This is a genomic window from Alteromonas sp. MTD1 (genome assembly GCF_042848195.1).
Classification (GTDB): domain Bacteria; phylum Pseudomonadota; class Gammaproteobacteria; order Enterobacterales; family Alteromonadaceae; genus Alteromonas.
The window spans coordinates 115,344-173,014 of record NZ_BTGG01000010.1 but is presented as its reverse complement, the minus strand read 5'-3'; the positions used below and the strand labels follow the sequence as shown (position 1 = coordinate 173,014).

46 protein-coding genes (2 of these 46 cut by a window edge) are annotated in these 57,671 nt (G+C 44.8%); 22 read left to right on the top strand and 24 right to left on the bottom strand.

What is annotated here, in order from left to right; translation table 11 throughout:
• From rplP to ACGHAV_RS14770, 4 genes are all read left to right on the top strand, one after another.
• Window positions 1–188, top strand: partial view of a 50S ribosomal protein L16 gene (rplP, locus tag ACGHAV_RS14785; protein ID WP_014997065.1) — the final stretch only. 223 nt of this gene lie to the left of the window's left edge; 188 of the gene's 411 nt are visible here — the last part of the coding sequence; the start codon falls outside the window, past its left edge; its stop codon occupies window positions 186–188.
• Window positions 188–379, top strand: coding sequence for a 50S ribosomal protein L29 (gene rpmC / locus ACGHAV_RS14780; RefSeq protein ID WP_012516965.1), 192 nt, complete (start codon window positions 188–190; stop codon window positions 377–379). The genes rplP and rpmC overlap by 1 nt, the downstream gene beginning before the upstream one ends.
• A complete protein-coding gene (gene rpsQ, locus ACGHAV_RS14775; protein WP_390382284.1) occupies window positions 379–636 on the top strand; it encodes a 30S ribosomal protein S17 in 258 nt (85 codons plus the stop codon). The genes rpmC and rpsQ overlap by 1 nt, the downstream gene beginning before the upstream one ends.
• A 225-nt stretch (window positions 637–861) precedes the next feature.
• On the top strand, window positions 862–2,220 hold the full coding sequence (locus ACGHAV_RS14770) for a 3-deoxy-D-manno-octulosonic acid transferase (RefSeq protein ID WP_390382281.1): 1,359 nt from the start codon (window positions 862–864) through the stop codon (window positions 2,218–2,220).
• Window positions 2,221–2,569: 349 nt separating this feature from the next.
• On the opposite strand, the gene ACGHAV_RS14765 is transcribed toward ACGHAV_RS14770, so the two are convergent.
• Window positions 2,570–4,393, bottom strand: coding sequence for a cation:proton antiporter (locus ACGHAV_RS14765; RefSeq protein WP_390382278.1), 1,824 nt, complete (start codon window positions 4,391–4,393; stop codon window positions 2,570–2,572).
• A gap of 223 nt (window positions 4,394–4,616) precedes the next feature.
• Here ACGHAV_RS14765 and ACGHAV_RS14760 point away from each other — a divergent pair, with 223 nt between their 5' ends.
• Window positions 4,617–5,465, top strand: coding sequence for a hypothetical protein (locus ACGHAV_RS14760; RefSeq protein ID WP_390382275.1), 849 nt, complete (start codon window positions 4,617–4,619; stop codon window positions 5,463–5,465).
• 138 nt (window positions 5,466–5,603) lie between these two features.
• Window positions 5,604–6,191, top strand: coding sequence for a hypothetical protein (locus tag ACGHAV_RS14755; protein WP_390382272.1), 588 nt, complete (start codon window positions 5,604–5,606; stop codon window positions 6,189–6,191).
• Window positions 6,192–6,199: 8 nt separating this feature from the next.
• Here the strand turns inward: ACGHAV_RS14755 and ACGHAV_RS14750 are convergent, their stop codons facing one another.
• The 4 genes from ACGHAV_RS14750 to thpR form a co-directional block, all read right to left on the bottom strand.
• Window positions 6,200–8,110, bottom strand: a complete 1,911-nt coding sequence (locus tag ACGHAV_RS14750; protein ID WP_390382269.1) for a methyl-accepting chemotaxis protein — start codon at window positions 8,108–8,110, stop codon at window positions 6,200–6,202.
• Between the two features lie 269 nt (window positions 8,111–8,379).
• Window positions 8,380–10,569, bottom strand: a complete 2,190-nt coding sequence (locus tag ACGHAV_RS14745) for a M3 family metallopeptidase (RefSeq protein WP_390382266.1) — start codon at window positions 10,567–10,569, stop codon at window positions 8,380–8,382.
• 398 nt (window positions 10,570–10,967) lie between these two features.
• On the bottom strand, window positions 10,968–11,822 hold the full coding sequence (gene purU / locus ACGHAV_RS14740) for a formyltetrahydrofolate deformylase (protein WP_390382263.1): 855 nt from the start codon (window positions 11,820–11,822) through the stop codon (window positions 10,968–10,970).
• Between the two features lie 115 nt (window positions 11,823–11,937).
• A complete protein-coding gene (gene thpR, locus ACGHAV_RS14735) occupies window positions 11,938–12,567 on the bottom strand; it encodes an RNA 2',3'-cyclic phosphodiesterase (protein WP_390382260.1) in 630 nt (209 codons plus the stop codon).
• 240 nt (window positions 12,568–12,807) lie between these two features.
• On the opposite strand from thpR, the gene hrpB reads away from it, so the two are divergent.
• Window positions 12,808–15,411 (top strand): ATP-dependent helicase HrpB, encoded by a 2,604-nt coding sequence (hrpB, locus tag ACGHAV_RS14730; RefSeq protein ID WP_390382257.1) that lies wholly within the window; start codon window positions 12,808–12,810, stop codon window positions 15,409–15,411.
• Window positions 15,412–15,509: 98 nt separating this feature from the next.
• Here the strand turns inward: hrpB and ACGHAV_RS14725 are convergent, their stop codons facing one another.
• On the bottom strand, window positions 15,510–16,766 hold the full coding sequence (locus ACGHAV_RS14725) for a lytic murein transglycosylase (protein ID WP_390382254.1): 1,257 nt from the start codon (window positions 16,764–16,766) through the stop codon (window positions 15,510–15,512).
• Window positions 16,767–16,995: 229 nt separating this feature from the next.
• Between ACGHAV_RS14725 and mrcB the strand changes: the two genes are divergently transcribed.
• On the top strand, window positions 16,996–19,353 hold the full coding sequence (gene mrcB, locus ACGHAV_RS14720) for a penicillin-binding protein 1B (RefSeq protein WP_390382251.1): 2,358 nt from the start codon (window positions 16,996–16,998) through the stop codon (window positions 19,351–19,353).
• Window positions 19,354–19,634: 281 nt separating this feature from the next.
• Here the strand turns inward: mrcB and ACGHAV_RS14715 are convergent, their stop codons facing one another.
• Both ACGHAV_RS14715 and ACGHAV_RS14710 read right to left on the bottom strand, forming a co-directional pair.
• Window positions 19,635–19,937 (bottom strand): hypothetical protein, encoded by a 303-nt coding sequence (locus tag ACGHAV_RS14715; protein WP_390382248.1) that lies wholly within the window; start codon window positions 19,935–19,937, stop codon window positions 19,635–19,637.
• 398 nt (window positions 19,938–20,335) lie between these two features.
• Window positions 20,336–21,250, bottom strand: coding sequence for a DUF808 domain-containing protein (locus ACGHAV_RS14710; protein ID WP_390382245.1), 915 nt, complete (start codon window positions 21,248–21,250; stop codon window positions 20,336–20,338).
• A gap of 72 nt (window positions 21,251–21,322) precedes the next feature.
• Here ACGHAV_RS14710 and ACGHAV_RS14705 point away from each other — a divergent pair, with 72 nt between their 5' ends.
• On the top strand, window positions 21,323–22,042 hold the full coding sequence (locus tag ACGHAV_RS14705; protein ID WP_390382242.1) for a helix-turn-helix domain-containing protein: 720 nt from the start codon (window positions 21,323–21,325) through the stop codon (window positions 22,040–22,042).
• A gap of 32 nt (window positions 22,043–22,074) precedes the next feature.
• Here the strand turns inward: ACGHAV_RS14705 and ACGHAV_RS14700 are convergent, their stop codons facing one another.
• Complete coding sequence (locus tag ACGHAV_RS14700; RefSeq protein ID WP_390382239.1) at window positions 22,075–22,902, bottom strand: hypothetical protein; 828 nt, start codon at window positions 22,900–22,902, stop codon at window positions 22,075–22,077.
• Window positions 22,903–23,175: 273 nt separating this feature from the next.
• Between ACGHAV_RS14700 and glnK the strand changes: the two genes are divergently transcribed.
• The 4 genes from glnK (at window position 23,176) to ACGHAV_RS14680 (ending at window position 27,806) form a co-directional block, all read left to right on the top strand.
• Window positions 23,176–23,514, top strand: coding sequence for a P-II family nitrogen regulator (glnK, locus tag ACGHAV_RS14695; RefSeq protein WP_012516988.1), 339 nt, complete (start codon window positions 23,176–23,178; stop codon window positions 23,512–23,514).
• A gap of 33 nt (window positions 23,515–23,547) precedes the next feature.
• Window positions 23,548–24,795, top strand: coding sequence for an ammonium transporter (locus ACGHAV_RS14690; RefSeq protein ID WP_390382236.1), 1,248 nt, complete (start codon window positions 23,548–23,550; stop codon window positions 24,793–24,795).
• A gap of 299 nt (window positions 24,796–25,094) precedes the next feature.
• The gene (ggt, locus tag ACGHAV_RS14685) at window positions 25,095–26,786 is read left to right on the top strand and encodes a gamma-glutamyltransferase (protein ID WP_390382233.1); all 1,692 of its coding nucleotides are present in this window, start codon (window positions 25,095–25,097) and stop codon (window positions 26,784–26,786) included.
• A gap of 90 nt (window positions 26,787–26,876) precedes the next feature.
• A complete protein-coding gene (locus tag ACGHAV_RS14680; RefSeq protein ID WP_390382230.1) occupies window positions 26,877–27,806 on the top strand; it encodes a Dyp-type peroxidase in 930 nt (309 codons plus the stop codon).
• 129 nt (window positions 27,807–27,935) lie between these two features.
• On the opposite strand, the gene hemL is transcribed toward ACGHAV_RS14680, so the two are convergent.
• The 3 genes from hemL to ACGHAV_RS14665 form a co-directional block, all read right to left on the bottom strand.
• Window positions 27,936–29,216 carry a glutamate-1-semialdehyde 2,1-aminomutase gene (hemL, locus tag ACGHAV_RS14675; RefSeq protein WP_390382227.1) on the bottom strand — a complete coding sequence of 427 codons (1,281 nt, stop codon included), beginning with the start codon at window positions 29,214–29,216 and terminating at the stop codon, window positions 27,936–27,938.
• A gap of 4 nt (window positions 29,217–29,220) precedes the next feature.
• Entirely contained in the window at window positions 29,221–30,234 is a 1,014-nt protein-coding gene (locus ACGHAV_RS14670) for an aspartate carbamoyltransferase (RefSeq protein ID WP_390382225.1), read from the bottom strand.
• A gap of 117 nt (window positions 30,235–30,351) precedes the next feature.
• Entirely contained in the window at window positions 30,352–30,990 is a 639-nt protein-coding gene (locus ACGHAV_RS14665) for a TetR/AcrR family transcriptional regulator (protein ID WP_390382222.1), read from the bottom strand.
• 218 nt (window positions 30,991–31,208) lie between these two features.
• On the opposite strand from ACGHAV_RS14665, the gene ACGHAV_RS14660 reads away from it, so the two are divergent.
• The 3 genes from ACGHAV_RS14660 to ACGHAV_RS14650 all read left to right on the top strand — a co-directional run bounded on the left by ACGHAV_RS14660 (window position 31,209) and on the right by ACGHAV_RS14650 (window position 36,485).
• A complete protein-coding gene (locus ACGHAV_RS14660) occupies window positions 31,209–32,348 on the top strand; it encodes an efflux RND transporter periplasmic adaptor subunit (RefSeq protein WP_390382219.1) in 1,140 nt (379 codons plus the stop codon).
• Entirely contained in the window at window positions 32,348–35,512 is a 3,165-nt protein-coding gene (locus ACGHAV_RS14655; protein ID WP_390382216.1) for an efflux RND transporter permease subunit, read from the top strand. Before ACGHAV_RS14660 ends, ACGHAV_RS14655 begins: the two co-directional genes overlap by 1 nt.
• Before the next feature lie 274 nt (window positions 35,513–35,786).
• Complete coding sequence (locus tag ACGHAV_RS14650; protein ID WP_390382213.1) at window positions 35,787–36,485, top strand: DUF2982 domain-containing protein; 699 nt, start codon at window positions 35,787–35,789, stop codon at window positions 36,483–36,485.
• 2 nt (window positions 36,486–36,487) lie between these two features.
• Here the strand turns inward: ACGHAV_RS14650 and ACGHAV_RS14645 are convergent, their stop codons facing one another.
• Entirely contained in the window at window positions 36,488–39,604 is a 3,117-nt protein-coding gene (locus tag ACGHAV_RS14645) for a 7TM diverse intracellular signaling domain-containing protein (protein ID WP_390382210.1), read from the bottom strand.
• A gap of 268 nt (window positions 39,605–39,872) precedes the next feature.
• Here ACGHAV_RS14645 and parC point away from each other — a divergent pair, with 268 nt between their 5' ends.
• The 3 genes from parC (at window position 39,873) to ACGHAV_RS14630 (ending at window position 45,008) form a co-directional block, all read left to right on the top strand.
• Window positions 39,873–42,161 carry a DNA topoisomerase IV subunit A gene (parC, locus tag ACGHAV_RS14640; RefSeq protein ID WP_390382207.1) on the top strand — a complete coding sequence of 763 codons (2,289 nt, stop codon included), beginning with the start codon at window positions 39,873–39,875 and terminating at the stop codon, window positions 42,159–42,161.
• A gap of 144 nt (window positions 42,162–42,305) precedes the next feature.
• Entirely contained in the window at window positions 42,306–42,842 is a 537-nt protein-coding gene (locus ACGHAV_RS14635; RefSeq protein ID WP_390382204.1) for a heme NO-binding domain-containing protein, read from the top strand.
• Window positions 42,843–42,851: 9 nt separating this feature from the next.
• Entirely contained in the window at window positions 42,852–45,008 is a 2,157-nt protein-coding gene (locus ACGHAV_RS14630) for a putative bifunctional diguanylate cyclase/phosphodiesterase (protein WP_390382201.1), read from the top strand.
• Between the two features lie 70 nt (window positions 45,009–45,078).
• Here ACGHAV_RS14630 and ACGHAV_RS14625 read toward each other — a convergent pair whose 3' ends face one another.
• From ACGHAV_RS14625 to rpe, 8 genes are all read right to left on the bottom strand, one after another.
• A complete protein-coding gene (locus ACGHAV_RS14625) occupies window positions 45,079–45,885 on the bottom strand; it encodes a DUF1338 domain-containing protein (protein WP_390382198.1) in 807 nt (268 codons plus the stop codon).
• Window positions 45,886–45,990: 105 nt separating this feature from the next.
• Window positions 45,991–47,460 carry a succinylglutamate-semialdehyde dehydrogenase gene (gene astD, locus ACGHAV_RS14620; protein ID WP_390382195.1) on the bottom strand — a complete coding sequence of 490 codons (1,470 nt, stop codon included), beginning with the start codon at window positions 47,458–47,460 and terminating at the stop codon, window positions 45,991–45,993.
• Window positions 47,461–47,475: 15 nt separating this feature from the next.
• Window positions 47,476–48,513, bottom strand: a complete 1,038-nt coding sequence (gene astA, locus ACGHAV_RS14615; RefSeq protein WP_390382192.1) for an arginine N-succinyltransferase — start codon at window positions 48,511–48,513, stop codon at window positions 47,476–47,478.
• Between the two features lie 20 nt (window positions 48,514–48,533).
• The gene (locus ACGHAV_RS14610) at window positions 48,534–49,742 is read right to left on the bottom strand and encodes an aspartate aminotransferase family protein (RefSeq protein WP_334015681.1); all 1,209 of its coding nucleotides are present in this window, start codon (window positions 49,740–49,742) and stop codon (window positions 48,534–48,536) included.
• Window positions 49,743–50,136: 394 nt separating this feature from the next.
• Complete coding sequence (locus ACGHAV_RS14605; protein WP_390382189.1) at window positions 50,137–51,303, bottom strand: HDOD domain-containing protein; 1,167 nt, start codon at window positions 51,301–51,303, stop codon at window positions 50,137–50,139.
• A gap of 179 nt (window positions 51,304–51,482) precedes the next feature.
• On the bottom strand, window positions 51,483–52,082 hold the full coding sequence (locus ACGHAV_RS14600; protein ID WP_390382186.1) for an anthranilate synthase component II: 600 nt from the start codon (window positions 52,080–52,082) through the stop codon (window positions 51,483–51,485).
• 97 nt (window positions 52,083–52,179) lie between these two features.
• Window positions 52,180–53,187 carry a tryptophan--tRNA ligase gene (gene trpS / locus ACGHAV_RS14595; protein ID WP_390382183.1) on the bottom strand — a complete coding sequence of 336 codons (1,008 nt, stop codon included), beginning with the start codon at window positions 53,185–53,187 and terminating at the stop codon, window positions 52,180–52,182.
• A 30-nt stretch (window positions 53,188–53,217) separates the two neighbouring features.
• Window positions 53,218–53,895 carry a ribulose-phosphate 3-epimerase gene (gene rpe / locus ACGHAV_RS14590; protein WP_390382180.1) on the bottom strand — a complete coding sequence of 226 codons (678 nt, stop codon included), beginning with the start codon at window positions 53,893–53,895 and terminating at the stop codon, window positions 53,218–53,220.
• A 407-nt stretch (window positions 53,896–54,302) separates the two neighbouring features.
• On the opposite strand from rpe, the gene ACGHAV_RS14585 reads away from it, so the two are divergent.
• From ACGHAV_RS14585 to ACGHAV_RS14575, 3 genes are all read left to right on the top strand, one after another.
• Window positions 54,303–55,025, top strand: a complete 723-nt coding sequence (locus ACGHAV_RS14585; RefSeq protein WP_390382177.1) for a TorF family putative porin — start codon at window positions 54,303–54,305, stop codon at window positions 55,023–55,025.
• A gap of 184 nt (window positions 55,026–55,209) precedes the next feature.
• Window positions 55,210–55,518, top strand: coding sequence for a hypothetical protein (locus tag ACGHAV_RS14580; protein ID WP_334015556.1), 309 nt, complete (start codon window positions 55,210–55,212; stop codon window positions 55,516–55,518).
• Window positions 55,519–55,526: 8 nt separating this feature from the next.
• Window positions 55,527–55,724, top strand: coding sequence for a DUF2970 domain-containing protein (locus tag ACGHAV_RS14575; RefSeq protein ID WP_390382173.1), 198 nt, complete (start codon window positions 55,527–55,529; stop codon window positions 55,722–55,724).
• Between the two features lie 68 nt (window positions 55,725–55,792).
• Here ACGHAV_RS14575 and ACGHAV_RS14570 read toward each other — a convergent pair whose 3' ends face one another.
• From ACGHAV_RS14570 to ACGHAV_RS14560, 3 genes are all read right to left on the bottom strand, one after another.
• Complete coding sequence (locus tag ACGHAV_RS14570) at window positions 55,793–56,329, bottom strand: molybdenum cofactor guanylyltransferase (protein ID WP_390382170.1); 537 nt, start codon at window positions 56,327–56,329, stop codon at window positions 55,793–55,795.
• Between the two features lie 50 nt (window positions 56,330–56,379).
• Complete coding sequence (locus tag ACGHAV_RS14565; protein WP_390382167.1) at window positions 56,380–57,285, bottom strand: Dam family site-specific DNA-(adenine-N6)-methyltransferase; 906 nt, start codon at window positions 57,283–57,285, stop codon at window positions 56,380–56,382.
• 222 nt (window positions 57,286–57,507) lie between these two features.
• Window positions 57,508–57,671: the end of an SPOR domain-containing protein gene (locus ACGHAV_RS14560; RefSeq protein ID WP_390382164.1), read on the bottom strand. 1,285 nt of this gene lie beyond the right edge of the window; the window shows 164 of its 1,449 coding nt (coding positions 1,286–1,449); its start codon lies beyond the right edge, outside the window; its stop codon occupies window positions 57,508–57,510.

Sequence of the window (57,671 nt, the reverse complement as noted above, 5' to 3'; positions counted from 1 at the left end):
AGAAGCCTCTTGAAGTGCGTCAAGGTAAAGGTAAAGGTAACGTTGAGTACTGGGTATGCCAAATTCAGCCTGGTCGTGTTCTTTACGAGATGGAAGGTGTTCCTGAAGCTCTAGCACGCGAAGCGTTTGAATTGGCAGCGGCTAAACTGCCATTTAAAACAACCTTTGTAACTCGGACGGTGATGTAATGAAAGCGACTGAACTGAAAGACAAAAGCGTAGAAGAGCTGAACGCAGAGTTGATTAACCTGCTACGCGAACAGTTCAACCTGCGCATGCAGCACACAACAGGCCAGCTTGAAAAAACTGACCAGTTGAGAAAAGTACGTCGTAACATCGCGCGTGTTAAAACCATTCTGACTCAAAAGGCTGATGCGTAATGACTGAGCAAAAAATTCGTACAGTACAAGGTCGTGTGGTTAGCAACAAGATGGATAAAACCATCACTGTTGTAGTTGAACGTTTTGTTAAGCACCCAATCTATGGGAAGTTCATCAAGCGCTCTACTAAGCTTCACGCCCACGACGAAAACAACGTGTGCAAACAAGGTGACGTAGTAACAGTACGTGAATGTCGCCCATTGTCTAAGAACAAAACTTGGACTCTAGTAGACGTTGTTGAGAAAGCTGGCGTTTAATCGCTAACTTTTTTCAAAGTCTTAAAAAAGCCGCTTTCGAGCGGCTTTTTTGTATGTGTTATTCACTAGAATATTACTAAGCACTAATGTACTGAGTGTTTATATAAAAAACATAGGTGTACTAAGCATTGTATTCTTTTATCCTGTATTTATTAGAAGTTTGCGTGTCGACGCCTATATCGTTATTCAGCGCTCAATAGTAACTAGAGAACCCAAGGACGCTATATGTCTGATGCTGACCATTTCAGCTATAAACCATCACTATTAGAAGAAGCATGCCGCTGGCTGTATTCATTGCTTCTCGTGGTACTTATTCCTTTGGTTTACTTTCAGCTTGCTGCAAAAAGTAAAAAAGAAAAGTCGGCCTATCAATCACGATTTCTCGAAAGAATAGGCTTTGTGCCTCGTCCAAATCAAAAGAACGGATATTTATTTCATTGTGTCTCTGTTGGTGAGGTTGTAGCGGCGTCTTGTTTAATAAAGCGTATTATGGCGCTTAATCCCTCAACTCATATAACGATAACCACAACCACTGCAACGGGCTCGGCTCGTGTGAATGCTATTTTTGGAGATAGCGTACAACATTTCTATTTACCCTTTGATTTACCTTTCTCTATGAATCGCCTGTTAAAGCGCGTAAAGCCAAAAGCGGTGTTTATTACTGAAGTAGAGTTATGGCCGAATTTGATTCACGCGTGCTGGAGTAAGCATATTCCATCTATCGTTATTAATGCCCGAATGACAGAGCGCTCAGCTAAGCGCTATAACAAAATAGGTAAACTATTTTTACCAATGCTATCGAAAGTTAGTCATGTGTGTGCTCAAGGGCAGCGTGATTACGATAACTACAAATTGCTTGGCATAAATGAAGACAAACTTACACTTACAAACAATATTAAATTCGATCAGGCTGCATCTGTGCAGGGTACAGGTGAAAATACAGGTCAAAATACACAGCCCACTTTTTTAGGGCTTTCATCTAATGCTAGGCCTATATTGGTTGCAGGAAGTACTCATGAGGGTGAAGAGACAGTCGTAATAGAAACGCTACTAGCATTATTAAACGATGATTCGCTGCCATTTACAGCGTCAACGTCGCCATTAGTTATCATAGTACCTCGGCACCCTGAGCGTTTTACACACGTGGAAAAAATGCTCGAAAGTACACCGTTACGTTTTGTGAAAAGTTCTGATTCCAACAGCGTAGCTGATGATACAAACATTGTGCTGCTTAATGAAATGGGCAAATTAAACAGCGCTTACAGCGTGGCGACGTATGCCTTTGTTGGAGGCTCTATTGCTGATAAAGGCGGGCATAATGCACTTGAACCGGCTGCCTTTTCATTACCCATCATGATGGGGCCTAATAGGTATAACAACCCTGTAATTTGCGAACACCTTGCTGAGTGTGGTGCACTTTCAATTGTGACTAATGCGGCCGATATGACGGCATGTTTAAAGTACTGGATTCAAAACCCTTCAGCGGCAGCGCTGGCGGGCAGTGCAGGGAAAGAAGTGTTAAAACAAAACAGCGGCGCTATTGATGTAACGCTTAAATGTATAAGCAAGTACGTCACTCATTAAAAGCAATCTGGATAGACAAGAAAAAGGCTAATTGGTTACCAATTGCAGTATGATTGCGCTGATAGCGCACTTTAGTTGTGTGAAATGTAAACCCTAAAATGGTGCGTTAAACATAATGAAGTGCACCACAAAGATATAGTCACCGCTTAAGATGCTTCTAATTCTTCTTCGCTTATAAAGTAAGTCTATGAACGATAAAGCTTTTGAAAAACTGGTTCACTGTTTGCTAAGTATGTCATCGACAGTGTGAATTCCGTAAAACAAAAACAGCAACGCTATAGTTAATAGCACGGTGTCGCATGTTCTCCAGGGAGAGGCCTCCTGCCATTGGGCAGGAGGTTTTCTTACTTTATGCCTTATCTACTTGTTCTTTATTCTCTGAGTTTTGCTCGGGTACTATCAAGCTAATCACGCGCCAACCTGCTTTTGGCTCAATGCTATTGCCATTGATAAACGTGAAGCTTTTTCCTTCGCTGTTAATAGCAATAAGGGGGGTTGCACGTTCACCATATTGGCTTATGTATTGTTCGTAGCTAAACTCTTCAGACAGCCTTGTGGTTTTAACTGCTGCACCACGTGAAATGGCTGACGCTAAAAACGCGTACGTTACTCCTTCGTCAAACAGTGTTAATTTTTTAGCGTACTGTTCACTTACTTGGTGGCTAGGTCGAGTAGACTGCTCGTTATTGGTTAATGCCCACACTTTTTCCTTATCAAGCGTGTATTCAAAGTGATAGGCAATCAGCGGGTTTAATTGCTTATAGGGTGACATAATAAGCACGGTGCCAAACGACGCGATGTCCAAGTTTCTTGCTGCGTGGTCAGACATTGGGTTTCCGAAATAAACGGGAATTTTCATCATTCTAGCTTCGCGAATAGCATCCCAGTTTGTATCTGCAATGGTGACGTCTAACTTTTGATTCATCATTTCGCACGCTAGTGCGCGATTGAATTTGCTTCCGCCGAAAATTAAATACCCTGTGGGAGCTGGCGCACGTACTTTAAGTATCTGTGCTACTGAACGCGAAGTCAGGCTTTGTACCACTACTGTTGCAATGATGACCATAAACACCATTGGCACAATAATACCTGCACCTTCGTAACCAATTTCCTCTAGCTTTAAAGAAAAAAGTGCGGATACGGCGGCCGCTACAATACCTCTGGGTGCTATCCAGCTAAGCAGCGCAAGCTCATTAAGTTTAAGGCCAGTGCCAATAGAAGACGCTAATACTGATAACGGGCGCGCTACAAACATAACTGCAGCAAGTACAATAACCGAGCCCCAGCCCACATTAATGACCGACTGCAGATTAAGCCTTGTGGCGAGCAAAATGAATAAGCCAGAAATTAACAGTACACTTAGGGTTTCTTTAAACTCTAATATGTCTTCAACTTCCACGTCTTTCATGTTGGCCAGCACCATGCCAGTAATGGTTACCGCAAGTAGACCGGATTCGTGTGCAACGTAGTTGGAAGCGGCAAATACGCCTAAAATAATGGTTAAGACTGCAGTGTTTAAAAGGTAATGAGGGATCCAACCACGTCGTATTGAAAGCCCTAATAAATAACCAGATGCCAAACCCAACACCGAGCCAATACCAATAGTTTTACCAAACGCGATGATTGTATGTGTAATAGCGTTGTCTTGAGAAGCGACGATAAATTCAAATACCAATACCGCTAGCAATGCACCGATGGGGTCGATAACAATACCTTCCCAGCGCAAGATGCTGGCTAAATTGGACTTGGGTCTCACGGTACGAAGCATGGGTACAATTACCGTAGGGCCGGTAACTGTAACGATGGCACCGAACAAGAATGAAAGCTGCCATGTAAGGTCAAGACTAAAGTGCGCTGCGGTAGCGGCAACAATCCAGGTAACTACAACGCCAATTGAGCACAAATTTCTCACCATATTTCCGTGGCCAGCAATGTCGCTGAATTTTAGCGTAAGTGCTCCTTCAAACAAGATAATAGCTACCGACAGTGACACCACAGGAAACAGTAAATTGCCAAACAGTGCATCTGCATTTAATACGCCAAATACTGGACCTACAATAATGCCCACGATAAGCAGTGGTAGAATTGCAGGAAGCCTAATCTTGTAGGCCAAATACTGACAACCAATGGAAAGTAGGCCAACAGCTACAAGGGATAGAAGCGGGTCTGACAAAATGACATCCTTAAAGTGTTTAGTGGTATTGCATCGTCCGTAAAGCTAAATAACTGTGATAAAGAGACTTTATGCTACAAATTATTAAATAACTATACGCAGACGTTTTCAGTTTAGACCAACAAGCCGAATTGCGCTTTTAAAGTGTCTACTGTGGACGCAAGGTCTGATACTATTCTGGTTAGTGTTATTTATTTTGTCTTTTTTTTGGGGAGCGTAACGTTTGCGCCATTTTATAAATGTTTCTTTGATATGCTTTGTAGCAATTTGCCTTTCGGCGTGCAGCAGTATTTATAAAGAATCATCTAAAAACGTCACTATTTCTAAGGTTGCTGAGCTTGCAAGTGAACTTGAGGAAACTTCCGGGCTTTATTGCTCTACCGACACACTCCTTTCTATTAACGATTCAGGCAATACCCCAGTTGTTTTTACATTAGATTATGAAGGCAATGTAATTCATCGCACCCAGTTGGCGGTTACCAATAAAGACTGGGAAGCAGTTACCGCAGATGAACACGCTTTATACGTTGCAGATGTAGGCAACAATAAAGGCAAACGTGACGTGGTACAAATATATAAAGTACAACGTGATAACGTTAACAGCATTAAAGTACTTAACATTCGGTACCAAGGGAACGACGTCACCAGTAATATTCCGTATGCACACGACTTTGATGCTGAAGCAATGATAAAAACAGGCAACGGATTATTGCTATTTTCTAAAAGCTGGCGTTCGTTTGTAACGAAGATCTACAAGGTTGACGAAACCAATGCACAACAAACGCTTTCTGCTTTCGCAACTATTGAAGGCTTACCTGGTGTGGTAACAGGGGCCGATTTCGATAGTACCCGTAATCAGTATGTTTTAGTTGGCTATCGTTCAGACCCGTTTGGAAATTTTGCCGCATTTCTTGCAACAACTTCTGAACAATTTGAAGTGCTTAATTTGTGGCCGTTAGAAGACTACAAGCAGGTTGAAGGCGTGTGTGCAGACACTAAGGGCAACTATTGGTTTAGTGAAGAAGCTATCGATTCTCGCCCTGCATCACTGTCGAAAATGGTAAGAAATTAAATTTTTTGATTATTTAATTAGTTAGTTATTTTTTGCACTCTATTCGTCATTAGGCTAATACCCAACTTCGTACTTTCCTGTCTATACTCAAACGAAGGTTAAACGAACGCGTTATTTTAAACGCTAGGGGCAGCAGAAGTGCAACGACTCACCAAGCCATTGGTAGTGCTGTGTTTGGGCGCTAGTCTACTTACGTCATATGCTGCAACAGCATCTGTGATTGAAAAAGCCGAGCAGTGGCTAAACAGCTACAGCGGCAATGATAATCCTTTCTCGTTAACCCTCACCAAAAACAAAATTCAGTTTAAAGGATGTAAGCAAAAGCAATATCAGCTGGCCTTTAGCCAACAATTTACCAGCCAGTTCAACTTAGAAGCTGTGGTTAATTACAACAAGGGGCAATTAGATGATGGTGTTCTATCTCAGCGCGTGAGAAGCCATGAATTTGAGGTGGTAAGCTGGTGGGACAGGGGAGACTATCGCGTTGGCCTTAGTCACAAAGTACGGCCACGACACGAAATGCGTGTTCCTATTGCAGGTGCAATTCAATTACCTACGAGTACTACTGCGGGGGTGTACGTTGAAGTACCGTTTAATGATAACAGTCATATTCTTACTATAGGTGCACTGCAAGAATCATGGGATTCAGACAGTGCTTCGGCCACATTACCGTGGCGCACAAGCACTGATAATCAACTCACGTTTCAATACGCCGTCGCTTTTTAAACGATATTTTACAATTTAAAACGGCTTACTTCGGTAGACAGTTCGTGGGCCAATTCGTCTAGCCTGTCACTCACGTTCACCAGCAGTTGTGTAGCGTTCAATGTCTCTTCACTTGATGCACTAATATCGTTAATATTTCGGCTTAGGTCTTCTACCACAGTAGTCTGCTCTTCAGTTGCGGTAGCAACTTGAGTGTTCACGTCATTAATATGTGATATTTCTTCAGCTATGTCTTGCAGCAGGCGATCAATTTCATTGGTTGCAGCTACAACATCATCGGTACGCTCTCTACTCGACTCCATTTGTGATACCGCTGTTTTTGAGTCTTGCTGAAACTTATCAATTTTAACCTGAATTTCGTCAGTCGCTTGTGCAGCGCGCTGAGCAAGCGTGCGTACTTCGTCCGCCACAACAGAGAAGCCTCTTCCATGGTCGCCAGCGCGAGCAGCTTCAATAGCGGCATTTAGCGCAAGTAAATTGGTTTGCTCCGAAATACCTCTAATGGTATCTAGTATGCCGCCTATCGCCGAGGTGTGCGCATCAAGTGACTGAATGACGTTACTTACGTCTTCAATTTGCCCCGAAAGTCCAGTAATAGCATGCACAGCGCGCTGCGTTACTTTTCGGCCGTGTGCAGAGTTAGATGTTGCAGTATTCGCGTTCTGTGCTGCTTGTGTTGCAGACTGGGCAACCTCGTGTACAGTGCTTCCCATCTGGGTAAGTGCAGCTGCCGCTTGCAGCGTTTGATCGCGCTGGCTCTTGGTTGAAAGCTCAGTTTGATGAGATTGCTGTGCAAGGTCTTGCGAAGATGCCTTTAATGCATGGCTGGTTTTGGCCACTTGAGAAATGGTGCCGTGTAGATGGTTGATAAAACTATTAAAGCCCTCTACAAGACGTGCAATTTCTTTTTGTTCAGGCATAGGAATACGTGAGCGCAAGTCCCCCTGTCCTTGTCCCAACTGTTGGAAAACATCAGCCAGTGATTCTAGCGGGCGAGTAAGTGTGCCGGCTAGCCATATTCCAATCAGAGCAAAGCCGACAGCGATAGCAACCGACCACAGAATAATCTGTCGACTGCCAGCATTTATAGAGGCATAAAGCTCGCTTTCGGGTACCTGCGCAATTACATACCAACCTGCTTTTTCGACATACGTACTCGCAAAGAGCAGTGTGCCTTCGTCATGTTCGCTCGTGGTCATGGCAAAGTCTTGTTTGGTTAATAATCTGCCGGCCGCTTTGTTGTCACTCAAAGTGCTTAGTTTAGCTTTGCCCAGCAGATTTGTATCAGGGTGGGCAATGATAGTACCGCTGCCATCAACCAAGTAAACGATGCCGCTTTCTGCAATTTTCACTTTGTTAATGATGCCAAGTAGCTCGTCAACAGATTTAGCAACACCCGACATACCTCTGCCATTAAGCTGCTGGTAATTAGCGAATAGGCGATAACCTTGTCCAGGTTCGTTATAAAGGCTTAACGAGATAGGTTGACCACTGTCTTTGTAAGCGAAAAACCAGCCGTCGAATTCATCGTTTTTTAAAACCCGCAAAAAGCCGTCTTGGTTCCAATATTTATAGGTTTGCCTATCGACAAACGAGGCAACGGTTAAATCGTTAAAAGCGACTACATCGTTCAAAAAGTTCAGTAGTCTCTGTTCTCCGTCCTTGTTTGCTCCCTCAGAGGACCAAGCAAGTATGTCTGGGTTTGACGCGATACCGTGGGCGACCGTAAGCATCACACTTGCTTCTCGGTCAACGCGGTTTCCAATTTGCTGTAATAAAGAGGGGAGTTGCTGTGTCTCAACGTTCTCTTTTACCAAATCGCGAGCGATCCATTGGCTAATCGAGCCTACCAAAATAGAAGCGGCAAGCACCGCAATCATTAAAGAGATAATTAGTTTTTGTTTAATACTGAAAGTCATTACTTTCGACCACGTAAGTTAATGCTGAAAAATGACGTGGCATTGCAGGCACCGCAACGTCTCATAGTGTTATTTATCATCAGATGAAATGTGCGCGATTTCATTATTATTGTTATCTGCGCAGTCTAGTTATCGACCTAAACATATTAAAGTTTAGACTTTTGAGTAATAGATCGTGAGCTTTGAATTGTGCGTTAAAATTGACTGTTAGGTCAATAAAAAAGCCACTCTAAGAGAGTGGCTTTAACATAAGTGAATAGTTTTACGTACTATTCTTCGGTGCTGCTGGGAATAGGAAAGCCTCGGTCTCGCATTAAGGCATCCACTTCTGCATCTCTGCCGCGGAACTTGCGGTATGCTTCAGCAGGATCCATTGCATTACGAACAGCAAATAAGTATTTCACCAAGCGGTCACCTACTTCTTTATCGTAGAAACCACCTGGGGCTTCCATAAATGCTTCAGCAGCATCAGCGGTAAGTACCTCTGCCCACATGTAACCGTAGTACGCTGCGGCATAACCCTCACCAGAGAAAACATGACCAAAGTGTGGAGAGCGATGACGCATCACAATCTCTTCAGGCATGCCCAGCTTGGTAAGCTCGTCACGTTCAAAGGCATCTGGCTCAATTTTACTCGGGTCCGTAGTATGGTACTTAAGGTCCATAATGGCTGAAGCCATGTATTCAGTAGTTTTGAAGCCTTCGTTGAATGTCGATGCTTTCTTAATTTTTTCTACTAACTCAGCTGGAATCGGCTCACCAGTTTCATGGTGTACCAAGAACTGATTAATCACTTCATCGGTAGTTAACCAACGCTCAAGCAGTTGTGACTGGAACTCGGTATAGTCGCGTACGCCTGAATGAGACGATGGGTATTTAACGTCAGAAGCTAAGAAGTGAAGCGCATGGCCGAACTCGTGGAAATACGTTTCTGCATCGTCAAATGAAATAAGTGTAGCTTCGCCCTCTGCACCTTTCACAAAGTTCGAGTTGTTTGACGACAGCACCGTTTTCTTACCATCAAAGGTCGTGTACGAGCGATACGTTGTTGCCCATGCACCAGAACGCTTACCTTTGCGCGAGAACGGGTCTAAATACCATAGGCCGATATGTTCGCCGCTGTCTTTGTCGGTAACTTCCCATACTTTCACATCGTCGTGGAAAACAGGGACTTTGCCTTCTTCAACAGGTGTGAAGTTAAAGTTGAACAAGCGACCTGCAACATAGAACATTGCTTCACGAAGCTTATCTAGTTGAAGGTATTGCTTCACTTCGTTTGAATCTAGGTCGTACTTGGCTTGGCGTACCTTTTCTGCGTAAAAGCGATAGTCCCATGGCGCAATAGTAATATCTGCACCTTCGGCATCAGCAATAGCCTGCATATCTGCCACTTCTTCTTCAACGCGGGCAATGGCTGCAGGCCACACCTTCATCATCAGATCCATGGCGTTTTCTGGGTTCTTCGCCATACGATCTTCTAAGCGCCACTGAGCGTAGTTTTCGTAGCCTAAGAGCTCTACACGCTCGTCGCGCAAGGTTAGAATACGTTTAATAATGGCGTTGTTGTCGAAGTCGTCTGCGTTGTCACCACGGTTGTAGTATGTGCGCCATACTTTTTCGCGTAGTTCACGGTTGGTTGAATAAGTTAAGAACGGGTCCATCGAAGAGCGAGTATTAGTAATCGCATACTTACCAGACTCACCACGTGACTCAGCGGCAGCCTTCGCTGCTTTTACAAAAGAGTCGGGAAGCCCGTCAAGCTGGTCTTCAGTGATGTAAGTCACGTAATTCTCTTCATCCGCAAGAATATTCGATGAAAACTTCGTATGCAGCGTGGCGAGTTCTTTATTAATTTCAGCGTAGCGTTTCTTTGCTTCATCATCAAGCGTAGCGCCATTGCGTGCGAAACCGTTGTAGGTCATCCACGTAATACGCTGTTCTTCAGCTGTTAAGTTCTTTAGCTCTTCCGACTCATAAACCGCTTTTACGCGTTCGAAAAGCTTTTCGTTTTGTGTGATTTGGGTGAAAAATGCCGACATTTTAGGCGACATTTCTGCTTGGATTTCGCGGAACTCAGGGCTAGATTTGTTTGCACTCCAAATACCGTAATAAGTGAATACTCGGCCAAGCTCTGCGCCAGCGCGTTCCATTTCTACAATTACGTTTTCAAATGTAGGCGGCGCTTCGTTGTTTGCAATTGCTTCAATTTCTTTCAAGTTAAGTGCCATTGCTTGTTCAAGCGCAGGCTTCAAATCTTTAAGGTTCATTTTGTCGAAGGCAGGTACGCCGCCGTACGGCCCTTTAAACTCTTGCAACAGTACGTTTTCAAATTGTGCTTGTTCAGATACCGCTTCTTTCTGCATTTCTGTACTGGTGTTTTCTGGTGCTTTTTGTTCTGAGCAGGCACCTAGTGCTACCACTACCGCCATTGCGGTGAGTGATGATTTAAATTTACCCATGAGTTTTCCTGTCTATTTTTATCTTAACGTTTTTTGACAAATATCATCTTAAGGTAATGTAAATGTAAGTTAAATGCTCTTTAACGTTAATGTATGCATTACAACGGCATATCCAGCTAAATGGCGTTTTCAGTAAAGCTACATATCAATGACATAGTAGGAAACAACGGTAAAGGGTTCGACTTTCAATACCCGTACAAATCTGAAGTGATTAAAGCGAGGTTGCGGGAACTGTTGGGAGATAAAACTTTTAACAAAGCAAAGATAAATGTATAACGTGTGTAACTCGTGAAAAGCCCAGTATTTAAAATAACACTGGGCCTTTAAGATACCAAAACGTCGGGTACTTGCCCCTTTACGCAATAATGACGATTGCAAATGTCACCAAGCAAATATCACTAAGCAAATACCACGGTTTTATTTCTGTGAATAATAACGCGGTCTTCCAAATGGTAGCGTACGCCGTGGGCAAGTGCGGTAACTTCACAATCTTTACCTTTTCGCACCATATCTGCCGCACTGTCACTATGACTTATACGTTTAACGCTTTGCTCAATTATAGGGCCTTCATCTAAGTCTTTCGTTACGTAATGGCAGGTTGCACCAATAAGTTTCACACCGCGATCATAGGCTTGCTGATAAGGCTTAGCACCAGCAAAACTAGGCAGGAAGCTGTGATGTATATTAATGGCTTTTCCTTCTAGCTCTTGGCAAAGCAAGTCTGGAAGAATCTGCATAAAGCGCGCAAGTACAGTGAGGTCTATTTTGTACTCTTGTAGCAACGTGCTTATTTGGGCGAAAGCAGCTTCTTTTCCTAACGCTTTAAAATCAACCCAGTGGAATGGCACTTTATACCAGTCGGCAAACTGCTTCATTTGCGGGTGGTTGCCAATAATAACCGGAATATCACAGTGTAGTTCGCCTGTATGCCAGCGGTGTAACAGGTCAACTAAACAGTGAGACTCTAGGCTTGCTAAAAGCGCAACGCGTTGTTTTTTTGCAGAGTCACTTAACTTCCAATTCATTTGATATTCGTTGGCAAGCGGCGTGAACGCATCAACAAAACTTTGATGGTCTAGTTTTAACGAATCGGTACTAATTTCGTGTCGCATGAAGAATCGACCCGTTTGAAGGTCGGTGTGATGACTGGCTTCAACGATAGTGGCGTTGTGATCGGCTAAGAACTGGGAAACACTGGCGACAAGCCCTATTTGGTCGGGGCAGTCGATAACTAATCTAAATGTTTGTTGCATGAAAATTTTGATAATCGAAAAACGGTCTATCTTTGTACCGCTGCCATTAAGAGAAGTAAAGGCAAATAAGGCGCGCAATGTCAGGCTAAAAAAGCATAAGTCATGCTAGAGCGTATTACTCGTCCGTAATACCGCGTCTTAGCTTTTCTCTTACCGACATGCTGTGCTTTAACGCCCAAGAATGACGGATAGGGTAGGTCACTCCTTGTGGTGTCGACACCGACTCGAAAAGATGAAACGCCGACGCATGTACTTCAACGCTCGGACTGTATAACGGCAGTGGTAGTGCCGCGGTGGCTTTTCTCACCATGGTTACATGAGGTTTGTAAGGCTTGTTCTCTACTTGAATGCTGGCACGGCGCGCTGCCTTTCGAGATGCTTTTGCTAGCAACATCAAAGGCTCAGGTGGATTATCTGGTGCGCTAAACAAAATTTTTGGCCCATTCCATACACCAGTATTGTCAAGAGTCAGGCTGAAAGGCTCTGCTACAAGGTTGTCTAGCTCGTAAATTAACGCCTCGTGCTGACGATGTGTAATGCTGCCAAGAAAGCACAGCGTTATATGATAATTCGCCGCTGGTACAGCATAGGGCTGCGTAGAGCCTTGAGGACCACTGTTAAAGAAACCTTTCGCGGAAGATGGTGTTATTTGACGAGGCATGACTTCGGGCAGAGCTTGCTGGCGCCAACTGTCTAGTGCCAGTTTTTCTGTAGCGCTTAAATCCAAACCAATAAAACACCGCATATCACACCTTTTTAAATCGAATGTCGAAAGCCAAATTACAGCAATGACATATGTTCAGAAGGCAAGCGTTTAGCACGTGCCTTTACGTTACGGTTATATATTACCTTGGTTAATAGGCAATGCGATCAGTTCTGTATTTTAACTTCGTGTACCGTGCTGGTGATGCGAGCAAACATGCAAACATATATACGATAAAAACAGGTACAATAGTGCCAAGATTAGCGCACCAATATTGTCTTTATGTTACAGATGTTTTCCCACCTTCCTGCATTTGAGTTAGTAGAGCCGTTGCAGCATGTCATAGCAAACAGCAATGTTGTGGTGGGTGCACCGCCGGGAGCCGGTAAGTCTACAATATTACCGCTAGCGTTACTGCAAGCAGACATAGATGGAAAAGTACTGCTAATGCAGCCAAGAAGAGTGGTGGTAAGAAATTTAGCCGACTTTCTTGCAAAACAACTTGGTGAACAGGTGGGGCAAACGGTGGGTTACCGCATTAAGGGAGAATCAAAAACATCCGCGTCAACCAAGCTTGAAATAATTACCGAAGGCATCCTTAGCCGAATGATACAGCAAGACCCAGAACTAACGGGTATTGGTGCAATTGTTTTCGACGAGTTTCACGAACGCAGTATTCACAGCGACTTTGGGCTGGCCCTTGCGTTAGAAGTACAAGCGGGATTGCGTGACGATTTACGATTAGTCGTAATGTCGGCTACGTTAGATATAGAACCACTGAACGAACTAATGCAGCAACACAGCGTGTTGCCTACTCAAAATTTGAATTCTGAGGGGCGTACTTTTCCTGTAGAAGTGCGTTATACCAACGATGTACTTGCCCGAGATGTTAATGCAAAAGTCACCGAAATAATAAAGCATTCAGTTGTGCAAGACGACGGCGATATTTTGGTTTTTCTGCCTGGTAGAGGCAGTATTCACAGCGTTGCAAGCAATATAGAAACACTAGTAAAAAGCGAAGATATTGCGCTTCATTTTTTATATGGTGCGTTAAGTAAAGAGGCGCAACAAAACGCTATAAGTACAGACATAAACGGACGACGCAAGATTATTCTTTCCACCAACATTGCCGAAACCAGCTTAACCATTGAAGGGGTTAAAGTGGTTATCGATAGCTTGTGGGAAAACAGTGCTCAGTATCATGCATCAAGCGATATTACTCAGCTAACCCAGCAGCGTATTTCTCAAGCAAGCGCAACACAGCGTATGGGACGCGCGGGACGAGTGAGCGAGGGTGTGTGTTACCGGCTTTGCAGCAAGGAGAGCTTCGAGCGACTCGCTAAACACGGTCTTGCGCAAATAGAAAAAGAAGACTTAAGCGACTTTTTATTAAGCACTTATACGTGGGGAAGCACGCCCAATTCATTGGCACTTCTTACAAAGCCAGCAAGTGCACAGCTAAGTGCAGCTAGCCATAAACTGCAGCGTATTGGCGCGGTTAGCGGTGTTTCTGATAAAGCAAACACACTGCTGTCTACCGTTACACCTTATGGAAGAGAGCTGTCTGGTTTACCTTGCCAAGTGCATCTTGCACACCTTCTTCTATCGGTAAAAAATGGCATTAACGGGTTAACTGATGAATTAAACCAACAGTTGAAGCTAGCAGCGCCAATTGTTGTAGCGCTTAGTGAAGGCCAAGTGCAATTAAAACAAAGTGCCTCTTCTAGCCAAACAATGGTGGCAGACGTCTTATTGCGCTGTTCGGCAAATGAGCGAAATACGATTTTACGTCAGGCACAGCGTTATGCACGCTATGTTGGACTGCAAAAAACGGATATTGATCTGTCTTCAATAGACGAGCAGGCTTTGGGTCTGTGTATTGCCATTGCGCATCCAATGCAGGTGGCGTACTTAAAAAATAGTAACGCAGCAGTGCTCAACTACAAGTTGGCCAGCGGTAAAGGCGCAGAGCTATCAATACAAACGAACAATACAAGCGCGCTCACATGGCTGGCTGTGCTTGATGGGCAGCTTATTAATAGTAATGTTGCCATAAGACAAGCGCAGCCTGTTCAAGAAGATTTATTACAGCGTGTGTTCAAGCATGCGTTTACCGAGTCTTTTAAGGTAATGATAAACACTGAAACGGGGCAGTTAGAATCACGCAGTGTTTATGGGTTTTATGACATTGTATTGAGAAGTGCGCCAATTACGGCGCAGGAAAAAGCGAAAAATAAGGCGTTTATTAAGTCTGCGACGGTAAATGCATGGCTGGCCTATTTACAGAAACTTCCTATTCAGCAGTGGCCGTTGTCAGATGACGATTGGCAATGGTGGAACCGCGTAGCCCTTGCGGGTCAAATAAACCTTCCTCAAGAAAAAGCGTTCGATGAGCCCGAACGTTGGCCGCGGTCATTAAAAGCGCTTTTAGAGTTGTCGATTGAAAGCGTAAAAGAAGCGTTAGCGGCCTGTACGTCGATAAAAGCGCTTAATGCGATTGCGTGGAACACGCTATTAAACAATGCGTTATCATGGCCTCAGCAAGATGCACTAGCTCAACTGTTACCTAGCGCTATTACCATTCCTACTGGTCGAAAGGCAAAGCTAGATTATCGTGCAAATGGCGATGTAGTGCTGGCGGTAAAAATGACAGAAATGTATTCACAGGCTGCGCCGTTAACGGTGGCTAATGGCAAGGTGCCCGTGGTATGTGAATTACTTTCACCTGCGGGTCGTCCACTGCAAACTACCAGTAATTTACAGGCCTTTTGGCAGGGCAGTTACAAAGAAATACAAAAAGAGATGAAAGGGCGCTACCCCAAACATTTTTGGCCAGACGACCCGTCAACGGCGTCGCCAACAGCCAAAACTAAGAAGAATATGTAATTAGAAGAAGCACTTTTTAAGGTTACAGTAGTTTGCAAGGCGTTCTTTATTGAACGCCTTTACTACTAGCTCGTCTTATTAGCGCCTTTAGCTAATTGTTAAGTGCGCTTTTTCTCAAGCGGAACTTCGAGTGCTGCCATTAGCGCAAGGCCAGGAAAACCATCAGCAATCATGTTATTCGCAATTTGGTAGTTGCGAATACCCTCACGGGTAGCGGGGCCAATAATACCGTCGGGTTTGCCAACATCGAAGCCCAAAGCATTCAGTTTGCTTTGAAGCGTGATAATGTCGTTGCGGCTATACGCTGGAAGGTCTGGCAATGCAGCTTTGATACCAGACGCGCCCGCAATGCGGTCGGCCAGTACGCCAACGGCAATGGCATAAAACTCTGAATTGTTCCAACGCATGATTACGCGGAAGTTTTTATAAGCAATAAACGCGGGTCCTTCATGACCTGCTGGCACAATAACGTAGGCACTGGTATCGCCTTCGCCTAATGCGTTACCGTTTGCTTTTTTGACGCCTTTCTCATTCCATTCAGACAATGGCTGACGATTCTTGTAGCCAGACAGTTGGAAATTAAAGTCGTCGGGTAATTGTACTTCTCGGCCCCATCTATAGCCTGCTTCCCAGCCTAAGTTGGCTAGAAAATTGGCCGCTGAGGATAACGCATCTTCTTCGCTAGCCCATAGGTTTATTTGACCGTCGCCATCACCGTCAATGGCATAGTGTGTGTACGCCGACGGCATAAATTGTGTGTGCCCCATGGCGCCTGCCCACGACCCAATCATTTCTTCACGGGTAAGTTTTTCGCGTTCCATCAACTTAACAGCCACTAAAAACTCTTGAGTGAAATATTGGCTTCTACGTTTGTCGCAAGCAAGTGTAGCAAGCGAATCTAGTACCGGCATTTTCCCTTTATAGCTGCCAAAGTTAGTTTCAAGACCCCAGAAGGCAAGAAGATAATGTGGGGGCACACCATATTTGTCGCTTAGTTTATGCAGCAAATCTTTATGCTTTGCGTACATTTCTTTGCCTTTATCGGTGCGCCACTGTGTTACACGTTTACTGAAGTAACCGGGGAACGTTTGCACAAACTCCGGTTGGCTTCTATCTAGTTCGATAACTCGGTCTTGGTGAACTAACGAGGGAAAAAGCGTGTCTATGGTAGTCTGGCTTACTCCTTCTTCTTTGGCTTTGTTAGCCAAATCGGCTGTGCAGGTGGCGAAGTTATCGTTAGCGTTAACAGATGTTGCTGAAAGCACGGTTAAGATAAAAGCGGCAGAGGCGCGCAGACTAATTTTGGAGCGCGTAAAACCAGAGAAAAAAGAAGACTGAAAAGAAGCTAAGCGCATAGTACTATTCCTTTGTTGCGTATAGGCATGCTATCGCATTGTGACTGTTAAACGCGAGTAAAATTCAATGTGTAAAGTAAGCAGCTGATGCGTACTGCTGTATTAATTAGGCAATTCGGTTGTTGGCAGGTAAGCCCAATGGTAATGTTTATCGCTCTTAAGGGTAGTACTTTCATCTGTTTTCAGTGATTAACAGTAAGTTATCACTTTTTCTTCATGGCGTATTTTTGTGGCAAAAAAACAATCAAACAAAGCATCACCTTCAAAGCGTAATTCTAAACAACCTGCAGCGAATAAAACCGCGGGAAAGCGCGCATGGTTTTTTAAACTTTTCTTGCGCTTGTGCTTAATTGGGTTTGTTGTTTTAGGGGCATATGCATTCTATTTAGACGCGCAAATAAAGCACTCATTTTCGGGTAATAAATGGGAAGTACCAGCGCAAATTTTTGCTCGTCCGCTAGAGCTTAGTAAGGGCGAAGAAATTACGCCTCAAGAAGTTATCGACGAACTCAACTTACTTGGCTATCGAAAAGTTGCGTTTGCTAATAGTAGTGGCGAATACAGCTACCAAAACCGCGTGCTGAATGTTCAGCGAAGAGCGTTTCAATTTCCTGAAGGGGCCGAGCCATTAAGACATTTGGTTATTACCTGGAGTGGTGCCCGCATTGGCGAGATATATGATAAATCGGAAGATCGCCCCTACGGCTCAGTGAAGTTAGAGCCGTGGTTGGTAACCCGCATGACTAGCGGCTCTCATGAAGACAGAATGTTGGTATCGCTAGACACTATTCCCGACATGCTGCCACGGGCATTAACTTTGGTGGAAGATAGGAATTTTTATAACCATCATGGTGTAGCACCGCTTTCTATTATTCGGGCTTTAATGGCAAATATAGCCGCCGGTCGTACTGTGCAAGGCGGTAGTACGCTAACCCAGCAGTTAGTGAAAAATATGTTCTTAACTCGCGAGCGTTCTATTGTTCGAAAAGCCAAAGAAGCGCTAATGGCGGTAATTATTGACGCGCGTTACAGCAAGTCTGAAATTATTGAAGCCTATTTAAATGAAGTGTTTTTGGGCCAAAATGGCGATATGGCTGTGCACGGTTTTGGATTGGCGAGTTACTTCTATTTCGACCGCCCTGCCAACGAACTAAGCACGCCAGAAATTGCAACGCTGGTTGCTATTATAAAGGGGCCTTCTTACTACAACCCTCGTAAATATGCTGAGCGCACCAAGGAAAGACGTGATTTGGTATTGCGAATGTTGTTCGACGAAAACGAAATAAATCGTGAGCAATATGAGCGATATATAAACATGCCTTTAGGGCTTGCAAGTGGCGCAAGCTTAGCAAGCGGAAAACACCCAGCCTTTATGGAGCGAGTACGCAAAGAGTTAAATGAAATTCTTGCAGAGCCAAGTTTGCGAGACTCGGGGGTTAAGGTATTCACAACCCTTGATATAGTGGCGCAGCGCCGTGCCGAAAAAGCACTTGCTGGTACATTAAATGGGCTACAAAAAGACAGGCAGGCCGCTTTGCAGGGCGCAATGGTAGTTACCGACAGTAGCAGCGGTGAAGTACGGGCTATTGTGGGTGGTAAAGACTATGCGTTTAAAGGCTTTAATCGTGCATTGGATGCCAAACGGCCTATTGGCTCGCTAATAAAGCCAGCGGTTTACTTAACGGCACTTGAAGATCCTACTCAGTTCAACTTAGCTACCCCTTTGATGGATGAGCCTATTACCTTAGAAAGTAAAAACGGTAAGCAGTGGTCGCCTAAAAATTATGACAAAACCTTTAGAGGGCAGGTACCGCTTCTACAAGGGTTAACTGAATCTTTAAATGTGCCTACTGTTAATTTGGGTATGCAGGTTGGTTTAGATGCAATTGCTGACACATTGGCGCGCTTAGGCGTAAATACCCCCGTAGAGAAAGTGCCTTCGTTAACGTTAGGTGCCTTTGAACTTACACCGTTTGTAACCAATCAGATGTATCAAACCCTTTCTAACAACGGGCGTTATGTGCCTCTACACACGGTTACCTCTGTGGTGACAGCGGAGAACGCGTTATTGTGGAAGAAAGCTGAATTTTATTCTCAACGTACCGACGAAGCTGCTACCTATTTATTAAATTATGCGCTCTACAAAGTAACCACAGATGGCACTGCCAAGCGCGTTGGTGCAAACTTTGGGCGTGTGAATATGGCAGGAAAAACGGGTACAACCGATGACTACCGCGATAGCTGGTTTAGTGGCTTCGATAGAAACAACGTGGTAACGGTGTGGGTTGGTAACGACGATAATCAGCCGGTTAACTTAACCGGAGCCGGTGGTGCGCTGCCCGTGTTTATCAATTACATGAAGTCTCAAGCGCCGAAGTCATTGTCACGCCGTTTTCCTGAAGGTCTTGGCATAGCACACTTTGATGCTAAAAGTGGTGCAGTAGTAGTGGCTGGATGTGCTGGCAGCTTAAGCGTTCCCGCCATTCTTGATGTGCTTCCCCCGGCACAGCAAGACTGCGCAGGCAAGCCAGTTCAAGAAAAACGTAAGCAGAAAAAGAAAAGCTGGTGGGAGCGAATTTTTGGATAAAAAAACTCCAGTAAGAAGATAGAAAACACCATCACTTGGCAATAACTGCGTGCTTTCTATCTCCCTCTGGAGCGAAGTGCCCAGGGAAGGCAAGGGAACAAATTGTGGTGCCGCAAAGCGGCTAAAAACGTAACGCGAAGGTCAACACGCTCTAGCAATCTTAATGACCTTTTTGCAAGAACATGCGCGCTGTCGAAAATAGCAAGGCACTAACCATAAAGGCGATAAACGGGCCAAGCACTAACATAAACAGTGTACCGGCGGTTAACATAGCAAGCTCCTTATGCGTCGTTGTCGTCTACGTTCTTATCTTCAACTTCTGGCTCAATAGACGTAATCGTGATTTCTGCAATCAGTGTGTTGTCGTCGGCTTCTGGCTCAAATGTGTGACCAGCAGTAAGCACGTCGTACGTTACGCCTAAAGACAAATCTTGTTTAACGCTATAAACCGCACTCTCAACAATCATATCTGTGTAAGCTTCAACGCTGTGGTTGGCGTCTGCCATTGCCGATGCGCTGAATGCGCCAGTAGCCAATACAGCAGATAATTTAAGTGCAGTGAAAAGTTTGCGACCGAAAAGCATAATAATCTCCAAAAAGTAAAGTTAGACACTGCACTGAAACATACTGCGTGGCAGCTATCGTGTTGCTAAGGGTTTCGATATTAAGTCGTTATCAATTAACAATTAGTTTATAGCGAGGGATGTGCCACTTTTTGATATTGTTGTAAGTATCTGAATTTTAATGGTTATTAATTTATAAAAAGATCTTTAAAGAATTTCAAAGAAACAGGAAAGCTAAAATTTAGTGTTTTTGAAACCAAGTTGGTCAAAAACACTAAGTTGATCTTTTTGGGGGATTTGGGTTTGTTTTGGCGCTTTTAAGAGGAAAGGGCTAATAGGAAAGGCTTAAGAGGTCAGTGTTAATAGAAAAAGATAGAAAGCGCCCAAATGCGCTCTCTATCTAAAGGGACTTGAAATAATTACTTTCTTAATTTGGAAACTAAGGCAAAGACGAACGCGATAATGCTGCCGGCAACAACACCTACAATGCCATCAGCAAGAATAGACATCACCAATGCGGCATTTGGCGCAGCACTTACGAACAAGTCTGTTATTACATGCATAAAGCCAATGCTGTGAGTTAATATACCGCCACCTACTAAAAACATGGCCACGGTGCCCACAACCGCCAATGTTTTCATTAATGCTGGTGCTGTAACAAGTAGCGCCCTTCCAATAAAACGCTGCAGTCCGTTCATACTTCCAGTAAGCGACTTGCGAAGCATATAAAGACCGACGTCATCCATTTTTACCAAGCCTGCCACAAGTCCGTATACTCCAACGGTGATCGCAAGGCTAAGCGCAACCAAAACACCTATTTGCGTAGTTAGAGAAGCGTCGCTTACTGTGCCAAGCGCAATAACAATGATTTCTGCCGATAAAATAAAATCGGTTCTTATAGCGCCTTTTATCTTGTCTTTTTCGAAGGCAACCATATCAACGTCTTCTTGAGTAAGTGCCTCAATACGTGCTTCTCGTGCCTGAACTTCATCTTCGTGGGGTAAATACTTGTGCAGCAACTTTTCAGCACCTTCAAAACAAAGGTACAGGCCACCTAGCACCAACAGCACGGTTATTAATGCTGGAACAAATGCACTTATTGCTAAAGCGGCCGGCACTAAAATAGCTTTATTGAGTAACGAGCCCTTAGCCACGGCCCAAACCACAGGTAACTCGCGATCTGCTTTAACACCTTGAACTTGATCTGCGTTCACTGCTAGGTCATCACCCAGCACGCCAGCGGTTTTTTGTGCTGCTACTTTCGACATAGTTGCAATATCGTCCATTAATGTTGCGATATCGTCGAGTAGGGCAAGTAAATTGGCTGCGGCCACGTTAATATCCTTGTATCGTTAGTTAGGTAAAGCAAAGCATACGCTGAGCAGTTTATCGTTGGCAATAATGACATGAATACATCTGATTTCGCATCACTTTCTATTCGCTCTTATACAAAGGCTATGTGTAGTCACGCGCACGACCATTTCCAGCTTGTGCTTCCAATAAATGGGCACATAGAAATAACCTTGGACGACTACAGTGGCAGCGTTGGTGTGGGGGAAGGAATTTGTATTTCACCAACACAGCAGCACAGTTTTAGAGCCAATGAGCTTTCGAAGTTTGTTGTTGCTGATATGTACGATGTTCCCGAACAACTAAAAAATGCCCACAACCCTATTTTTCAAGTTGACCATTCGCTACAGTCTTTTTTGCATTTTATTGAAGTACATCTATCGTATGCAGAGCGCACCGCCCAGCAAGAAACATCACGTTTGTTTTGGGCACTGTTAGCACAGGCGAAGGCTGGAATTGCGATCGATAAACGCATTACGCCAGTACTTTCTCACATTCACAATGACTTGTCTGAAGCTCACACAATTTCATCGCTTGCAGCTATTGCCTGTATGGGACAAACTCAATTCAAAGTGCGCTTTAAAGCCTCTACTGGTATGAGCTTACGAGACTATTTAGTGCATACAAGAATGGAAAAAGCCCGTGCGTTACTACGAAACACAGATACACCCATCTTTGACGTTGCCCTGGCGACAGGTTACGACGACGTTACGTCCTTTTCGCGACGCTTTAAGATGACATTTGGGCAGTCGCCTGGTGTGTATAAAAGAAAATAGCACATACCTTTTTGTATCTTCTCATTATGCGCCTATTGCCCTTCTTTGGGCGTTTTTTGTACTCTGGCATCAATAAAACGGTTATGGTCGTCCATTTTGGTGCACGTTAACGTACCGCCAGCCATTCCACTTAAAAACGTTATAACCTTGTTAGTTGTACTAGCGCAGTTCACGTTTTTCACTGGGCGAGGTGGTATTAAAGGCTCTGGCTCTCCTTTTCTTGTATCGACTAAGTCTGGGCTTTGTTTTTTGCTTTGATACGCAGAAGATTCTTGTTGGGCCAAGCCTTGTATTTGCTGTTGATTATAGCCATCAAAATAGTTGGCTACTGCTTCTTTGGGGGAAAGCGTTAAGCGACCCGCCCTTTGATTTAGATTTGTTGGTGAAGGTGCTACCTGGCTAGGGGGAGGCGGCACCTTCGTGGCAGCAGGCGGAGGTTCATTAACGTCGTTGGCTTGTTTAATGACTGGCGCTACTGCATCTAAAACAGACTTTTCATCAACAACTTGCTGCTTAGGTGCAGGTTTTTCTGCCTCCGATGGTGTCTCTGATTGTGTCGTGTCGCTTTTTACCTGGCTGGACGTGCGTTCAGACGGTGATTGGGTTTTGGGTATTGGAGGGAAATAGAGCGTAGCTTGCACTGGTGCAGGTAATGGCTTTAATTCAGCAGGCTCTCTTTCAACAAGATGCCACTGGCCTGCGAAAAGTATTAATGCTACCCCTAAAACATGAATGAAAAAAGACGAGAACAATGCCCGCCACCCGAATGCAGGTCGAGTAGCGCTATCAGAACTTAATCCGCCGTTATCGTTGGTATCGAAACGGTTTGGGGCGTAAAAGTTGTCAGAAATAGTCGTCATAGTTATCAACAGACCCTTACCCCTAACAAATAGTTCCATCCTAATTTCATCGCACTTTTTAGTTTACTGAACGTGCGAGCAGGCTTTTCCGCGCCATCATTGGGCAAAAACAAGTCACTGCACCATGTTGGTGCGATATTTCGTGCGCAATGTCTGGTTTCGATGACTATATATATGATTTTGTTGAATAATTATTTGTGGCATGGCTCTTGGTTTATCTCTTGTAAATCACGCGATTTATCGAATAACAACACATAAAACTGGGAGCAACACATGAAACTAGTCACAGCTATCATCAAGCCGTTTAAGCTAGATGATGTTCGTGAAGCCATTTCAGAAATCGGTATCGATGGCTTGACCGTTACCGAAGTAAAAGGCTTTGGACGTCAAAAAGGGCACACTGAACTTTACCGCGGCGCTGAATATCAGGTGGATTTTCTACCTAAAGTCAAACTGGAAATTGCTGTTCAGGATGATCAAGTAGAACGCCTGGTTGAAGCCATCGTTGGCGCAGCCAAAACAGGCAAAATTGGAGACGGCAAGGTGTTTGTATATGACCTTGAACATGCCGTTCGTATTCGAACTGGTGAGTCGGATAGCGACGCGCTGTAAGCCACAACGAAATATTTTGCGGAGAAAACCATAATGGAAATCACTTTTGAACTTGGGTATGCGCTAGATACCTTTTATTTTCTAGTTTGCGGCGCATTGGTAATGTGGATGGCTGCAGGCTTCGCGATGCTTGAAGCGGGTCTTGTTCGAGCAAAGAATACCACTGAAATTCTAACTAAAAACGTAGCGCTATTCGCGATTGCGTGCACCATGTATATGGTTTGTGGCTACGGCATAATGTACGGCGGCGGCGATTGGGGTCCTTTCCTAAGCGGCATTATGGCTGATGGAGCAACTGGCGCTGCTGAAGAGCCAGCAACCTATGCACCTTCTGCAGACTTCTTCTTCCAAGTAGTATTTGTTGCAACGGCAATGTCTATTGTATCTGGTGCAGTGGCTGAGCGTATGAAGCTTTGGGCATTCCTTGCGTTTGCTGTTGTTATGACAGGTTTTATCTATCCAATGGAAGGCGCTTGGACATGGGGCGGCGAAGCAGTATTCGGTATGTATACGCTAGGCGACCTTGGTTTCTCTGACTTCGCAGGTTCAGGTATTGTTCACATGGCTGGTGCAGCAGCTGCACTTGCAGGTGTACTAGTGCTTGGCGCTCGTAAAGGTAAATATACTGCTGACGGTAAAGTAAATGCTATCCCTGGCGCAAACTTACCGCTAGCAACACTAGGTACATTCATTCTTTGGATGGGCTGGTTTGGTTTCAACGGTGGTTCTGTATTAGCAACCGCTACAGTAGAAAGTGCAAACTCGGTTGCTATTGTATTTATGAACACTAACGCAGCAGCAGCAGGTGGTTCAATTGCTGCGCTTATCGTTGCACGTATTCTGTTTGGCAAAGCCGACCTTACAATGGTACTAAACGGTGCGCTAGCAGGCCTAGTTGCTATCACAGCAGAGCCTTCTACACCTACACCGCTTCAAGCTACGCTGTTTGGTGGCCTTGGCGGTATCTTGGTAGTACTTTCAATTGTTGGTCTTGATAAGCTTAAGATTGATGATCCTGTAGGTGCAATCTCTGTTCACGGCGTAGTAGGTCTACTTGGTCTTATCCTTGTTCCTTTCACTAACGACGGTTCAAGTATTACAGGTCAGCTAATTGGCGCAGCAACCATCTTCGTTTGGGTATTCGTAGTTAGCTTAATTGTATGGCTTGTACTTAAAGCCGTTATGGGTATTCGCGTAAGTGAAGAAGAAGAGTTCGACGGCGTTGATATGAGTGAATGTGGTTTGGAAGCATACCCAGACTTCACTAGCAGCCGCTCTTAACAGAGTTTTGATTAGGCAATGTAAAACAATAATTTTAATGCCTTAATTACCTCGCTTAAGCCCCGCAATCGCGGGGCTTTTTTCATTTTTCTTATTTTTATTCCACTTTTCAGCGTGCTGTGCGTATTATGACAATATTGCTACATCATAGCGTTGAAATAGCCTTAGTCTGATGCAAATGCAATGTGGATGTTGTCTGAACAAAGCAGGCCAAGCCAAACAAAAACTAGGTTGCTTGAGTTAGGCTTTTTAGCACCATACCCCTTGCTGTCGGCAAATGATTTCTTGAAGGGAAAAATATGCGAAATACTGTGCGTTTACTTTTAGCTGCTTTAGCATTTACTAGTGTGTCAGCCGCCGCTTACGATCGAATTACCGGAAAGCCTTTTGCCAGTCGTTCTGAAGTTATTGCTAAAAACGGAATAGCAGCCACCAGTCAGCCGCTTGCTACACAAGTTGCGCTAGATATTTTAAAACAAGGCGGAACCGCAGTAGACGCAGCTATTGCAGCTAATGCCATGCTAGGGCTTGTCGAGCCTACGGGGTGCGGCGTAGGCGGTGATTTATTTGCAATAGTGTGGGACGCCAAACAAAAGAAGCTGTTTGGGCTTAACGCATCAGGCCGCTCGCCGCGCCAACTCACTAAAGAGGTGTTTGCAGAGCGCGGATTAAACAAAATTCCCAAATTTGGTCCATTTCCAGTATCGGTACCTGGCGCAGTAGACGGTTGGTTTTCGCTTCATGAGAAATTCGGAAAGCTGCCCATGTCTACCTTACTCACACCTTCGATAGAGTACGCGAGAAACGGCTTTCCGGTATCAGAGCTTATTGCCTACTACTGGGGAATGAATAACGCACGTATCGGCCATTATGATGGCTTTGCAGATACTTTTTTAATTGACGGTAAGCTTCCGCAAAAGGGTGATGTATTTAAAAACCCAGGCCTTGCTGTTACGTATGAAAAGATTGCTACGGGTGGCCGTGATGCGTTTTACAAAGGCGATATTGCACGCACTATCGACGCCTATATGAAGGCGCAAGGCGGCTTTCTTTCCTATCAAGATTTATCGTCGCACACGTCTGAGTGGGTTGAGCCCGTATCGGCTAATTATCGTGGCTATGACGTTTGGGAGCTTCCACCTAACGGGCAAGGTATAGCGGCACTACAAATACTTAACGTATTAGAGCGTTACGATATTGAAGGTATGGGGTTTAACTCTGCAGACTATATTCATACGTTCGTTGAAGCGAAAAAGCTGGCGTTTGAAGACCGTGCTAAGTTTTATGCCGACCCAGACTTTAATGATATTCCTGTAGACTGGTTAATATCTAAAGAGTACGCAAAGCAGCGCCAACAGCTTATTGATAACGACAAAGCAGCTACGCGAGTTGATTCAGGTAAATACGAGGGCGATACCATTTACCTCACCGTTGCCGATAAAGAGGGCAATATGGTGTCGCTTATTCAAAGCAATTACCGTGGTATGGGCTCGGGAATGACACCGCCAGGCCTTGGTTTTATTTTGCAAAACAGAGGCGAAATGTTTACTTTGGAAGAAGGGCATTTTAATGAATATCGCCCTGGCAAACGTCCTTTCCATACCATTATACCCGCCTTTGTTACCAGAAATGGTGAGCCAGTAATGAGCTTTGGGGTGATGGGAGGCGGCACTCAGCCTCAAATGCATGCGCAAATCATCGTCAATGTTTTAGATTTTGGCATGAACTTACAAGAAGCAGGTGATGCCCCACGCATTTTGCACAGTGGCTCAAGTAGCCCAACCGGTGAACTGATGATGGATGGTGGCTACGTAAGCTTAGAGTCTGGCTTTAGTGAGACTGTTCAGCGAGAGCTGATGGAGCGAGGCCATAAACTACAACGAGTAGTCGGCGCCTTTGGCGGGTATCAAGCGATAGCGTGGGATAAGCAAAAAGGCGTGTATTTTGGTGCGTCGGAAAGTCGAAAAGATGGACAAGCTGCCGGCTATTAAGCACACTATGAGAAACATCTACATGCGGTAAAAGGCGGTACCGTATAATGGTAGATATGCCGAGCAAGTAAAAAATTAAAAAGAGCTGCAATGACACAACCACAAAAAGGCATCTGCGCTGAGCCTAATTTGCATGCACAATATCTCATGCTGAATGTTATTGATGACGACAGTGAGGCTGTGCGAGCAAAGCTATCGCGAGTGCTAGACATTTTTGAGCATTTTGAAAATGAGCATTATGAAGCCATGGTAACCGGTGTTATTGCTATTGGTACTGGGTATTGGAACGAAGTATATCCAGGCCTTATTCCCGTTGAACTTACCCCTTTTCCTGACATGCAGTGCGAAGACAGAAGCGCGCCAACCATGCCATGCGATATCTTTATTCAAATACGCGCCGATCGACTAGATATCTGTCACGCTGTAGGTATTGAGGTGATGGATTTACTTCGTATTCATGTTGAGCTGGTAGAGCAAATACGCGGTTTTCGTTATCTGGACGGAAGAGACTTAAACGGCTTTCTTTATGCTGCGGATAATCCACGCGGCATGAAGCGCAGGAAAGTTGCCATCATAGGGCAAGACGACCCAGATTTTGAGGGCGGAAGTTATTTACATGTTCAGCGTTTTCGCCACGATTTACGCCGTTGGAACAGTTTGTCTGTTCGTCAAAAAGAGCAGGTAATGGGCACAACGCAAGAGCATAACCTAGTGAGTAACGAGCAGTCTGCGTCGTCTCATAATGTACGTGCTAGTAGCGCTACTCCTGATAGCGACGAGCCAAGGCTTATTAAGCAAGGAATGCCTTATGGTGATATGGTTTCACAGGGGCTAATGTTTGTAAGCTGCAGTGCTAGCGCAAGACCGTTTAAAGATATGCTGCATAGTCAAATTTACGGAAACGGTGAGGGCGACTACGACCGCTGGTTAGATTTTACCAGCGCAGAAACCGGCGCTGCGTTTTTTGCCCCTTCGATTAGCTTTATAAGACAGCAGGCTAAGCTATTACAGGGTGAATAGGTAAAAGCCAGCAAATAACTGTCTTAAACAGCACTAATTAAAACGTTCCTTCAAACAAAAAAAGCCCCGATCATCGGGGCTTTTTAGTATGTATTGTATAGCTACAGCTACATCTAAACTTGCACACTTTTAAAGCGTACTAAATACCTTGTCAGCAGCAGCCAGTGTTTTCTCAATCACACTAGCGTCATGGGCTTTTGATACAAACCCAGCTTCATAAGATGCAGGAGCAAGATATACGCCTTCGTTTAGCATGCCGTGGTAGAACTTATTAAACTGCGCCGTGTTACAGTTAATTGCCTGCTTGTAGTTTGTCACCTTTTCTACATCGGTAAAGAAAATACCGAACATGCTGCCGGCAACGTTCGTGGTAAGCGGCACGCCGTACTTGTCGGCAATGGCCTGAAAACCGTCTACTAAGTTTTGCGTATTTTCAAAAATTGAATCGTATAAGCCTGGCTGCTGGATTTCTTCCATTGCTGCAAGGCCTGCTGCCATGGCCACAGGGTTGCCCGATAGAGTACCCGCTTGATATACAGGTCCTGTAGGCGCAATGTGCGTGATAATGTCTTTTCTACCACCGAAACAGCCTACTGGCATACCGCCACCAATGACTTTACCTAAGCAGGTAAGGTCTGGTTTAACGTTATAACGCTCTTGTGCACCACCGCGTGAAACACGAAAACCAGTCATTACTTCGTCGAAAATAAGCACGCTTCCGTATTCATCACATATAGCGCGAAGCCCTTCTAAAAAGCCGTCTACAGGTGGTATACAGTTCATATTTCCAGCTACCGGCTCAACAATGATACAAGCAATGTCGTCGCCGTGCGCTTCGAAAATCTGCTTAACGCTGTCGATGTTGTTGTACTCAACGGTTAGCGTATGCTCAGCTACATTCTCTGGAACACCTGGCGAGCTTGGTACGCCAAGCGTCAGAGCGCCAGAGCCTGCTTTCACTAGCAAAGAATCGGCATGGCCGTGATAGCAGCCCTCAAACTTCACAATTTTGTTGCGGCTGGTGTAGCCACGTGCAAGGCGAATAGCCGACATGGTGGCCTCAGTGCCCGAGTTAACCATACGTACCATTTCCATTGATGGTACTAGCTTGCTTACGGTTTCAGCCATGATCACTTCGGCTTCAGTAGGGGCACCAAACGACAAACCGTTGTGCGATGCTGCAATAACAGCTTCGCGAATTTTAGCGTTGTTGTGACCCAATACCATCGGGCCCCACGACTGGATGTAGTCGATGTATTGCTTTCCGTCAGCGTCCCACATATACGCGCCATCTGCTTTTGTGATAAAGCGAGGTGTACCACCAACTGCCTTAAAGGCACGTACCGGTGAGTTAACGCCACCAGGGATAGTTTGTTGCGCGCGGGCAAACAATGCTTCAGATTTCTGCATGTAATTACTTACTCTTATTGCTGTACCAAACCACGTCGCGTTCGTATTTCGACACCAAGTGATCAACACCCAGCGTTAAAGCGAACAGTGCCATTCGAACCAGCACTCCGTTGTCTGTTTGCCTAAAGATGGCAAGGTTTGGATTAAGGTTTAGATCGTTATCCAATTCGTTGGCTTCCATACGTGAATCTCTTGGAAGTGGATGCATGATAACGGTCTTTGATTGGAAGTGTTTTGTGTAAATTGAGTGATTTAACCTGAACTTACCGCGATATTTATTGGCTTCTTCCTGTGACGGGAAGCGCTCTTCTTGAATGCGAGTTTGATAACAAATGTCTGCATCCATATTACCTTCTAATGTATTGGTAATAGTGAGCTTATGCCCTGCATTTTCGATGGCATCGATAATGGGCTGTGGCATGGCCAACTCTTTAGGCGAGATAAGTGTAAATCGAATATCTTTAAACAGGCAAAGCAAACGCGATAATGAATGAACGGTTCTACCGTAGCGCAAGTCGCCAATCATCGCGATGTGCAGGCCATCAATGCCTCTGCCGTTATACTCAAGTTCACGCTTGATGGTAAATAGGTCTAGCAGCGCTTGTGTAGGGTGCTCATTCGCGCCGTCGCCGCCATTAATAACAGGTACGCGGCTGCCTTCGGCAAACTCTGCCACCGAGCCAGCGGCAGGGTGACGCATGGCAATGATATCTGAATATCCACTTAGCACACGAGCGGTATCGTATAGCGATTCTCCCTTTGCAAGAGCCGAGCTAGACATCCCCGTGGTTTCCCGAACCTCGCCGCCAAGCAAGTTAAAGGCAGTACCAAAGCTTACACGAGTACGTGTACTGGGTTCAAAGAAAAGGTTACCTAAAATAGCACCTTCCAGCACGGTGGTGCGTTTTTGGCGTTTAGCATAAGGCTGCATGGAATCGGCAACTGAGAAGACTCTCTCAATGGCCTCGCGATCGAATTGATTAACCGAAAGAATGTGGTTACCGGTAAAGTTAGACATGCGCTACTCAATCATCAACGAAAACGGCGCTAGTTTATAATACCAACTGGTATAAGTCATTAACTGTGCATACGTGCAAAGGCTATTCGCGTATATGTGGATAAAGCTTAACGAATGTTACTGAAGATAATAGTCAAATAGCAGACAGGTTTTCTTCGCTGCTTTAGTAACGTGCAATTCTATCTCGTTGTCAGTCATAGGCTTTCGAATGCCGCACAGCATCATTGTGTGCAGTTCGCTTTTAAGTAATGCACAGAAATCTAATGCTAACTCGTAGGCTTGCTCACTGGTTAGCTTGCCTGCGCCACACTGCTCTACCACGTCCTTCAAAGTAATTACTGATGCCTGCGGTCCAGCTTCATAAAACAGTTTCGCCACATGCGTATTGTTTACCGCTTCAGCAATGATAACCCGAAACATAGCAACCGCTTCTTGGTCTTGAATAAGGCGTACAAACTGTGCACCTACTTTTTTTAGACCTTCATACAGCGACAAAGTGCCGTCAGTTATGTCGATAAGTTGCTCGGCATCAAGCTGATACGACCGACACTTAGAGGTAATGGCTGCCTGAAACAGCGCGTCTTTGCTGTCGAAGTGTGAATAAACGGTTTGTTTTGAAACCCCAGACGCCTTAGCAACCGTATCCATGGATGTTTTAGAAAAACCATCGTGTAGGAATAGGTGCGAGGCGGCATTAAGCACTAATAAGTACTTTTCTTCACTTTTAGGGCGACCTTGTTTTCTAGGCGTTGTCACTGTTTTTCTCACAAATTTAACAAAAAATAAATACCAAACTGGACGGTCTAGTATTAATATACTAGCATAGCACATAACATGAACAATAGTACGTTAATGTCGCTTAATACACGTAAGCGTAGGGTGTACCTCGCAGTATCAATGTTAAACGTGATTGATAACCCTGCTTAAAAGGCTGATTAGCAGCGACTTTCAAGGCTGCACATAAAGGAAACACTATGACTGCTGCGCAGAATTCTTCAATTAATGGCAAAGCGAAACTTATTATCTGTATTGCTGCTTTTGTCACAGTGTTAGTGGTTCTACTTGCTACAGCTGGTTTAGGGAACGCAACTCAAACGCCAGAAGCGCGAGTGCCTATGACCGTATCTACTGGCACAGTAAAAATTCAACAAGGCTTTGAAACACCCATAAACGTGTTTGGGCTTATCGAATCTCCCCGCGCGACATTGCTTTCCTTTGACACAGGCGGCCAAATTCTACAAATGATGGTGGAAGAAGGTGATGTAGTATCGAAAGGCGATGTACTGGCGCAGCAAGACATCGCGCGTTTAGAGGCAAGACAGCAAGAGTTAAAGGCGTCTCTAGCACGCGCAAATGCCGACCTTGCGCTTGCCAAGGTGAATAACCAACGAACTATTTCCTTAGTCGAGAAAAAGCTTGAATCTGCACAGCGTTTAGACGAAGCAGAGGCGGCGCTAAATGTAGCCATTGCTCGGGTTAATGAAACAGAAGCGGCAATTCAGTCACTTTCAGTCGAAATAGACAAAGCACAGCTTATTGCACCTTTTGACGGTATTGTAGACGAGCGCTTGTTCGACGAAGGTGCGGTAGTAATGGCGGGCAGCCCAGTACTGGGCATTACCAGCACGGATGATTACCAAGCGCGCTTTGCTATCCCTGCAGATCTAATAGGTCAGTTCAAGGTAAATGAATCGGTTTTAATGCGGGTGGGGCAATATGAAGTTAACGGCACTGTGTTGCAGCGCTTACCAACTCGTAATGTGCAAACTCGCACTATCGATATATTGGTTACGCTTAACAGTAACAACCGTGTTCGCCCAGGCGATATGGCTACGCTTTCGGGAGCTCGTAACCACACCGAAACCGGCGCATGGTTGCCTGTAAATGCCTTAAGCAACGGGTTAAGAGGCTTATGGCGAGTATTCGTACTTTCTGACGGTAAAGAAACAGAAATAGAAGCCAGAGTGGTTGAGGTGGTATATACCGACGGGCGTAATGCATTTGTGCGTGGCGCACTTAAAAACGGCGATGTTTATGTAAATGAAGGTACACATAAATTAGCACCGGGGCAGGTTGTGTCGCTGTCTAGTAAAAAGCAGCCTGAGGTGCGCTAATGAACTCGTTTGGCATAGATGGAGATAAAGCCTACCCTTGGTACACATTATTCTATCGGCGTGGGCACTTACTGGTTTTAAGTCTCGTTATCCTTATTACAGCTGGGCTATCTGCATTAGGCTCTCTTCCCCGATTAGAAGACCCGCGAATTGACACACGTAACGCCCTTATCATCACCTCTTACCCGGGCGCATCAGCTGAGCGTGTGGAAGCACTTGTCAGTGATGTACTTGAAGACAGGCTTCGAGAAATTTATGAAATTAAAGAAGTGAAATCGACCTCTCGCGCCGGTATTTCTGTGGTTTCTATCGAAACGCAAGATTGGGTAAACAACAGCAGTAATGAAGAGCTCTTTAGCGAAATTCGCGATGTTATTGGTGCGGCCGCTGAGTCATTCCCAGAGGGCGCTATGGCCCCCGTTTTCGACGAAAAGCGAGGTGCGACAGCATTTACACTGCTTTTATCACTTCGTGCTACTTACCCCGATACCACGCCTATTACGCTGACTGCGCGTTTAGCTCAAGAGCTTACCGATAGGCTTCGTAATGTAAATGGCACCGAGTTAGTGCGCGTTTATGGCGAACCGCAAGAAGAAATAAGCGTTAACATCGACCCAGTTAAATTAGCGGCAACGGGTCTTAACCTACAACATGTAAGTAGCCTCATTAGTCGCGCCGATCCCAAGCTGCCTGCAGGCGTGTTAAACAGCGAGCAAAACGATTTGCGTTTCACCGTTGGAGAAGGGCTAAACGGTGTGAACATGATTGCCTCTATCCCGTTAGTTAATCAACAGGGGCGTTACCTGCGCGTGGAAGACATTGCAACGGTGACACGCGGTTATGCCACACCGCGAAATGAAATTGCATTTTTAAATGGTGAAGAGTCCATATTTGTTGCGGCGCGCATGCAAACATCGTTGCGTTCAGATGTGTGGACTGCGAATGCATTAAAGGTGGTTGACGAATTTAACGCTGACTTTAAAGGCACGCTAACCGCTACCGTTGCCTTTGAACAGAACGAATATACTGCATCGCGCTTATCTGAACTGTCGATGAATTTGTTAATGGGCTGCGCAGTAGTTATGTTTGTTATCTTGTTATTTATGGGCTTTAAAGCGGCATGGATAGTAGGACTAGCGCTTCCGCTTTGTGCCGCATTTGCGCTGTTTAGCTTAAGCTTTTACAACGAGCAAATTCATCAAATGTCGATATTCGGTATGATTATCGCCATCGGTCTACTTATTGATAACGCCATCGTTATTACCGATGAAATAAGAATAAACCTTCAAGATCCTAACCTAACACGAGTGGGTGCAATGGCGAAAAGCGTGTCGCACTTATTTGCACCGCTATTGGCATCAACACTGACTACCATATTAGGCTTTATGCCCATTTTCTTACTTGATGGCAATATCGGCGACTTTGTTGGCCCAATTGCCATTAGCGTAGTTATGGCACTCATTGGGTCGTTGTTTATCTCGCTAACTATTATTGCCGCCCTGGCTGCCCGCTTTTTACCAAAACACGATAGTGCAGCCGCACCCGCTAATACCGAAAAATCGTCATCATGGTGGCGGGTTGGTATACAGGCGCCTTCGCTTAGTCTGGCCTTTAGCAAGCAGCTTGGACGCTGGATAAAGCAGCCTGTACTTGTTTTACCAGTAACCATCGTATTGTGCTTGTCTGGATTTGTACTGTCATCAACACTTGCAAACGTGTTTTTCCCAAGTGCAGACAGAGACCAGTTTGAGGTTTACCTGTGGACCAAAGAAGGCACAAGCATTGACAACACAACAAAATACGTTAAACGTATCGACCAAGCCATTCGCGCGGAGGAAAGCGTTACACAAGTAAGTTGGTTGGTTGGCGGTTCGGCACCTTCGGTATATTACAACCAAGTTATGACACGAGACAACACGCCATACTTCGCCAATGCCGTAGTAAATACCGACACTGTGGAAAATGCCGCGTTATTGATAGGAAAGCTGCAACGCGATTTGGATATTGCCTATCCAGAGGTGCAAATTGTCGTGCGTTCATTTGGTCAAGGGCCACCGATAGCAGCACCTGTAGAAGTAGAGATTTTTGGCCCTGACTTGAACATCCTAAACGACCTTGGCGACAAGGTGCGTATGCTGATGTCTGAAGTCGATGGTATTTCGCAATCTACGGCCAGTGTTTCAATGGGCGAGCCAGAACTGAAAGTGAATGCCGATAGCGATAACCTGTCCTATCTAGGGTTGACACTTACCGAGCTTGCCAGTCAAATGCAGGTAAATTTCTCTGGTGTAACGGGTGGTTCAGTGCTGGAAAGTACCGAAGAAATCCCGGTAAGAGTGCGCCTTAATGAAGCATTTAGACAAAACTTAGCGGGCGTTGACGCCATGCCTATTCCGGTTGCTACCGATAGTGCGATGTCTTGGTCGCCTCTTGCGGCAGTAACTTCGTTAACGCTTCAGCCAGCAACAAGCAGTATAACGCGCCTAGATGGCGAAAGGCTTAACCGCATTCAAGCGTTTTTATTACCGGGCGTACCTGCAGTTGATGCCAGTAACCAGCTGCGAGAACTACTTGAAAGCCGGCTAGATTTGCCTAAGGGTTACCGTATACATTTGGCGGGTGATGCCGACGAACAGCAGCAGGCGCTGGGTAAACTAGCCACCTATGCACCGGTGTTACTTGTGTTAATGGTTACCACGCTCATTCTCACCTTTACCAGTTTGCGTATGGCCGGTGTTATAGGGCTTGTTGCCATTTTGTCGGTTGGGTTAGGCATGTTTAGCCTGTGGATTTCAGGTTTGCCGGTTGGTTTTAACCCGCTACTTGGCTGTGCAGGGTTAATCGGTGTGGCCATTAATGGCTCCATTGTTGTTATTGCGGCCATTAATGCCAACCCTAAAGCTAAGCAGGGCGATACAAAAGCCATTGTTGAAGAAACCATGAGCTGCAGTCGTCACATTCTTTCCACTACCTTTACCACCGTGGGCGGTTTAATCCCGCTGCTACTATTCAGTGAAGGTAGTTTTTGGCCGCCACTGGCTGTTGTGTTAGCAGGTGGCGTTGGCTTCTCTGTTATCTTATCCTTGGTATTTACACCTACTATAGTTGCAGCGTTTCAACGTTACCGCTTTAAAGACAACTATGCTCAAAGCGAACTAGCATGATCACAATGCTTTTTTGGCAGTGCATTTGCTGCCAAAAAAGCACTTCGACATCATCGGTATTATAAGTAAACTGTGCACCCGTTTAATGCGTAAAACGGTAAGTAGGTAGGTGAATTACAGCCTGTTTTATCGTATCTACACACCGTAAGGCGCAGAATATCTGAGTGATTTATGGGTAATTTTATTAAACGCTGGTGGCACACAGATTGTGTTAAGTGTAGGCGAATTCGTCTTTATGTACTGTGGGCCGCAATTATGATAGTGGTGTATTTTTATGTCTGGCGCTAACGCAGATTCTATTTTCATTCGAGCAGCATCAAAAAGTAACGGTATCACTAGCGTTGTGCTTGGTGTGCTGGGGTTAGTTGTATCGGCACTCTGGCTAAGTTTATTACCCGAGTGGTTATTTCTGGCGGGCATCTTTATTACCAGTGCAGCCTTAGTATGCTTGTTAATTGGCTATTTCAAAATAAGAGAGCCTGATTACAGCCTTGAAATTGCAAAAGACTACATTACTTATCGCCATCGCTTGGGAAGCTGGCGAATTCATTGGGATAATTTACAGCGAGCCGACTGTCCTCGTGTTCGTCACGGCCTTGAGCATGTACCGCTACAAACTATTGGCTTTAAAATAAAAAGCTATACCGATTTTTTAAATACCATTTCACCGCGTTTAGCTACGCATTTGCTCATGGAGCAACGTCCGCTTTTAATGCAGGGAGAGGATGAGAACTGCGCGTCTGGCAGCTGCTATCAACAGTCTATGTTTGATGACAAACATTATGTGATGGACGATGGCACAACCATAAAAGGTATTAAAGCCATGCTAGCGCATCGTATGGTTGAGCTTAGGAAACGTCTAGGCTTCGATATTTTTATCTCTAGCTCTGAGCTAGACCGCGATGCCGATGAGTTTGCTGCGTTAATTATGAAATGCCAAGCAGCTAGAAACGCAGCGCCAGAGTTAAACTAGCGTTAATGCTGCGCACTTTCTAGTACAATTTTATTACCTTCCTCAATTAGCGAAGGCAAAAACTCCTCCACTAGAGGGTGCTGACCGAGTTTTAGTGCAGTTTCAGTCTCGTTGGCTAAGTGCTGCATTTTTGGTAGGCCGGTATAGCAACATGCGCCATGCAGTTTGTGTATTTCTAACTTGAGCGCGTTGTAATCTTGCGCTTCCCACTGCTTGGTCAATGTTTCTAATGTTTCTGGCAATAGCTGAATAAAGCTTGTCAGCAATTCTTTTGCGGCGTCTTCATTCTGATTCGCTCGCTTTAGGGCAAGTGGCCAATCTATCGATGCTACCTCAAGTTCTGCAGGCTCAATATGAACACACCACGATTTAATCAAATCGATTAGCTTTTCTGCCTCAATGGGTTTTGGTATGTAATCATCCATACCTGAAGCAAGTAATCGTTCCTGTTCTTCTTTAAAAGCATGAGCGGTGACCGCAATAATGGGCGTGCCCATGTTAAGCGGAGACTTACGAATCTCTCGTGTGGCCTGCAAGCCGTCCATGCCTGGCATCTGCACGTCCATCAAAATCAGGTCGAATTCTTGTGTCTGGCATCGGTTAACCGCATCTTGGCCACTAATAGTAGTAGTGAGTGTAACTGGAGAACTATCGAGCCATGTTTGCAGTAGTTTTAAATTCATCTCCATATCGTCAACGGCCAGTATCTTAGCTTTGGGCAGCAGCGCGACCTTTTCATGGAATGCACTTTGCACCGGTGCAGACTGGTTATGAACTATGCTGTCGAGCTTTGCTACTGTCATTGGCATTCTTACTTGCGAATGAAAGTATTGAGACAGTCGTGGGTATTGCGTAAAAGGTTCTGGCCCCGAGTACCATAAAACACGCTTTTGCGCTGAGAACGTTATAAAGCGTTTTAGTAAGGCATCGCGCTTAGACATTTTACTTACTGGTATGGTTGCCATTAAAAAGTCATACTGCTGTTTCAACGACTGAAGAAACTCAAGTGATTCCACAGACGTTACCTTTGCGCCTAGTGCTTTGAGTATTTTTGCGCTGGCACGACGGGTTGCAGGTATAGGGTCGAACAGAACCACGGTTTTGTTTAACCAATCGTCGTTTGATGAAGGCGAGTACTTTTGGCTTAGCCTGTTCATTCGCATGCTTACGCTAAATGTAGAGCCTTGCCCTAAAACACTCTTAAGCGTTACTTCGCCCTTCATCAACCGGACCAACTCACGACTAATCACAAGGCCTAGTCCAGTTCCCTGATAGTTTCTATTTAGCGCATCATCTACTTGAGAAAAGGCGTTGAATAGCTTTTTCCTATCTTGACGGCTAATGCCTATACCAGTGTCTTCCACAACCACGTTGAGTTCGTGCATGCCGTGGTCGAGTGAGTGCCCACTTACTGCTAATGTTATAGAACCAGAGGATGTGAATTTAAGCGCATTGCTTAAAAGGTTATTCAGCACCTGCTTTATCCTAAACACGTCACCAATGAGTTTTTCAGGTAATGGGTTGAGGTCGAAGATAAACTCTATGCGTTTGCTGTGCGCCGATTTCGCCATAATCGTTACCATTTCCTCAAACAGTTTGTTTGGCGAAAATGGTTGATTATTGATTTGTAGTTTTCCAGCCTCAATTTTCGAAAAATCGAGAACATCGTTCACTATGGTAAGCAGGTTGTCAGCTGCAGTGTTAACAATGCGAACTTGTTCTTGTTGGTCGGTAGGTAGGGACGCATTGTTAAGCTCTTTACTAAAGCCTAGGATGGCGTTTAGTGGTGTACGAATTTCATGGCTCATGTTCGCCAAGAATTGAGATTTTACGTTACTGGCTTTAATAGCGTCTTTACGAGCAATATCTAAGCGCGCATTTTGCTCTTCGATTAGCTCCATGTTATTGCGTAAATCGTTGGTAGCTTGCTCCACTTCATTCTCAAGTTGGCTACGACTTTTTTCCATTAAGGCGAAAGAGAAAAGCCCTGCCTCAAGGAATACACCCACTTGAAAACAATAGGTGGTAAAGTCGTTTGAAGGTAAAACGCCCATAAGGCTAAGCATGCCCACAATGGCGCCTGTGGCGAGCATGGTCCATGCAAAGATAAAGTAACGAGCTGGTTTAAATCGGTTTATAAACGCCTCAAACCCAGCGTATATGTAGCTTAAAATAGCAATAAGCCCTACACCATAAACTAGGTTGTTTTTCCAGATAGGGGGGAGTAAATCAACAAAACAGACAAGCCCTGTAATCCCTTGGCAAACGAGTAGGAACTTTATAACGGGGTGTGATGTTGGTGCATTTTGTTCGGTTTCTAGGAACGTCATAGCAAATAAGCCAGAGCTAATGCCGATAATGACAAAGATAAGCTCGGAGTGGCCGACTAGCCAAGCTGGGATACCTTGTGTAAACACTAAATGCGTATGCCCGCCCCATACAAACTGCCATATAATCACCGCAGCAATATATCCAACATAGGCCACAAGGCTTTTTTCTTTTACACCGAAATAGAGGGCTAGGTTGTACACAGCTAATATCAGCAGGCCACCATAAAACAGTCCCCACAGTAAGCTATCCATTTGAAAATAACTGCTGTGAACGGGCTCAGCCTGCACTTTCAATGGTGTGATAAGGCTTGATGAATGGCTTTCTACTCGAATAAACACATCAACAGGCGCGCTGTCTTTTAACTGTGCCCGCAATGTGGGCACTCTAAAACGCTGTTCTTTTTGGGCTTTACCCTGATGACTTTGTTTAATGACGTTGCCGTTTTGCACAAGGTAAAAATCGACACTGTCTAGTTGGCTAAAGTTAATTGAGAACACCCAGTTCTCTTCATTCGACACATTAGCTACCGAAGTAAGCAGCCACAGACCGTTGTTTCTAAATCCAAAGTTCGGATTGTCGTACGGGTACATAAGGAAATCGTTGCGACGGCGAGAGACATCGCTAATGGTAAGCTGGTAATCGGTTTCGTACAGATAGTAAAAAGAATCTGATAAATCAACCGTGCGCGTTTCATCGTAAAGCTGTTCTATTTGTTGTGCTTGTGTGCCCGGCGTGTTGATAAAACCGGCAAAACAAAGCAATAGAAAAAGTGCGCGAATGAAAGGCATTGTCGTCTGTACTTCTTAATTATTTTTATCATTAAACCATTGTCTTAACAGAATGACAAAATCTAGCGCTTTCTGCATTAAATTGGGCTTCCACTCGTATCAAATTCACAGTTTTGTTTTCAAGCATTGCACACACATGCGGTTTACCCCACAATAAGGTTTATGCGCAAAGCTGTGTACTATCGCAGAGCATCGTTATAAGGGCAGATAAGCCAACTAGGTGAAAACTGCCGCGTGCACCAAGACTAATAACAAAACGAAAAATATCATGAGTGACGAGATCATCATTAATCGCGATGGGGTAGAGCAACTTCCTCTTCGACGCTTTACCGAAGACGCTTATCTAAATTATTCCATGTACGTCATCATGGACCGTGCGTTACCGCACATTGCCGACGGTTTAAAGCCGGTTCAGCGCCGTATTATTTACGCTATGTCTGATCTGGGTTTAAGCGCCAACGCCAAATATAAGAAGTCTGCCAGAACGGTAGGTGACGTTTTAGGTAAATTTCACCCACACGGCGACTCGGCATGTTATGAGGCCATGGTACTGATGGCGCAGCCATTTTCGTATCGATACCCACTGGTTGATGGCCAGGGCAACTGGGGGGCACCAGACGACCCTAAGTCTTTTGCTGCAATGCGTTATACCGAAGCAAAGCTGTCGCGCTTCTCTGAAGTTCTGCTTAATGAACTTGGTCAGGGTACAGTAGACTGGGTACCAAACTTTGATGGTACACTGAATGAACCTAGCGTGTTGCCTGCTCGTTTACCGCACATACTGTTAAATGGCGTAACTGGCATTGCCGTGGGCATGGCTACCGATATCCCACCGCACAACGTAAGAGAGCTTGCGAACGCTTGTGCAATGCTGCTGGATAACAGTAAAGCCGATTTACAGAATGTGTTAGAGCACGTTAATGGCCCCGACTATCCTACTGAAGCTGAGATAATTACGCCCAAGTCAGATATCCATAAACTGTATGAAACGGGTCGTGGCTCAATAAAGATGCGCGCTGTTTACACTGAAGAAAACGGCGATGTGGTGATTACGGCACTTCCTCACCAGGCGTCGGGTGCAAAAATATTAGAGCAAATTGCAGCGCAAATGCAGGCGAAGAAGCTGCCTATGGTAAGTGATTTACGCGATGAATCAGACCATGAAAACCCTACTCGCTTAATTATAACGCCGCGTTCTAATCGCGTTGACGTAACGCAGTTAATGCAGCACTTATTTGCTACTACCGATCTTGAGAAAAACTATCGTGTTAACTTAAACATGATTGGCCTTGATGGCCGTCCTCAAGTAAAAGATTTGCGCAATATCCTAGCCGAGTGGCTAGAGTACAGAAAAGATACCGTCACGAGACGCTTACAGTACCGCTTAGACAAAGTACTTGCGCGTTTACACATTCTAGAAGGCTTATTGATTGCCTTTTTGAATATTGACGAAGTTATTGAAATTATCCGCACCTACGACAAGCCAAAGCCTGAGCTTATGTCGCGCTTTGGTCTAAGTGATACGCAAGCCGAAGCTATCCTAGAATTAAAACTTCGCCATTTAGCCAAGCTTGAAGAAATGAAGATTAAAGGCGAGCAGGACGAGCTAGCTGAAGAAAGAGATAAACTCCAGCAGTTGCTTGGCTCTGACCGTCGTTTGAAAACACTAATTAAAAAAGAAATATTGGCCGATGCTGAGAAATACGGCGACGATAGACGTTCTCCAATTGTAGAACGTGGCGAAGCTAAGGCGCTGTCGGAAAAAGAATTAGTACCTGCTGAATCGGTCACCGTTGTTCTTTCTGAAAAAGGCTGGGCGCGTTGTGCCAAAGGTCACGATATTGATGCACAAGGTTTAAGTTATAAAGCGGGTGACGGTTATTTATCAAGTGCTGAAGGAAAGAGCAATCAACCTGCTGTATTTATGGATACATCGGGACGTACCTTTGCCTGTGATGCGCATGGTCTGCCTTCTGCGCGTAGTCAGGGAGAGCCGTTAACAGGGCGCTTTAGTATTGTAGGCGGAGAGTCGTTCGAGCACGTGTTAATGGCACAAGATGAGAGCAAATTCTTAGTTGGCTCAGATGCGGGCTATGGGTTTGTTGGCACATTTAAAGACATGGTAAGTAAAAACAAAGCCGGTAAGGCTTATCTTTCGCTACCAACGGCTGCGAAAGTAATGAAACCGACTTTGGTGAATAATCCTGATACAGACTGGTGTTTGAGTATTTCAAACGAAGGCCGTATGCTCATGTTCCCGTTACGTGACCTCCCAAGTCTAGGTAAAGGAAAGGGCAATAAGTTAATTAACATTCCTTCGGCTAAAGCACAGTCTCGCGAGGAATATGTGAAAGTGCTTGCCGTTGTGCCAGACGGCGCGTCGATAAAAGTGTCGGCGGGCAAACGAAGCATGACGCTGTCAGCCGATGACCTTACTCATTATCAAGGCGAGCGCGGAAGGCGCGGAAACAAACTGCCAAGAGGGCTTCAGCGCGTCGATATGGTAGAGGTTGTAGAAGCTGAACCCGTTGAGCAAATTAACAATGAAAGTGAATAAACTGGGCGAGTAACCCATCTGTTATTAACACGAATAATACGACAAAAAGCGTGCAAATTATTGCACGCTTTTTTGTTATAAAGTCTAGGTTGTTCTTATGCTTACCTGAGCTACACTTTATAAAGAATTACTAGAGGTAGTGTTATGCTGGGAATTGTATTTACATCGTTAATCGACATGCTAGAAGAGAAGGTATCACCAGAATTTGCTGATGATGTCATTGTTGAAGCACAGCTTGAAAATGATGGCGCATATACAGCTATAGGTTATTACCCGTTTGAAGACATGCAGCGATTGCTGACTGTATTGGTAGACAAAACGGGTAAGTCAGCTAACGAGTTGTTGTATGATTTTGGCATTTTCTTATTTGGTAAATTGGGCTCGGTCCACGGAGATGTATTAGCAAACACCAGTGGTATATTAGATATGCTGGCGCACCTAGATGACGATATTCATGTTCAAGTGAAAAAGCTCTATCCCGATGCAGACCTCCCTCGTTTTTCTGTACTATCTCGAACTGACACCACCATGAAGCTTCAATATTATTCTGAAAGAGAGTTGTTTGCTTTAGCTGAAGGGCTTATGGATGCCGCCGCCGATTTTTACGGCGCAAAAATACAGCGAGAAACGGTTAAAACCGATATCCCTTATACCTACGAATTTAATATTACTGTTCAGTAGCGGTCTGATATGTCCAACGAGGCCTCTGATCCACAAAAGCAAATTGCACTGCTGGAACGGCGCTTGAAACGAGAGCGTCTAGCCAGAGAGCAAGCTGAATCATTACTTACTGAAAAAAGTGCCAGTTTGTTTCAATCATTACGGCAAAGCCAGACTGCACAAAAGAACCTTGAGCTTGCTTTATGGGCGTCTCAAGAATCGTTTTGGAGTTGGGAAGCACAAAGCGACTTATTAGAAATAAGATCGTTTTCTTTGCATTCGGCAACGGCATCCCGCTGGGAAGGCACACTGATAAAGTTAATGCAGCTGGTCCATGAAGACGACCTTGATAATCTTCAGTTTCACTGGGCAATGGCGTTACATGGAAACAGAGAGCAACTTGAGCTTTCCTTTCGTTTAAAAGTTGATAATCACTACCAGTGGGTGCGACTTCGTGGGCGTGTGCTAAAGCGCGGCGGCTGCGGTCAGGCTATGCATATCGTTGGTACAACGAAAGATATTACAAGACAAAGAAAAGCCGAACAGTCTTTCCATTTAATGGCATCGGCATTTGCTAGTTCGCGTGAGCCTATGCTGGTACTGTCTGCTGATTTCACTATTACTGAATGCAATGATGCCTTCGTCCAATTAGTCGCAGCGCCAGTTAAAGAAACCGTATTAGAAACCAATTTCAATGCCTTGTTTCAGGGGGGAAAAGTAAACCAGGCCAAACTAAACAAAGATAAGCAGTACCGGTTCGAGTCGAAAATTACATCTATGCGGGGCGATGATATTGTTGTTGACGTGTCGGTGGCTTTGTTTGAAGCATATCAGCAAACCTCATCGTATTTAATTGCGACCATTCGTGATATTAGTGACCGAAAACGCAACGAAGCCAAGCTAAAGCAGTTAGCATTGCATGACAACCTTACCGGCTTGTCTAACCGAAACGCATTGCGAGAAGCATTGAGTGACTTTGCCACAGATAATAAGCCATTTGTGTTGGTGTTTGTTGACTTGGATGGCTTTAAAGCGATTAACGATAACGCAGGCCATGAACGAGGCGATACCGAACTCAAACGAGTCGCAACAGTCTTAAACAATGCATTTGGCGAGCTAGGTAAAGTGGGGCGATGGGGCGGTGATGAATTTGTTATTGTTTTACCTAACCAAGACTTAAATTGCATTGTTGAACAGTCTGAAGAGCTTATTAAGCACATTGAGAAAGATACTATCTCTGTTAAAAACAACGAATTACGCCTGTCTGCCAGTATTGGTATTGCAGGTTTTCCGCTGCATTCAGACAACATTGATGGTTTAATTCAGTGCGCCGATGCCGCGATGTATCGTGCAAAAGAGTTGGGTAAAGGGCAAGTCTTTATCTACGAAGACGGCCTTTATGAGAGCATGGCGCAGCAAGTCAGTATGGCTAACGATTTGCGACGTACCATAGAAAAACATCTGCTCGACTTTTATATTCAAGGAAAATACGACTTAAACGGCCGCCTTAAAGGTGGCGAGGTGCTGTGTAGATGGATATCAGGGCTACATGGTGTGGTGCCGCCGGGTGTGTTTATTCCCATCGCTGAAGAACAAAATCTCGATTCCGCAATAGGTCTTCAGGCAATTGAAGCGGCGTGTGACTACATTTCAATTATGGAGTCACAGCAGGGGGGAGCCATTCCACTGTCGGTAAATATCAGTGCAAATCAGCTGCTCGACTCTGACTTCCCTGAACAAGCGGTAAAAATTTGTGAGGATAACCACATATCGCCCGAATATATAGAATTAGAGCTGACTGAATCGGTATTTATTCGCGACGAAAAATCAGCTTTTAAAGCGCTGCATCGTTTACGCGAGTGCGGTTTCAGGCTGTCCCTTGACGACTTTGGAACCGGTTTCTCTTCGCTAAGTTACCTGCGCAATTTCCAGTTCCAAGTGGTTAAAGTAGATAAAAGCTTAGTTCGTGGAATCCATGAAGACAGCAGAGCTAACGCATTATTTCTAGGCGTTATTGCAATGCTAAAAAGCCTTCAAATAGAAATTGTAGTAGAGGGTGTTGAGATTGAGTCACATCTGCCTTTTATGGAGCAAGCAGACGTTCAGTTAATGCAGGGGTTCTATTTTGATCAGCCCATGCCTTACGATCAGTTCTTGGCAAGGCACACATCTGAGCCTAAACGATAGAAACAAAAAAGCCCTCTTTAGATACTAATAATAAAGCATCTAAAGAGGGCTTTGTTATTCGTAACAAACGTTATTTTACGTTCGTACTCTCAAAGATTTTGTCTGCTGAGGCTGCTACAAAACCTTGATAGCGCTCGCCGTTTGGCATGTCATAGCGCTGTGCAAATTCATAAAAGCAGCTTGGGATAGACACGGTTTCATCGCTGAATACTACATCTGCGCGATCTGCCATTGTTGAAGACTGAGCAAGATATACGTCCGGACCGCCTTTAATTTCGCCGCCAGAAGTATTCAGTACGAACCCAGCCTCTTTCAACAGAAGGTTTACGTCGGTAAGTTCTGTAGTGCGCGTTAAATGGTTAACGCTTACTGTAAAGTGGTTAGCGCGAAAGCCCCATGCAGCCATCCATGCAGCATACTCAGACTCATTCAATAATGTGTCGTATTCTGCTTTGGTCACTTCCCAATGCTTACCCGAGTAAAGGAAGTTATCTGCTTCAACAACACTCGCTGGCATCTGACCTACCAATTTCTTGATAATGCGCTGTGCTTCATCGGACAGCTCATGCACGCGCAATTCGCTGATAAACACTTTTGGCTTGGTGTCGTCAGGGTGTTCAAAATGCTTAGCGGTTAGCTTTTTCGCTTCAAAGTCATAATCGCCTTTATCCTCATAACCAAGTGCAAGGAAATGAGCGGCAAGCTTGTCTAAGCGCGTTTTATCAAGAGCAAAAGTTCTAAAAGCGACGTGGTCGTTAACGATTTCATCTGTGTTCTCTTCTCCGGCTAGTAGCGCGTGAATCTTGTGCGCAGATGGAGTAATAGTCACGTAATCGTCCCACATGTTGCTAAACAACGTATCGATGTTGCTATGCATAAGGATAGGGTCCTTTCTGTCGTCTACTCTCTAATGGAGTAAATGGTAATTATGGGTAGGGTAGAGGTATGGCCAACAGCATTTGGCTTGTTGGCCACTGCTGTTTTACATTGTTAAGCCAGGGCTTAGCTTGCCTGGCATGGTAACTTTGTCTAGCTCAACCGAAGCAACCGGATAGGCACAGTAGTCGGCAGCATAAAAAGCACTTGCTCGGTGGTTACCACTGTCACCAACGCCACCAAATGGTGCTGCACTGCTCGCACCAGTAATAGGACGGTTCCAGTTAACAATACCTGCACGAATGCGCGCGAAGAAGTAACGGTAGTCTTCTTCGTTATCACCAAGCAAGCCGGCTGAAAGGCCAAAGCTTGTGTTGTTTGCTTCCGCAATGGCAGCGTCGAAGTCGGTATAACGAATCACTTTTAACAGCGGGCCAAAGTGCTCTTCATCAGGCAGTGAAGACAGCATCTCTGTTACATCGATGATCCCAGGTGTTGCAAAGCCTTTGCTTTCGTCTTTTTGTTCAAGTCGAACTAACACTTTACCGCCAAGGCTCTCAAGCTCCTGCTGTGCTTTAACCATTAGCGCAGCCGCATTACTTGAAATCATAGCACCCATAAACGGTTGCGCTTGTGCGTCGTAGTCGCCAACGCTAATGTTTTTAGTGACTTCAATAAGGCGTGCAAGAATAGCGTCGCCTTGGGCATCAGCAGGCAAGAACAAGCGACGTGCACATGTACAGCGCTGACCTGATGTAATGAAGGCTGATTGCACGATGTCGTGTACCGCAGCATCTACATCGGCTACATCTTTTACGATAAGTGGGTTATTACCGCCCATCTCAAGCGCTAAAATCTTACCAGGGTGGCCAGCAAATTGTTCGTGAAGTATCTTACCCGTGCGCGAACTACCAGTGAAAAACAGGCCGTCTATGTCGTTATGAGAAGCAAGCGCTTTACCTGTTTCCACTTCACCTTGCACTAGGTTTAATACACCTGCAGGCAGGCCAGCAGCGTCCCACAGTTTAACCATTTCTTGTGCAACCATTGGCGTTAGGTCGCTAGGTTTAAACACAACCGTATTGCCGGCAATAAGGGCAGGCACTATATGACCGTTAGGTAAGTGTCCAGGGAAGTTGTATGGACCAAATACCGCAACTACGCCGTGTGGCTTATGACGAATAAACGCTTTACCTACAGGCATTGGGTTTTCAACGTTACCGGTACGCTCAAAATACGCTTTTTCAGAAATACCGATTTTACCCATCATGGCGCCTACTTCCGTAGCCGTTTCCCATTCAGGCTTGCCTGTCTCTTTTGCCATTACTTTGGCAAGGTGCGCTTTCGCTTCTTCAAGCTTTGTACCGTAAACTTTAATAACGTCTAGGCGCTCTTCAACGGTTTTCATGCTCCATGCAGGCAACGCTTGGCGGGCTGCACTAATAGCATCATCAATTTGAGCTGGCGTTGCTGATTTGCCTTCCCAAATAATTTCGTTTTTTGCAGGGTCAATCGACTTCAGGTCGTGACCTTGTCCGGCAACCCATTCACCGTTTATAAAATGTGTATGTAGCATAGTGGGTGTCCTTTATTAGTCTCTGAACGTTACGGGTGCAAAGCGAACTTCGTCACCTTCTTTCACGTTAAGTGCTGCGGCTGCTTGGCGAGATAAAACCACAACGTTTTGTTCTTCGCTTACCGCAATTTCGGTAGCAACCGCGCGGAAATCGGATATCGACGTGTTGATAATATAATGCGTCTGACCTTGTGCAGCGGCGCTATCATCAATCACTACAGGCAATTTCAAGCTAGATTGCGCTGTTCGAATGTGGCTTAAGTTGGCTTCAACTGTCGGGCCTGCATCGAAAATATCTACGTACCCGCGACAAGAAAAGCCTTCTTCTTCAAGAAGTTGAAGTGCTGGACGGGTTTTCTCATGAACTTCGCCGATAACATCTTGCGCTTCTTTGCTAAGTAAATTTACGTAAATGGGATACTTTGGCATTAGCTCAGCAATAAACACCTTATTGCCAATACCGGTAAGGTAGTCGGCAGTAGGGAAGTCTAGCGAGAAGAAGTGCGTTTCTAGCCACTCCCAAAACGGCGAGCGACCTTCTTCATCACTCACACCGCGCATTTCGGCAATTACCGTTTCAGAGAAGCGCTCTCTGTGCTCCATCATAAACAAGAAGCGTACTTTCGATAAAAAGCGACCGTTAATACCACCGCGCGCTTGCTCGCGTAGAAACAGCGTACAAATTTCTGTCACGCCAGTGTAGTCGTTGCAGAAAGTTAGAATGTCTACCGTATTATGAATGTTTAGCTCGCGTGATGCGTGAACCACCTTGCTCAAGTGATAGTGATAGAACGCATCATCAATGCCAACCGCTGCTTCAATGCCTGTCGTGCCCACCACTTGACCCGTGGTGGTATCTTCCATTACGAACAAGTATGACTCATCGCCAGGCTCGGTTACGTTGTGTTTGTTAAACGCAGTTTCGGCACGATCAATTTTACGCTGAAGTAACTCGTCGTTAACGGGCAAAGACGTAAAGCCTATACCCGACTCGACAGCTATCTCTTTTAGCGCATTGTAATCGGCTTTTGTGATAGGGCGAATGATATTCATGAAGGCTACTCGTGTTGTAATTATTCGGCGTTTACAACGGCAGCTACGGCGCGTTCGAAACGTGCGAGACCTTCTTTGATGTCTTCGTCAGGAATAACCAACGACGGCGCAAAACGAATAACGTTCATACCTGCTACCAGACACATTAGATGCTCTTTAGTTGCCGCCATCATGAAGTCACGCGCACGACCTTGGTATTTTTCGTTTAGCGCACAGCCTAGCAGCATGCCCTGGCCGCGTACTTCTTCAAATACGTTGTACTTGTCGTTAATAGCACCAAGTAATTCACGGAAAAGCGCTTCTTTCTTAAGAACACCTTCCATTACTTCTGGTGTGTTTACAATATCAAACGCTTTTTCTGCCACTGCACAAGCTAAAGGGTTGCCGCCGTAAGTACTACCGTGAGTACCTGCTTTTAGGTGTGCGCCAATTTTCGCAGTAGTAAGCATTGCACCAATTGGGAAGCCACCGCCAAGCGATTTGGCTGTGGTTAGAATGTCAGGTGTTACGCCTAAACCCATGTAAGCATAAAGGTGACCAGTACGACCTACACCAGATTGAACTTCATCAAAAATAAGTACAGCATTGTGTTTATCACAAAGCTCGCGTACGCCTTTTACAAAGTCAACGTCAGGTGGAATGATGCCGCCTTCGCCTTGCAGTGGTTCCATCATTACCGCACAGGTTTTGTCAGAGATCATCGCTTCAAATGCCGCAAGGTCGTTGTAGTCACAGTGTGATACAGCGCCCGGCTTAGGACCGAAACCGTCAGAGTATGCAGCTTGACCGCCTACTGTTACGGTAAAGAATGTACGGCCGTGGAAACCTTTGTTAAAAGCAATGATTTCGTTTTTGTCTTCGCCATAGTGGTCAAGAGCAAAACGACGCGCTAGTTTAAGCGCCGCTTCGTTAGCTTCTGCGCCTGAGTTTGCAAAGTACACTTGGTCTGCAAATGTAGCGTCTGTAAGCTTCTTCGCAAGGCGAAGCGCAGGCTCGTTAGTGAATACGTTACTTAAGTGCCAAAGCTTGCTGCCTTGTTCGTTCAGAGCCTTAACTAGCTCAGGGTGACAATGACCTAATACGTTTACGGCAATACCGCCTGCAAAGTCGATGTACTCAGCACCATCTTGATCCCAAACGCGTGAACCTTCACCGCGAACAGGAACCATCGCTGCCGGGTTATAGTTGGGAACCATTACATCATCAAATGTAGCGCGAGTTACGTTCATCTTTGTTACCTCTGCGTTGGGCGCCATGCACATTATGTGTCTAGAGCCTGCTGAATTTTGCTGCATTTTTAGCAACCGCAAAACACAACAGAAACTGTTTGTGGCGCATAAAAACTAATCTAATTTGGAGCATAGTATGCCATTTTTTTTAACATTTGTCTTTAGTGTGAATGGCTACAGCCCTTTATTTATAAGGACTGTGGCTTAATTTGCAGTAAAAGTGAATAACTATTTACTGATTGGCTATAGCATTGTGGAATATTGAGCAAACGTAGGTGCGAAAGGGGGTAAAGACAGAATGTGGCGCATAATGAACGCCACGGTGCTGCGCCAAATTTGGCTAAAAAGGTAACAGCGAAACGAATAATGAGTGCATGAATATCCAATATTTTTTTTAATGTTTTTCCTCGTGTTTAGTCAAAGGAAGCGTAAAAATATCAATAGATTTCAGCTTTTCGAGCGCACCTGCTGGGTACTTCTGCTCAGCAATAAGTGGCTTAACTTCATGCAGTTCTACTAGCTTAAGCTGGTGGAGCATACGAATTTGCGTGTAAATTCTTGCTTGGTTTAATACTTTGCCTAACGAGTTAGGCGCTGCCGGCGCGTTCATTGCGCATGTTTGTATAGGTTCATTTAAACGCAATCGTGTAAACTGCATGTGTTCAATAACATCAGCAGATACTTTGTCTGCAAATTCCTGCTGCAAAGCAATAAGGTGGTTTGCCGACGGTGTTATCTTTAACAGTGCTTCATGCCGTTTTTGCTCTTTCTCTTTTTGACATTCTTGTAATAGATGCAGCTGCACTTTATCAAAAAGCTTAAAGTAAAGGCGTGTTACAGCGCAGCGCCCCAAATTGCTTAGCATGCCCAGTGTATAGGCTTCGCTTTTATGTAACCCGGCTAATTCTCCAATGTGCTTCGCGGTAAGTGCTACGCCCATCGAATAGGGCATAAGCTTTTGTTTAATCAATGGGTATGGATCGGTAATTTGTGGTATCGCACGTTTTATTACCACCCATGGAATGATTAAACGAAGGTTTTCTATGCCCAAAAAGCTTAATGCCGTTCGAAGCGTTTCAACAACGATAATGCGTCCACGTGAATCTTTTCTTCTAAAGCGTGGGGTATTTACTAGCGCAATGAGTTCGTCATAAAGCCATGGCATAGTAGCAGCAATAGGCTCTAGTTTTGAAATTGAGGCAGCGCGCACTGAAAGTGCATCTAATAACGCGCCCATGTTTTCAGGTAAATTAAGAAGCTGAGAGTATACGTCGTTGGTTTGGCTTAAATATGCTGTCATTTCTGCAAGCAGTAACTCATGCAGCTGGTGGTTAACCATCTCAATATAAGAAGCTTCAGTTTTTTCTTGTAGCCTTTTGTTTTCAATGGCGATGCGCTCAACGTTGAGTAGTTTCCGTCTTGCGTCCCCTTGCTCTGATTGATCAAAGGTTACCTCGCCCGCGCGTTTACGCCCAAGCATATGCATCACACGTTCAGGTGAGATAAGTAGGTTTTCAAATCTATCATCAAGTGTAGGCGGTGTTGATTCGCCAATTGGCATAGTAAAAATGCTCCTGCTTATGACTCTTTTATAAGCGGTAATATTGCCATACATAGAGGTGCCTCTAGCCCGATGAACTGGTGATAACATCTATGTTTCCGCACGCTTTACGCATTTTACTTCTAAAAAGTAAACGAAAACATGATGAATTGCGAATATGTTATCGGCGTAAGCGTAGATTACTTAAGGCGTGCAGTAGCCTTTGATTCTTGTAAAAAAGCGTTAAGAACGTCATGCCCGTGTTCAGTAAGCAAAGACTCTGGGTGATATTGAACGCCCCAAATCGGAAAGTCGTTATGCGAAATAGCCATTATTTCTTTTTCGCCATCCTGTGTTTCACACCAAGCGTCAACGCTTAAACATTGCGGCATTGAATGAGGTGCCAGCACGAGAGAGTGATAGCGAGTAACGTTGAACGTTGATGGAAGATGGGTAAACAAGCCCGTATTGTTGTGTGTAAGCAGTGACACTTTACCGTGCTTTATTTCCTGCGCACCTACAACGGTAGCTCCGAATACTTGCCCTATAGCTTGATGTCCCAAACATACGCCCATAATAGGGATAATACCGGCAAAATGTTTGATAGCCTTTAAGCTAATGCCGGCTTCATTTGGCGTGCAAGGGCCTGGTGATATGACTAAATGAGAAGGCGCAAGACGCGCTATGTCGTCTAGCGATACTGCGTTGTTACGCACAACTTCGACATGAATACCAAGCTCTGTGAAATACCGTGCAAGGTTATGAGTAAAAGAATCGAAATTATCAATCAGCAGCAACACGTTTACACTTTGCCTCGGTACGCTTTCTTCATTTGAAGTGACTAACTAGTTGAAGGTTGCTGGGCTCCTACTACAGGTGCCCAGCAATCATTTTTGATTATGGCTTTGCAATGAAACCTACAGCGTCGTAGACACGTTTCAGTGTTTGTGCTGCACGCGCTGATGCTTTCTCTGCCCCTTGACGCATAACATCGTCAAGATAGCTACGGTCGGCGCGAATTTCTGCGTAACGCTGTTGAATTGGTTCAAGCAATGCTACCACTGCTTCTGCAACGTCACCTTTAAGGTGGCCGTACATCTTATCTATGTACTCAGGCTCTAACTCTTTAACTGACTTACCAGTTGAAAGCGACAGAAGCGTTAACAGGTTAGAAACGCCTGGTTTCTCTGCTGGGTTGTAATAGATATTGGCTTGCTCGTCTGAATCAGTCATAGCGCGTTTAATCTTTTTAGTAAGCTTTTTAGGCTCTTCTAATAAACCAATAAAGTTATTTGGATTGGTGTCAGACTTCGACATTTTCTTTTCAGGCTCTTGCAGACTCATGATGCGCGCGCCAAAGTCTGGGATATATGGCTCAGGTAGACGGAAAACATCGCCGTATAAATTATTAACGCGAGTAGCGATATCACGGGTAAGTTCTAAGTGCTGCTTTTGGTCTTCACCTACTGGCACCTTATCGGCTTGATACAACAAAATGTCAGCGGCCTGTAAAACAGGGTAGCTATAAAGGCCTACGTTAATGTTGTTTTCGTTTTTCGCCGACTTGTCTTTAAACTGTGTCATGCGGTTCAGTTCGCCCATTTGCGCATAACAGTTAAGCACCCACGATAGTTGAGCATGCTCAGGTACATGAGACTGCATAAACAGTGTGCTTTTTTGAGGGTCGATGCCGCAGGCAAGATAAAGAGCAAGACCGTCAAGGCACGCTTCAGCCAGCGCTTTAGGGTCTTGACGTACAGTTATTGCGTGCAAGTCCACAATCATGAAATGACAGTCGTGGTCTTCTTGCATGGCAACCCATTGTTTAAGGGCACCCATATAATTGCCAAGGGTTAGCTGACCAGAAGGTTGGCAGCCACTTAATACAACGGGTTTGTTACTCATTAGTTTGTACCTGTAATACGAATAATTAAATTAAGCTTGAGAGAGTGAAGATAGCTCATCACGCATTTGATCAATAACGTTACGATAATCGTCTTTTGAGAAAATGGCTGAACCTGCAACGAACATGTCGGCGCCAGCATCGGCTATTTCGCGAATGTTATCTACTTTAACACCGCCGTCAATCTCTATTCTAATGTCATAGCCACTTTCAAGAACACGCTGTTTCACCGCGCGTACTTTGTCCAGCGTGCTTGGTATGAACTTCTGACCACCAAAGCCAGGGTTTACCGACATAATCAAAATGTGATGAAGTTTATCCATAACATGGTCAAGATAATGAAGTGGCGTTGCAGGGTTAAATACCAACCCTGGCTTACAGCCAGCATCAATAATTAGTTGAAGCGAGCGGTCGATATGATCAGATGCTTCAGGGTGAAAGCTAATGTAGCTTGCCCCTGCCTCTGCGAATTTCTCAATCATGTCATCCACGGGTTTAACCATCAAATGTACGTCGATAGGTGCTGTAATACCGTATTTGCGAAGTGCCTCACAGATCATCGGTCCAAATGTTAAATTTGGCACATAATGGTTGTCCATTACATCGAAATGCACCACATCCGCACCTGCATTGAGTACTTTTTCTACGTCCTCACCCAGCCTCGCAAAGTCGGCTGAAAGTATAGAGGGTGCGATTAAATAGGGTTTCATGGCACTTCCTTAAAGTAAAAAACGACGGGGTTATTACCACTTATATTCTGCGTATTTGAAAGTTTACCCAAATACGTTCTGCAATGCCATGCAATGCCACGTAAACGTGTGTTAACCACATGACAGGTTGGACACTTTATGTTCACTAAAACGTTCTGATGCATTGCCCAATTATGGGGAGGGTGCGTTAACTTGGTGCATTTTTATGCACTCATATTGCATGTCTATTTTTCGTGGCGTGATGGTGGCGCTTGTAAAGTCTATATATAACAGTGTTTTAGCTCCAACTTTTGTCAATTTTTACAGTTGGCATAAATGGGCACCAACTTTGCGTTAATCAGTTCAAAAATAAAAGACAGACAGAAAAACTAATTACAACAAGTTTGATTTTTGACTGGAGAACACACATGAAAACATCTACAAAAAAAACACTACTTGCCGCTGCTATCTCTTCAGCGTGTCTATTCACTGCAATGCCAAGCTATGCTGAATTCACGGCTAATGCTGGTGTAAGCAGTAACTATATTTGGCGTGGTCTTACGCAAACAGAAAACGAAGCTGCTGTACAAGGTGGTATCGACTATTCTCACGAAGGCGGCTTCTACGCAGGTACATGGGCATCGAACGTAAACTACGGTGCAGGTGACGTTTACTCATACGAGCACGACATGTATTTCGGCTTCGCAGCTGAGTCTGGCGATATTTCTTACGATGTTGGTTATCTATACTACAACTACGATGATGAAGCGAACTTCGACTTTGCTGAAATCTACGGCACTGTTGGCATGGGTGGCTTTAGCTTGTCTTTATACGTGCTAGCACACACAGAAGCTGACGAAGGCCTAGGTCAAGACTTTGGTTTTGGTAAAGCAACTTACACCTCTGTTGATTACACTACAGAAGTACTAAACGGTACTGAGCTAGGTTTTCACGTAGGCTATCACCAAGGTGATTTCGCAGAAGCGTTCAACGGTGTTGAAGGTTATGTAGATTATGGTATTTCAATTGCAAAAGACGGTTTTAGTTTCGCAATTACAGGTACTGACTTAGACGATGCTGGCGATGACGATGCGTTCGATAACGATGCAGTGAAATTCACTGTGGGTTATTCAATGGATTTCGCTCTATAACAGCGCGGCTGATATACCGCAGTTCAAACCTAATTGTCTGAATTTAAAGCCCAATGTAAATCATTGGGCTTTTCTATTTTGAAAAATAATAAACAAAATCGGTTTTTCGAAATATTTGTCTTGTTCGCCAAGTTGATTTGATTATAATGAGTCTAAATTTTAAACACAGGAAGGAGTATTCAGGATGAAGATTCTACCTTTTTTCGCAGTAAGCGGTGCGGTAGCGCTATTGAGTATTGCGGCGACATTTACGCCGGAAACGCGCTCGTCTGTATGCGAATATCAGCCTGTAACAGAATTTAACCCCAAACTACCCGCAAGCCACGTGCAAAATCAGTGTGCGCGCCATCTAGACGGCGTTGAGGAAGTAAGCTGGCTTTCATGGATAGCGGGAAAGTCGTCATCTTTCCAATTCCACTTCTTAGATTTGCTAGAACTCTTGCATAATGACGACAGTGGTCTAGATTTCTCCGCCTCGCCAAACGAAAGATAAAAACGACTATGCAATCGGGCACCGGTTTTTGGTCGGTTCTTGGCAGCGTACTTGCTAGCTTTTTTGGTGTGCAAAGTCACAAAAACTATCAACGGGATTTCACTAAGGGCACGTTTATTAGCTTTGTAGTGTTCGGCGTTGCCCTTGTTGCACTGTTTGTGTTTGCGCTTTTCGCATTTGTTAAATGGTATGTTGGCGTGAGTTGACAGTGATTATCTAGAGCGTGTTGAACTATGGTGCAAAAACGTACCGTAAAGGTCATGCTGCTCTAGTATTAATCAACAACAATGCTTTTATAGTCATCAATGGTATTAACGTTAGAGAAAAAGTGCGAGTTGCTAACAGGCAATTCTTCGTGCTCAAGCTGCGCTATAAGTGAACGTATCGATAAATTGTCTTTTTTCTCTAATATGTTTGAAAGAATGTGCCTTACCTTTTCTGTGTTAGCGAGAAAAAGCGGTAAGGGAAAGCGTTCATAATATACTGCTTCAACTGCATGTTGGTTATGTGTTACCAATGGCGCTAGCAGTTCTCTAGTAACCAAAGGCATATCTACTGGCATGATAAGAAGGCTGTTACTTGTCTGTTGTAAGGCGGCATGAATGCCAGATAACGGGCCGCAGTTAGGGTAAATGTCGGGAACCCCCGCTTTTTTATTTGCCGATATAATAATGTCACTTGCCCCTGCTTCAATAAGTAGGCGTTTGCAGTGGTGCAAGAATGAGTTTCCTTTGAACAAAAGTGCTGACTTGTCTTGCCCCATTCTGCTGGACTTGCCGCCAGCTAAAATTACACCAGTAAATGTGTTCAAGTTGCACTCTCCAACGCTGCTACTTTTGCGCGTGAATTATTGTTGTAGTGCTAGTTTGCTACCTTTATTAGCGGAACATGACCTAGCGTGTTGTTTGGCGTGCTGCGTTTCCGTTTCTTTTTCAAAGGCACTTTTGTGGGTGGAAAATACGCTAATATTTCGTCAGCCGGCTGTCGCTTTGCACCGTTTTGACTTATCGAGCGTTTAACCGACAACATGCTAAAGTCTGCACCTTGATATAGCGCGCGAGTAAACGGTAAATCATGATTAGAAATAAGCACTGGAATACCGCGCTTCTTAGAGGCTCTTGTGGCTAACTCGGCTAATTTTTCTTGAGAGTCTTGCCCAAAGCTTCGCGCAGCATAGCTGGTAAACGCCGCGGTTTTACTAATTGGTGCATAAGGCGGATCGCAATATATAACGTTCCCTTTTCGTGCGCGGGTAAATACCTTTTCAAAAGGCAGGCAGGTAAACGTCGCTTTCTGTGATTTTTCCGAAAAAAAGAACATTTCTTCTTCCGGGAAATACGGTTTCTTGTATCGACCAAAAGGTACGTTAAAGCGGCCTTGAAGACTATAACGGCATAAACCGTTGTAGCCATGCCTATTCAAATACAAAAACAGAATAGCCCGATAGTACTCATCTTCAGTAGCGTTAAACTCTTCACGCAACGCATAATAAGTATTTTCATTGTTACGACTGCCACTAAAGAATTCTCGGGCATCGTTAATAATTGCGTCTGGCTGAGCTTTCAGAAAGTTATAAAGATTGATTAAATCTGGGTTGATATCGTTAAGTAGGTAACGTTTGTACTGCGTATTCAAAAACACAGAGCCGGCACCAACAAACGGTTCAATAAGTTTGTTAGCTTGCGGTAATCTGGCCTGAATATGCTCTACTAAGCTGTATTTGCCACCGGCCCATTTTAAAAAAGCCCGGTTTTTCTTCTGCATCATGCTAAAACGTTACTACCTAAACGGAATGAAGACGGTGGTTATTCCTAACGTCGCCATTCTAGGCATTGCTGGGGAAGGGTTGTCATTGTGACATCACCACGCTAAACAGTGATTGTAACTTTCATCGTTAACAGCGACAACCAGCAAGTGCGTAGTAATACTAAATCGGCAAGACGATTGCCCATCTTGCGAGCATTCCTTGAGGGGAGCTTTAGAAAGTAGTTATTGGGAAAGTGCTATTTCAGAGAGTATTTGCGAACCGCTTTTTACAAACGCATTGTTTTTACCCGGGTAACTAGGAAGACTTGCTTGGGCGGTACGCGCCGCGTCCAAAGTAGGGTAGGTTTGATTTGCTACTACAACGTACCAATCTCCACCATATCGCT

Bases quoted from the DNA above. Each gene is read 5' to 3' on its own strand.
- ACGHAV_RS14635 (WP_390382204.1), top strand. From the start codon at position 42,306: ATGCTGGGAATTGTATTTACATCGTTAATCGACATGCTAGAAGAGAAG.
- ACGHAV_RS14690 (WP_390382236.1), top strand. From the start codon at position 23,548: ATGGAAATCACTTTTGAACTTGGGTATGCGCTAGATACCTTTTATTTT.
- ACGHAV_RS14625 (WP_390382198.1), bottom strand. From the start codon at position 45,885: ATGCATAGCAACATCGATACGTTGTTTAGCAACATGTGGGACGATTAC.
- ACGHAV_RS14630 (WP_390382201.1), top strand. From the start codon at position 42,852: ATGTCCAACGAGGCCTCTGATCCACAAAAGCAAATTGCACTGCTGGAA.
- ACGHAV_RS14700 (WP_390382239.1), bottom strand. From the start codon at position 22,902: ATGACGACTATTTCTGACAACTTTTACGCCCCAAACCGTTTCGATACC.
- ACGHAV_RS14565 (WP_390382167.1), bottom strand. From the start codon at position 57,285: ATGATGCAGAAGAAAAACCGGGCTTTTTTAAAATGGGCCGGTGGCAAA.
- ACGHAV_RS14610 (WP_334015681.1), bottom strand. From the start codon at position 49,742: ATGAACGTAACTCGCGCTACATTTGATGATGTAATGGTTCCCAACTAT.
- thpR (WP_390382260.1), bottom strand. From the start codon at position 12,567: ATGCGGTGTTTTATTGGTTTGGATTTAAGCGCTACAGAAAAACTGGCA.
- rpe (WP_390382180.1), bottom strand. From the start codon at position 53,895: ATGAAACCCTATTTAATCGCACCCTCTATACTTTCAGCCGACTTTGCG.
- ACGHAV_RS14715 (WP_390382248.1), bottom strand. From the start codon at position 19,937: ATGCTTTTCGGTCGCAAACTTTTCACTGCACTTAAATTATCTGCTGTA.
- ACGHAV_RS14745 (WP_390382266.1), bottom strand. From the start codon at position 10,569: ATGGGTAAATTTAAATCATCACTCACCGCAATGGCGGTAGTGGTAGCA.
- parC (WP_390382207.1), top strand. From the start codon at position 39,873: ATGAGTGACGAGATCATCATTAATCGCGATGGGGTAGAGCAACTTCCT.
- hrpB (WP_390382257.1), top strand. From the start codon at position 12,808: ATGTTACAGATGTTTTCCCACCTTCCTGCATTTGAGTTAGTAGAGCCG.
- ACGHAV_RS14670 (WP_390382225.1), bottom strand. From the start codon at position 30,234: ATGTCTAACTTTACCGGTAACCACATTCTTTCGGTTAATCAATTCGAT.
- rpmC (WP_012516965.1), top strand. From the start codon at position 188: ATGAAAGCGACTGAACTGAAAGACAAAAGCGTAGAAGAGCTGAACGCA.
- ACGHAV_RS14575 (WP_390382173.1), top strand. From the start codon at position 55,527: ATGCAATCGGGCACCGGTTTTTGGTCGGTTCTTGGCAGCGTACTTGCT.
- ACGHAV_RS14725 (WP_390382254.1), bottom strand. From the start codon at position 16,766: ATGCGCTTAGCTTCTTTTCAGTCTTCTTTTTTCTCTGGTTTTACGCGC.
- ACGHAV_RS14655 (WP_390382216.1), top strand. From the start codon at position 32,348: ATGAACTCGTTTGGCATAGATGGAGATAAAGCCTACCCTTGGTACACA.
- glnK (WP_012516988.1), top strand. From the start codon at position 23,176: ATGAAACTAGTCACAGCTATCATCAAGCCGTTTAAGCTAGATGATGTT.
- ACGHAV_RS14680 (WP_390382230.1), top strand. From the start codon at position 26,877: ATGACACAACCACAAAAAGGCATCTGCGCTGAGCCTAATTTGCATGCA.
- astD (WP_390382195.1), bottom strand. From the start codon at position 47,460: ATGCTACATACACATTTTATAAACGGTGAATGGGTTGCCGGACAAGGT.
- ACGHAV_RS14705 (WP_390382242.1), top strand. From the start codon at position 21,323: ATGAATACATCTGATTTCGCATCACTTTCTATTCGCTCTTATACAAAG.
- trpS (WP_390382183.1), bottom strand. From the start codon at position 53,187: ATGAGTAACAAACCCGTTGTATTAAGTGGCTGCCAACCTTCTGGTCAG.
- rpsQ (WP_390382284.1), top strand. From the start codon at position 379: ATGACTGAGCAAAAAATTCGTACAGTACAAGGTCGTGTGGTTAGCAAC.
- ggt (WP_390382233.1), top strand. From the start codon at position 25,095: ATGCGAAATACTGTGCGTTTACTTTTAGCTGCTTTAGCATTTACTAGT.
- hemL (WP_390382227.1), bottom strand. From the start codon at position 29,216: ATGCAGAAATCTGAAGCATTGTTTGCCCGCGCGCAACAAACTATCCCT.
- ACGHAV_RS14580 (WP_334015556.1), top strand. From the start codon at position 55,210: ATGAAGATTCTACCTTTTTTCGCAGTAAGCGGTGCGGTAGCGCTATTG.
- astA (WP_390382192.1), bottom strand. From the start codon at position 48,513: ATGAATATCATTCGCCCTATCACAAAAGCCGATTACAATGCGCTAAAA.
- ACGHAV_RS14585 (WP_390382177.1), top strand. From the start codon at position 54,303: ATGAAAACATCTACAAAAAAAACACTACTTGCCGCTGCTATCTCTTCA.
- ACGHAV_RS14750 (WP_390382269.1), bottom strand. From the start codon at position 8,110: ATGACTTTCAGTATTAAACAAAAACTAATTATCTCTTTAATGATTGCG.
- ACGHAV_RS14650 (WP_390382213.1), top strand. From the start codon at position 35,787: ATGTCTGGCGCTAACGCAGATTCTATTTTCATTCGAGCAGCATCAAAA.
- ACGHAV_RS14770 (WP_390382281.1), top strand. From the start codon at position 862: ATGTCTGATGCTGACCATTTCAGCTATAAACCATCACTATTAGAAGAA.
- ACGHAV_RS14645 (WP_390382210.1), bottom strand. From the start codon at position 39,604: ATGCCTTTCATTCGCGCACTTTTTCTATTGCTTTGTTTTGCCGGTTTT.
- ACGHAV_RS14605 (WP_390382189.1), bottom strand. From the start codon at position 51,303: ATGCCAATTGGCGAATCAACACCGCCTACACTTGATGATAGATTTGAA.
- purU (WP_390382263.1), bottom strand. From the start codon at position 11,822: ATGCAACAAACATTTAGATTAGTTATCGACTGCCCCGACCAAATAGGG.
- ACGHAV_RS14660 (WP_390382219.1), top strand. From the start codon at position 31,209: ATGACTGCTGCGCAGAATTCTTCAATTAATGGCAAAGCGAAACTTATT.